Origin of the sequence: Thiothrix fructosivorans (assembly GCF_017349355.1) — a bacterium.
GTDB lineage: Bacteria > Pseudomonadota > Gammaproteobacteria > Thiotrichales > Thiotrichaceae > Thiothrix > Thiothrix fructosivorans.
On sequence record NZ_JAFMPM010000006.1, the window covers coordinates 919,741 to 976,182 of the forward strand.

Annotated in this window: 57 protein-coding genes and 1 tRNA gene (2 of these 58 cut by a window edge); 31 read left to right on the plus strand and 27 right to left on the minus strand. The window is 51.9% G+C overall.

Annotated elements, in window-relative coordinates; genetic code table 11:
- Both J1836_RS07790 and J1836_RS07795 read left to right on the plus strand, forming a co-directional pair.
- Positions 1-653 carry the 3' portion of a DUF3298 and DUF4163 domain-containing protein gene (locus J1836_RS07790; RefSeq protein ID WP_207250500.1) on the plus strand. Its footprint begins 175 nt before the window's first position, so only the last 653 of its 828 coding nucleotides appear in the window; its start codon lies beyond the left edge, outside the window; its stop codon occupies positions 651-653.
- On the plus strand, positions 650-1,306 hold the full coding sequence (locus J1836_RS07795) for a precorrin-8X methylmutase (RefSeq protein WP_207250501.1): 657 nt from the start codon (positions 650-652) through the stop codon (positions 1,304-1,306). Before J1836_RS07790 ends, J1836_RS07795 begins: the two co-directional genes overlap by 4 nt.
- Before the next feature lie 9 nt (positions 1,307-1,315).
- Here J1836_RS07795 and uvrD read toward each other — a convergent pair whose 3' ends face one another.
- Entirely contained in the window at positions 1,316-3,541 is a 2,226-nt protein-coding gene (gene uvrD, locus J1836_RS07800) for a DNA helicase II (RefSeq protein ID WP_207250502.1), read from the minus strand.
- 64 nt (positions 3,542-3,605) lie between these two features.
- On the opposite strand from uvrD, the gene J1836_RS07805 reads away from it, so the two are divergent.
- Positions 3,606-4,064, plus strand: coding sequence for a YaiI/YqxD family protein (locus tag J1836_RS07805; protein ID WP_207250503.1), 459 nt, complete (start codon positions 3,606-3,608; stop codon positions 4,062-4,064).
- 65 nt (positions 4,065-4,129) lie between these two features.
- Positions 4,130-4,705, plus strand: coding sequence for a DUF6174 domain-containing protein (locus tag J1836_RS07810; protein ID WP_207250504.1), 576 nt, complete (start codon positions 4,130-4,132; stop codon positions 4,703-4,705).
- Positions 4,706-4,777: 72 nt separating this feature from the next.
- Here J1836_RS07810 and J1836_RS07815 read toward each other — a convergent pair whose 3' ends face one another.
- Positions 4,778-6,055: an ATP-binding protein gene (locus tag J1836_RS07815; RefSeq protein WP_207250505.1), complete on the minus strand. Its 1,278-nt coding sequence runs from the start codon at positions 6,053-6,055 to the stop codon at positions 4,778-4,780.
- Positions 6,056-6,247: 192 nt separating this feature from the next.
- Here J1836_RS07815 and J1836_RS07820 point away from each other — a divergent pair, with 192 nt between their 5' ends.
- The 6 genes from J1836_RS07820 to ppk2 all read left to right on the plus strand — a co-directional run bounded on the left by J1836_RS07820 (position 6,248) and on the right by ppk2 (position 11,194).
- Entirely contained in the window at positions 6,248-7,000 is a 753-nt protein-coding gene (locus J1836_RS07820; RefSeq protein ID WP_207250506.1) for a helix-turn-helix domain-containing protein, read from the plus strand.
- A gap of 124 nt (positions 7,001-7,124) precedes the next feature.
- On the plus strand, positions 7,125-8,075 hold the full coding sequence (locus tag J1836_RS07825) for a hypothetical protein (protein ID WP_207250507.1): 951 nt from the start codon (positions 7,125-7,127) through the stop codon (positions 8,073-8,075).
- Positions 8,072-8,923: a class I SAM-dependent methyltransferase gene (locus J1836_RS07830; RefSeq protein ID WP_242632770.1), complete on the plus strand. Its 852-nt coding sequence runs from the start codon at positions 8,072-8,074 to the stop codon at positions 8,921-8,923. Before J1836_RS07825 ends, J1836_RS07830 begins: the two co-directional genes overlap by 4 nt.
- 144 nt (positions 8,924-9,067) lie before the next feature.
- Positions 9,068-9,340: a YiaA/YiaB family inner membrane protein gene (locus J1836_RS07835; protein WP_207250508.1), complete on the plus strand. Its 273-nt coding sequence runs from the start codon at positions 9,068-9,070 to the stop codon at positions 9,338-9,340.
- A 14-nt stretch (positions 9,341-9,354) separates the two neighbouring features.
- A complete protein-coding gene (locus tag J1836_RS07840) occupies positions 9,355-10,029 on the plus strand; it encodes a PspA/IM30 family protein (RefSeq protein WP_207250509.1) in 675 nt (224 codons plus the stop codon).
- Between the two features lie 352 nt (positions 10,030-10,381).
- Positions 10,382-11,194, plus strand: a complete 813-nt coding sequence (gene ppk2, locus J1836_RS07845; RefSeq protein ID WP_242632833.1) for a polyphosphate kinase 2 — start codon at positions 10,382-10,384, stop codon at positions 11,192-11,194.
- 4 nt (positions 11,195-11,198) lie between these two features.
- On the opposite strand, the gene J1836_RS07850 is transcribed toward ppk2, so the two are convergent.
- The 7 genes from J1836_RS07850 to J1836_RS07880 all read right to left on the minus strand — a co-directional run bounded on the left by J1836_RS07850 (position 11,199) and on the right by J1836_RS07880 (position 20,233).
- A complete protein-coding gene (locus tag J1836_RS07850) occupies positions 11,199-11,990 on the minus strand; it encodes a lytic transglycosylase (protein ID WP_207250511.1) in 792 nt (263 codons plus the stop codon).
- Positions 11,991-12,058: 68 nt separating this feature from the next.
- Complete coding sequence (locus J1836_RS07855; RefSeq protein WP_207250512.1) at positions 12,059-12,292, minus strand: ATP adenylyltransferase family protein; 234 nt, start codon at positions 12,290-12,292, stop codon at positions 12,059-12,061.
- Between the two features lie 156 nt (positions 12,293-12,448).
- On the minus strand, positions 12,449-14,020 hold the full coding sequence (locus tag J1836_RS07860; RefSeq protein ID WP_207250513.1) for a DUF1501 domain-containing protein: 1,572 nt from the start codon (positions 14,018-14,020) through the stop codon (positions 12,449-12,451).
- Between the two features lie 106 nt (positions 14,021-14,126).
- Complete coding sequence (locus J1836_RS07865; RefSeq protein ID WP_207250514.1) at positions 14,127-15,956, minus strand: DUF1800 domain-containing protein; 1,830 nt, start codon at positions 15,954-15,956, stop codon at positions 14,127-14,129.
- Entirely contained in the window at positions 15,953-17,530 is a 1,578-nt protein-coding gene (gene tnpC, locus J1836_RS07870) for an IS66 family transposase (RefSeq protein ID WP_242632653.1), read from the minus strand. The genes J1836_RS07865 and tnpC overlap by 4 nt, the downstream gene beginning before the upstream one ends.
- A 50-nt stretch (positions 17,531-17,580) precedes the next feature.
- Positions 17,581-18,816, minus strand: coding sequence for a putative Ig domain-containing protein (locus J1836_RS07875; protein WP_207250515.1), 1,236 nt, complete (start codon positions 18,814-18,816; stop codon positions 17,581-17,583).
- Between the two features lie 82 nt (positions 18,817-18,898).
- Positions 18,899-20,233: an IS4 family transposase gene (locus J1836_RS07880; RefSeq protein WP_207249434.1), complete on the minus strand. Its 1,335-nt coding sequence runs from the start codon at positions 20,231-20,233 to the stop codon at positions 18,899-18,901.
- Positions 20,234-20,485: 252 nt separating this feature from the next.
- On the opposite strand from J1836_RS07880, the gene J1836_RS07885 reads away from it, so the two are divergent.
- Positions 20,486-21,361, plus strand: a complete 876-nt coding sequence (locus J1836_RS07885) for an SPFH domain-containing protein (protein WP_207250516.1) — start codon at positions 20,486-20,488, stop codon at positions 21,359-21,361.
- Positions 21,361-21,810, plus strand: coding sequence for an NfeD family protein (locus tag J1836_RS07890; protein ID WP_207250517.1), 450 nt, complete (start codon positions 21,361-21,363; stop codon positions 21,808-21,810). The genes J1836_RS07885 and J1836_RS07890 overlap by 1 nt, the downstream gene beginning before the upstream one ends.
- Before the next feature lie 5 nt (positions 21,811-21,815).
- Here the strand turns inward: J1836_RS07890 and J1836_RS07895 are convergent, their stop codons facing one another.
- Together J1836_RS07895 and J1836_RS07900 are read right to left on the minus strand one after the other, a co-directional pair.
- Complete coding sequence (locus J1836_RS07895) at positions 21,816-23,018, minus strand: pyridoxal-phosphate-dependent aminotransferase family protein (RefSeq protein WP_207250518.1); 1,203 nt, start codon at positions 23,016-23,018, stop codon at positions 21,816-21,818.
- Positions 23,019-23,117: 99 nt separating this feature from the next.
- On the minus strand, positions 23,118-23,486 hold the full coding sequence (locus tag J1836_RS07900; RefSeq protein ID WP_207250519.1) for a hypothetical protein: 369 nt from the start codon (positions 23,484-23,486) through the stop codon (positions 23,118-23,120).
- Positions 23,487-23,634: 148 nt separating this feature from the next.
- Between J1836_RS07900 and J1836_RS07905 the strand changes: the two genes are divergently transcribed.
- Together J1836_RS07905 and J1836_RS07910 are read left to right on the plus strand one after the other, a co-directional pair.
- Positions 23,635-24,009 carry a VOC family protein gene (locus J1836_RS07905; RefSeq protein ID WP_207250520.1) on the plus strand — a complete coding sequence of 125 codons (375 nt, stop codon included), beginning with the start codon at positions 23,635-23,637 and terminating at the stop codon, positions 24,007-24,009.
- Between the two features lie 9 nt (positions 24,010-24,018).
- Positions 24,019-24,174 (plus strand): helix-turn-helix transcriptional regulator, encoded by a 156-nt coding sequence (locus J1836_RS07910; RefSeq protein WP_242632771.1) that lies wholly within the window; start codon positions 24,019-24,021, stop codon positions 24,172-24,174.
- Between the two features lie 12 nt (positions 24,175-24,186).
- Here the strand turns inward: J1836_RS07910 and J1836_RS07915 are convergent, their stop codons facing one another.
- A complete protein-coding gene (locus J1836_RS07915; protein ID WP_207250521.1) occupies positions 24,187-25,419 on the minus strand; it encodes an RNA-guided endonuclease InsQ/TnpB family protein in 1,233 nt (410 codons plus the stop codon).
- A 288-nt stretch (positions 25,420-25,707) separates the two neighbouring features.
- Here J1836_RS07915 and J1836_RS07920 point away from each other — a divergent pair, with 288 nt between their 5' ends.
- The 3 genes from J1836_RS07920 to J1836_RS07930 are packed head-to-tail and all read left to right on the plus strand — an operon-like array spanning position 25,708 to position 29,929.
- Entirely contained in the window at positions 25,708-28,203 is a 2,496-nt protein-coding gene (locus J1836_RS07920; RefSeq protein ID WP_207250522.1) for a DNA topoisomerase I, read from the plus strand.
- A 2-nt stretch (positions 28,204-28,205) separates the two neighbouring features.
- Entirely contained in the window at positions 28,206-28,763 is a 558-nt protein-coding gene (gene tsaC, locus J1836_RS07925; protein WP_207250523.1) for an L-threonylcarbamoyladenylate synthase type 1 TsaC, read from the plus strand.
- 20 nt (positions 28,764-28,783) lie between these two features.
- Positions 28,784-29,929, plus strand: a complete 1,146-nt coding sequence (locus J1836_RS07930; protein ID WP_207250524.1) for a GNAT family N-acetyltransferase — start codon at positions 28,784-28,786, stop codon at positions 29,927-29,929.
- Here J1836_RS07930 and J1836_RS07935 read toward each other — a convergent pair.
- The 3 genes from J1836_RS07935 to J1836_RS07945 all read right to left on the minus strand — a co-directional run bounded on the left by J1836_RS07935 (position 29,919) and on the right by J1836_RS07945 (position 33,205).
- Positions 29,919-31,187 (minus strand): N-acetylmuramoyl-L-alanine amidase, encoded by a 1,269-nt coding sequence (locus J1836_RS07935; protein ID WP_207250525.1) that lies wholly within the window; start codon positions 31,185-31,187, stop codon positions 29,919-29,921. The genes J1836_RS07930 and J1836_RS07935 overlap by 11 nt on opposite strands.
- A 135-nt stretch (positions 31,188-31,322) precedes the next feature.
- Complete coding sequence (tsaE, locus tag J1836_RS07940) at positions 31,323-31,736, minus strand: tRNA (adenosine(37)-N6)-threonylcarbamoyltransferase complex ATPase subunit type 1 TsaE (RefSeq protein WP_207250526.1); 414 nt, start codon at positions 31,734-31,736, stop codon at positions 31,323-31,325.
- Positions 31,733-33,205, minus strand: a complete 1,473-nt coding sequence (locus J1836_RS07945) for an NAD(P)H-hydrate dehydratase (RefSeq protein WP_207250527.1) — start codon at positions 33,203-33,205, stop codon at positions 31,733-31,735. The genes tsaE and J1836_RS07945 overlap by 4 nt, the downstream gene beginning before the upstream one ends.
- A 101-nt stretch (positions 33,206-33,306) precedes the next feature.
- Here J1836_RS07945 and J1836_RS07950 point away from each other — a divergent pair, with 101 nt between their 5' ends.
- The gene (locus tag J1836_RS07950; protein WP_207250528.1) at positions 33,307-34,914 is read left to right on the plus strand and encodes a flotillin family protein; all 1,608 of its coding nucleotides are present in this window, start codon (positions 33,307-33,309) and stop codon (positions 34,912-34,914) included.
- On the opposite strand, the gene J1836_RS07955 is transcribed toward J1836_RS07950, so the two are convergent.
- Positions 34,911-36,050: a hypothetical protein gene (locus tag J1836_RS07955; protein ID WP_207250529.1), complete on the minus strand. Its 1,140-nt coding sequence runs from the start codon at positions 36,048-36,050 to the stop codon at positions 34,911-34,913. The genes J1836_RS07950 and J1836_RS07955 overlap by 4 nt on opposite strands.
- A gap of 111 nt (positions 36,051-36,161) precedes the next feature.
- Between J1836_RS07955 and J1836_RS07960 the strand changes: the two genes are divergently transcribed.
- Positions 36,162-36,237: transfer RNA gene (locus J1836_RS07960), tRNA-Phe, on the plus strand.
- 117 nt (positions 36,238-36,354) lie between these two features.
- Positions 36,355-37,026, plus strand: coding sequence for a glutathione S-transferase family protein (locus J1836_RS07965; RefSeq protein ID WP_207250530.1), 672 nt, complete (start codon positions 36,355-36,357; stop codon positions 37,024-37,026).
- Positions 37,027-37,033: 7 nt separating this feature from the next.
- Here J1836_RS07965 and J1836_RS07970 read toward each other — a convergent pair whose 3' ends face one another.
- Entirely contained in the window at positions 37,034-37,396 is a 363-nt protein-coding gene (locus J1836_RS07970) for a hypothetical protein (RefSeq protein ID WP_207250531.1), read from the minus strand.
- A 79-nt stretch (positions 37,397-37,475) separates the two neighbouring features.
- Between J1836_RS07970 and J1836_RS07975 the strand changes: the two genes are divergently transcribed.
- A complete protein-coding gene (locus J1836_RS07975) occupies positions 37,476-38,432 on the plus strand; it encodes a DUF808 domain-containing protein (RefSeq protein WP_207250533.1) in 957 nt (318 codons plus the stop codon).
- Here the strand turns inward: J1836_RS07975 and J1836_RS07980 are convergent.
- The 4 genes from J1836_RS07980 to orn form a co-directional block, all read right to left on the minus strand.
- Complete coding sequence (locus J1836_RS07980) at positions 38,425-40,434, minus strand: transglutaminase TgpA family protein (RefSeq protein ID WP_207250535.1); 2,010 nt, start codon at positions 40,432-40,434, stop codon at positions 38,425-38,427. The genes J1836_RS07975 and J1836_RS07980 overlap by 8 nt on opposite strands.
- Entirely contained in the window at positions 40,427-41,326 is a 900-nt protein-coding gene (locus J1836_RS07985) for a DUF58 domain-containing protein (RefSeq protein ID WP_207250536.1), read from the minus strand. The genes J1836_RS07980 and J1836_RS07985 overlap by 8 nt, the downstream gene beginning before the upstream one ends.
- A complete protein-coding gene (locus tag J1836_RS07990; RefSeq protein ID WP_207250537.1) occupies positions 41,313-42,254 on the minus strand; it encodes an AAA family ATPase in 942 nt (313 codons plus the stop codon). The genes J1836_RS07985 and J1836_RS07990 overlap by 14 nt, the downstream gene beginning before the upstream one ends.
- 102 nt (positions 42,255-42,356) lie before the next feature.
- Positions 42,357-42,902, minus strand: a complete 546-nt coding sequence (gene orn, locus J1836_RS07995) for an oligoribonuclease (RefSeq protein WP_207250539.1) — start codon at positions 42,900-42,902, stop codon at positions 42,357-42,359.
- 48 nt (positions 42,903-42,950) lie between these two features.
- Between orn and J1836_RS08000 the strand changes: the two genes are divergently transcribed.
- The 5 genes from J1836_RS08000 (at position 42,951) to J1836_RS08020 (ending at position 48,227) form a co-directional block, all read left to right on the plus strand.
- Positions 42,951-44,192, plus strand: coding sequence for a M48 family metallopeptidase (locus J1836_RS08000; protein ID WP_207250540.1), 1,242 nt, complete (start codon positions 42,951-42,953; stop codon positions 44,190-44,192).
- Between the two features lie 13 nt (positions 44,193-44,205).
- Positions 44,206-44,472: a hypothetical protein gene (locus tag J1836_RS08005; RefSeq protein WP_242632772.1), complete on the plus strand. Its 267-nt coding sequence runs from the start codon at positions 44,206-44,208 to the stop codon at positions 44,470-44,472.
- A 41-nt stretch (positions 44,473-44,513) separates the two neighbouring features.
- Positions 44,514-45,416, plus strand: coding sequence for a ribosome small subunit-dependent GTPase A (rsgA, locus tag J1836_RS08010; protein ID WP_207250544.1), 903 nt, complete (start codon positions 44,514-44,516; stop codon positions 45,414-45,416).
- Between the two features lie 237 nt (positions 45,417-45,653).
- Positions 45,654-46,163, plus strand: a complete 510-nt coding sequence (locus J1836_RS08015) for a hypothetical protein (RefSeq protein ID WP_207250545.1) — start codon at positions 45,654-45,656, stop codon at positions 46,161-46,163.
- A 93-nt stretch (positions 46,164-46,256) separates the two neighbouring features.
- Entirely contained in the window at positions 46,257-48,227 is a 1,971-nt protein-coding gene (locus J1836_RS08020; RefSeq protein ID WP_207250547.1) for a transglycosylase SLT domain-containing protein, read from the plus strand.
- 3 nt (positions 48,228-48,230) lie between these two features.
- On the opposite strand, the gene J1836_RS08025 is transcribed toward J1836_RS08020, so the two are convergent.
- On the minus strand, positions 48,231-48,914 hold the full coding sequence (locus tag J1836_RS08025; protein WP_207250548.1) for an Lcl domain-containing protein: 684 nt from the start codon (positions 48,912-48,914) through the stop codon (positions 48,231-48,233).
- Positions 48,915-48,998: 84 nt separating this feature from the next.
- Between J1836_RS08025 and gspK the strand changes: the two genes are divergently transcribed.
- Genes gspK through J1836_RS08045 form a run of 4 tightly spaced genes read left to right on the plus strand, consistent with a single transcriptional unit; the run spans position 48,999 to position 52,462 of the window.
- A complete protein-coding gene (gspK, locus tag J1836_RS08030; protein WP_207250550.1) occupies positions 48,999-50,063 on the plus strand; it encodes a type II secretion system minor pseudopilin GspK in 1,065 nt (354 codons plus the stop codon).
- Complete coding sequence (gspL, locus tag J1836_RS08035) at positions 50,032-51,228, plus strand: type II secretion system protein GspL (protein WP_207250551.1); 1,197 nt, start codon at positions 50,032-50,034, stop codon at positions 51,226-51,228. The genes gspK and gspL overlap by 32 nt, the downstream gene beginning before the upstream one ends.
- Positions 51,225-51,704: a type II secretion system protein M gene (locus J1836_RS08040; RefSeq protein WP_207250553.1), complete on the plus strand. Its 480-nt coding sequence runs from the start codon at positions 51,225-51,227 to the stop codon at positions 51,702-51,704. The genes gspL and J1836_RS08040 overlap by 4 nt, the downstream gene beginning before the upstream one ends.
- A complete protein-coding gene (locus J1836_RS08045; RefSeq protein ID WP_207250555.1) occupies positions 51,701-52,462 on the plus strand; it encodes a type II secretion system protein N in 762 nt (253 codons plus the stop codon). The genes J1836_RS08040 and J1836_RS08045 overlap by 4 nt, the downstream gene beginning before the upstream one ends.
- A 64-nt stretch (positions 52,463-52,526) precedes the next feature.
- On the opposite strand, the gene J1836_RS08050 is transcribed toward J1836_RS08045, so the two are convergent.
- From J1836_RS08050 to J1836_RS08060, 3 genes are all read right to left on the minus strand, one after another.
- Positions 52,527-53,903 (minus strand): ammonium transporter, encoded by a 1,377-nt coding sequence (locus tag J1836_RS08050; protein WP_207250556.1) that lies wholly within the window; start codon positions 53,901-53,903, stop codon positions 52,527-52,529.
- A 16-nt stretch (positions 53,904-53,919) separates the two neighbouring features.
- The gene (glnK, locus tag J1836_RS08055) at positions 53,920-54,258 is read right to left on the minus strand and encodes a P-II family nitrogen regulator (protein WP_207250558.1); all 339 of its coding nucleotides are present in this window, start codon (positions 54,256-54,258) and stop codon (positions 53,920-53,922) included.
- A 61-nt stretch (positions 54,259-54,319) separates the two neighbouring features.
- Positions 54,320-55,006 carry a TorF family putative porin gene (locus J1836_RS08060; RefSeq protein WP_207250559.1) on the minus strand — a complete coding sequence of 229 codons (687 nt, stop codon included), beginning with the start codon at positions 55,004-55,006 and terminating at the stop codon, positions 54,320-54,322.
- 269 nt (positions 55,007-55,275) lie between these two features.
- Between J1836_RS08060 and ubiK the strand changes: the two genes are divergently transcribed.
- Positions 55,276-55,539, plus strand: coding sequence for a ubiquinone biosynthesis accessory factor UbiK (ubiK, locus tag J1836_RS08065; RefSeq protein WP_207250561.1), 264 nt, complete (start codon positions 55,276-55,278; stop codon positions 55,537-55,539).
- 3 nt (positions 55,540-55,542) lie between these two features.
- Here the strand turns inward: ubiK and ureG are convergent, their stop codons facing one another.
- Positions 55,543-56,151, minus strand: coding sequence for an urease accessory protein UreG (gene ureG, locus J1836_RS08070; RefSeq protein WP_207250562.1), 609 nt, complete (start codon positions 56,149-56,151; stop codon positions 55,543-55,545).
- Positions 56,152-56,165: 14 nt separating this feature from the next.
- On the minus strand, positions 56,166-56,442 hold the end of the coding sequence (locus J1836_RS08075; RefSeq protein WP_242632773.1) for an urease accessory protein UreF. The gene runs 467 nt beyond the window's last position; only the last 277 of its 744 coding nucleotides appear in the window; its start codon lies off the right edge, out of view; it ends in the stop codon at positions 56,166-56,168.

A 56,442-nucleotide genomic window follows, 5' to 3' on the forward strand; every position in this document is an offset into this window, starting at 1 on the left:
ATGTGCGCTGTGCCAGTTTGCACTTGACCTACCCGAAAGTATTAGCCGCAGGCAATTCGCAAGCAGCGGCGGCGATTAACCAATTCATTCAAGCGCAATTGCTAGAATACAGCGATAACGAAGGACAACCGCCGACTACACCGGAAGCGTTTGCAGCTTTGTTTGTGGCTGATTACAACAGCGTGCCGGATGCGACAGGCTTGTGGGAAATGGAGCGCAAGGTCGAGGTAAAATTTGCCTCCGACCATTTGGCGACGTTAAGTTTTAGCGAGTCGGGGTATACTGGCGGGGCGCATCCGTTTAGTGGGCAACGCTATTTCGTGCTGGATTTGGATAGCGGCAAGCAATTGACCTTGGCTGATTTGCTGGCATCCGGTTACGAGACCCCGTTGAATACGGTCGGCGAAGCGGCGTTCCGTGCGGAACGCGGTTTGTCTGCGAGCGCGAGTTTGGAAGAAGCGGGCTTTTGGTTTGCTAATAATCTCTTCAAAGTAAATACCAATTTTGGCGTGCTGGGGAAGGGGTTAACGTTCAATTTTAACCCTTACGAAGTCGCGCCTTACGCGATGGGGGCAACCGAATTTACTGTACCATACGGTGAAATTGCTGCTCTTATTCCTGACACTAGCCCCTTGGCAGCCGTAGCACGATGATTAATTTTTTGCGTGACCCCGAACGGATTCGTCAGCTAAGTGACGCGAGACTGCGGGAACAGGTGGCGTTGGATCTGTTTCCGCTCGAACAGCAGCCCGTGGTTATCGAAATGGTGCAAGCGTGTGGCGACCCGACTTTGGTGCAGCACCTGCGCTTCAGTCAACACGCACTGAGCGTGGCGCGTAAAGCGATTAAGCAGCGTCACAATTTGTTGTTTGATGTGGAACTGGTGAAACATGCCCTCGATACGACGTTGCTCTACCAAGAACCTTTAGGTTTTTTGGGGCGAGCCTCGGTCATTTCCCACGCGAAAAGCAATAAACAAACCCGTGCGTTAACGGCGGTGGATTGCTGGAAACCGCATCTGGCGGGCAGCATTGTGCTGATTGGGCAATCGGGAACGGCGTTATTTCGTTTGTTGGAAATCCTCCAGGACGGTGCGCCGCGCCCTAGTCTGGTGATTGCGGCAGCGCGAGGCTTTGTGAACGCGGAAGCCGCCAAGCAGATGTTGTGGCAGCAGCATGAAGCGTTGGGCGTGGAATGCATTGTGGTCAGCGGCACGCGTGGCGGCAGTGTGTTAGCTGCTGCTGCCTTAAACGCCTTGCTGAAAATGCAGCAAGATGCTTCTGCTAATTTACCGACTGCTGATTAACGCTAGCGCTTACATTTTTTCCAGATTGGCGTAGCCCAGCACCAGCCACTTGATCCCCACCGCTTTAAAATTCACTTGTACGCGTGAATGTGCTCCAGCCCCTTCGGAATCGGTGATCACGCCATCGCCGAATTTGGCGTGGCGTACCCGTTGCCCGACGCGATAGCCGGTTTCATTGAAATTGGTGGTGCGTGTCATCGGTTTAGGCGCAGCCGCAGGCGAGCGGAACGCGTTGCTGCCCCCAAAACCTGTCGAGTACGTTTTGACTTTGGGGCGCACTTCTTCTACCAAGTCGGGCGGTAATTCGCGCAAGAACCGTGAGGGCGGGTTGAATTGGGTGCGTCCGTGCAACATGCGCTGTTCGGCGTAAGTCATGACCAGCTCTTTTTCGGCACGGGTGATGCCGACGTAACAGAGACGACGTTCTTCTTCCAACCGTGCGGGATCATCTGCCGACATTTGATGTGGGAACAAGCCTTCTTCCAAGCCGCACAAAAACACCAGCGGGAATTCCAGCCCTTTGGCGGAGTGCAGCGTCATCATTTGCACGCAATCGTCCCCCGCTTCGCCTTGACCCTCGCCCGCCTCCAACGCCGCGTGTGAGAGGAAGGCAGAGAGTTCGCTTATATCTGGGGTTTCTTCGGATTGCACATGGGTGTAACTATGTGCGGCAGTGACTAATTCCTCAAGGTTTTCAACCCGTTCTTTCCCCTTTTCTTTTTCTTTGGCGATGAAATGCGGTTTGAGTCCGGCAAGGTCGATGACGATTTCGACTTGTTCGCGCAATGGCAGGCTATGAATGTCGCTTGCCATGCGTTTGATCAGTTGCACGAAACCGAGTACGCCATTGCTGGCTCGCGGAGTGAAATCGCCGATGTCAGCGGCTTGCGCGGCGGCTTCCCACAGGGACAGGTTGGTAGCGCGGGCGTGGCTGCGCAAGATGTCGACGGTGCGTTCACCAATGCCGCGTGGCGGGTGGTTGACGATGCGTTCAAACGATGCGTCGTCTTGGTGGTTCACGGTGAGGCGTAAGTACGCCAGCGCGTCCTTGATTTCGGCGCGTTCAAAAAAACGTAAGCCGCCGTAGACGCGGTAGGGAATGCGGTTTTCATTGAAGGTGCTTTCAAATACCCGCGATTGCGCGTTGGAACGGTACAAAATCGCAATGTCACGGCGCACATTGCCTTGCTCGACCCATTTTTGGATGCGTCCTGCCACAAACCGCGCTTCGTCGATTTCGTTGAAAGCAGCGTAGAGGTGCAGGCGTTCGCCGTCCTTGCCATCTGTCCATAGATTTTTGCCCAAGCGCCCTTTGTTGTTATCAATCAAGGCATTCGCAGCTTTGAGGATGTTGGCGGTGGAACGGTAGTTTTGTTCGAGGCGAATGGTTTCGCATGGCGGGAAATGTTTGGTGAAATTGCGGATGTTTTCGATCTTCGCCCCGCGCCAGCCGTAAATCGACTGGTCATCATCGCCCACCGCAAACACCGGATTCTGCGATTCGACTCCGCTCACCGACCCTGCCAGCAAGCGCAGCCACGCGTATTGCAGCGCGTTGGTATCTTGGAATTCATCCACCAAAATGTGGCGGAAACGGCTGCGGTAATGCTGTTGCAGGTCGGGATTGTCGCGCAGCAATTCTAGCGAGCGCAGCAGCAGTTCGGCGAAATCGACCACGCCGTTGCGTTGGCAGGTTTGTTCGTACACGGTGTAAATTTGCACCATCTGACGCTGGTTGTAATCGCCTTTGTCTTCGATGTGCTGTGGGCGTGACCCTTCGTCTTTACGCGCATTGATGAAGCTGGCGACTTGGCGTGGCGGGAAGCGGGTTTCGTCGAGTTCCAACGATTTGAGGATGCGTTTGACCATGCGCAGTTGGTCTTCGGAATCGAGGATCTGGAAGGTTTGCGGCAATTTGGCTTGCTGCCAGTGCAGGCGCAGTAAGCGGTGCGAAATGCCGTGGAACGTGCCCACCCACATGCCGCCGCTGGGCAGTTGCAGCAAGTCTTGGATGCGTCCGCGCATTTCCGCTGCGGCTTTATTGGTGAAGGTAACGGCGAGGATGCTGAATGGCGAGACGTTTTCGACTTCAATCAGCCATGCAATGCGGTGTACCAACACGCGGGTTTTACCGCTGCCTGCTCCGGCAAGGACGAGCACAGAAACGGGCGGCGCAGATACGGCATTGCGTTGCGGCTCGTTGAGGGGGGCGAGAATGGGGGATTGTGTATTCATGAGGGGATTGTAATACAGAACGGTTTGGTTACAGTACAACGGTTCGTGTATTCAGGGAATTACTATGCAAATCTGGGTTGATGCCGATGCTTGTCCGAATGTGGTCAAGGACATTTTGTACCGTGCGGCGGAGCGGCTGCAAATCCGTACCACGTTGGTGGCGAATCAGCCGTTGCGGATTCCGCCGTCGTTGTACATTAAAACCATTCAAGTGCAGGCTGGGTTTGATGTGGCGGATAACCGCATTGTGCAAGATTTGGAGGCGGGCGATTTGGTGATTACCGCCGATATTCCGTTGGCGGCGGAGGTGATTGAGAAGAAGGGACATGCGCTTAATCCTCGTGGGCAGTTTTACACACCGGAAAATATCCGCGAACGGCTGCGAATTCGCAATGCGATGGAGGAGATGCGCAGCAGCGGTATGGTGACAGGGGGGCCGCCTGCGCTGAATCTGGCGGATCGGCAGGCGTTTGCGAATCAATTGGATCGTTTTTTGACACGTTATGGGCGTAAGCCGACGTAAGGAACTTTTTCTCGGTGTGATGGGTCTTTCGCTGTATGAATACCAGCACAACAACGGGGATTGATATGAAACACCTTTTACTGGCGACTACCCTCAGCATGGGCTTGCTGAGTGGTTGCATGGCAACTGTACCTGCACTCAACGGGCAAAGCGGGCAGGGCGCAGTCGTGCAACATCCGGCGGCTTCTGCCGAGAGCTATTTTATCGCGAATCGCGATTTACTCGCGGCTGAAACCAAGTGGCGGCAAAACAAGCCCACGCATTACAGCTATATGTTGCAGCGTTCGTGCTTCTGCACGCCGGAATACCGTAAGCCGATTGCTATCGAGGTGTCGGGGAGCACGGTGATGAAATCGACGGTAGACGGTTTTGTGCTGCCGTTGGAACGTCGGGCGGATGCGTTGAGCGTGGAGGGTTTGTTTGATGTCGTCCGCAAAGCCATCGACAGCAAAGCGGCGCGGATTGATGTGCAATATGATGCGGTCAATGGGCATCCGCTTTCCATCAGCATCGACCAGAACGCGCAGATTGCGGATGAAGAGCAATATCTTACCGCGTCTGAATTCGTGAGCATGACCAAAGCTACGCCGAAGCCGAAAAAGAAAGTGAAAAAGACCGTGAAGAAAGCGGCGAAGAAATAAGTGGGGGAGGGGGGCGGAAGGTTTTTCGCCCCCTTTATGTCTGACCCCACGGTCTTTTCCCCAAGGGGGGTGTTATTGAAGCAGCAAGTATTGCCAAGCAGGCACGATAGTAATGCGTTTGCCATCTACCCTTAGCACGTCTTCACGTTCTTGCGTAACGAGCGTTGCTTCCTCCAAGCCGGTATAACGCATCCCTTCTAGCAAGCCATTGATTTCACGTTCCAATGTCGCAGGTGTGCGAATATCCACACTCACATTGACCAGTTGGGAAGGCTTGCCCGGTACGTAAAAATCCACTTCCTGCGTTTGTTTGTAGTAATACACTTCACGGCTTTGGCGGCGTAAATGCAGGAACACCAGATTCTCATACAATTTGCTGTAATCCGGTGACAGGGAAGTGTGCAACAACGTTTTAAAACCGTTATCCACCGCGTAAATCTTGCGGGGTTGATGCTGCTCTTCACGGACTGAGTTGCGGAAAATCGGCACATTGAACAAGGTATAGGCATCTTCCAAATAGCCCAAATATTGGTACAGCGTTTCTTTGCTGACTTTATGCCCCAGCCCTTTGTATTCATTAAACAGCTTGTTAACGCTAATCAGTGTGCCAATATTGCTCATCGCGTAGCGAATCAGATGACGCAATAACGTGGTGTTTTTGATGTCATAACGTTCGATCAAATCGCGGTAGATGATTAAATCCAGATAATCACGCCATGTACGTTGCTGAATATCGGGCGTTTCCCCAAAGGTTTCCGCAAACCCACCCTGATGCAAATAGTTGTTGAAAGCGTGTTGGATGTAGCTGCGGCTATGGGATGAATGCAGGTTTATCTCGATCTGGTGGTAAGCCAAATATTCACGGAAGGAAAACGGGAAGACTTCATACGTCAGGGTTCGCCCGCGCAAACTGGTAGCAATTTCTTGGCTCAACAGGCGTGACGATGAACCCGTCACAAATAACTGCACATTCAAAGTGTCGTGGATGCGCCGCACATAGCGTTCCCATTCAGGAATGTTCTGGATTTCATCAAGGAACAGATAGACTTTTTCGGTGCGCTTGTCGGGGTAGAGCGCGTAATAACCTTCCATCAGACTGTCTAAATCTTGCAAGGTTAAGGGATGCAGGCGGTCATCTTCAAAATTCAAGTAGATGATATTACGCGGGTTAACGCTGGAGCGTAGTTGATTAATCAACCCATACAGCAAGTAGGTTTTACCGCAGCGGCGCACCCCGATCAGGGAAATGATCTTGCGGCTATCCACGGGGATCACCTGCTCACGCGCTATCACCTGTTTGGGTGGTGCATCTTGAAAATCGGTAATGAGTCGCTGAAAGAGCGCTTGCATGGCATTTCTTTCCTTATGAAAAAGAACAGTATTTATAAATTATAGACGCTTTCAAAAGAACAAACTTAAGATTTTAACCAGCTTGCAGCAATGTGGGAATGATGTGTTTGGTGCAAATATCGCGTTCGGCGAGGGCGTGTGTTCTGTTATAATCCGGTCGGTTATCGCTAATAATCACAACAGAAGCATCCCATGCCGCAAACCACCGAACTCATTACCACGCTCAAAAAACTCCTCAAGCGCCACAATAAAACCTACGTGGATGTTGCCGTGTGCCTGCAACTCTCCGAAGCCAGTGTGAAACGCCTGTTTGCCGACCAAAATCTTTCACTGCAACGCTTGGATGAGATTTGCGCGTTACTGGGCATGGAAATTTCCGATCTCGTCCACGAAATGCGTTCCGAGCACGCCAAACCGATCAGTGAATTGACCCACGCGCAGGAAAAGGAAATCGCCGACGATTTACACCTGTTGCTCGTCACGGTGCTGGTGCTGAACCGTTGGTCGTGGCAAGACATTACCAACCGCTACCAATTTAGCGAAGCACAAGTGATCCGCTACCTCGCGCACCTCGACCGCTTGCACATTATCGAATTGCAAGCAGGCAATCGCATCAAGCTGTTGGTTGCGCCGAATTTCAAATGGCGTGACGATGGCCCGATCATGAAGCTGTTCCTCGCCAAAATCGAAACCGAATTTTTCCGCACGCGCTTCACCAAGGATCATGAAAAATTGGTGGTGCTTAACGGCATGTTGAGCAATGCCAGCAATGGCTTGTTTCAGCGCAAAATGGCGCAATTAGCGAAAGATTTCGACACGCTTAGCAAAGATGATGCCAATTTGCCGATTGGCGAACGCAAAGGTTCGACCGTGTTGCTGGCATTACGCGACTGGGACTACGAACGCTTATTCGGTGAGCAACGCAAACCGCTACCACGGGCGTAATGCCTATCGATCAGTCTATGAAGTCCATTAGTCATTTTTCCTTGAAATTGATTGAGATACTCTGTATTTTTAAACCAAAACGTTTTCTTGATTTTACTTTGAGTGTCCTTGGCGCAGACTATTTATGAAACCTATTGCTGTGCTTATAATATTTATTATTGGCTTGTTTACTGTCTTCCTTGGCTACGCTTTGATCAAAGGCGATAAGCCGCATACTGCCGAAGAAGTGAAAATGCAGTTGCAATTGGACGATGATAAACAACAGCATGAAGTTCAAATAAAAGAACTCGATCTGAACCGCGATTTGGCGTTGAGTCAACAGCAGCTCAATTACCAAACTTACCTTCAGCAGCAAACCTTAAACCATGATGTACAGTTGGAGCAGTTGCGTATTCAACAGCAACTCGCGACGGAACAATGGGAAGTCAGCCGCAAAGCCCAAGCCGAGCAGCAGAAGCAGCAAGCCGAAATCGCCATTAAACAGCTCGAATCCACCACGAAGTACACGCTTAACCAGCAAAAATTGACTGCCGATAGCACCCAGTTAGGGATGAAACTGACGCACGACGCTACCATGCAAAAGCAAACGGCAGAAAGCATCGAGAGCCGTATTTACCTCGTGTCGGGTGCGGGTGTAGCGCTGATTTTGGTATTATCGGGTGCGGGTGCGGGTTTATTCCTGATTTGGCGGCGTTCTAGGGTGGAAATCATGCACCTCAAGCAATACCACCAATACAATATGGAAGAGCGCCACCTGACGCATGAAGTGCGCATGAAGGTGCTGGATGTCATCACACAGTTTCCGACCGAAGAACGTGTGGAGATTATTGGGAAAATTGTGAGTGCATCTGCGACGCCGCCTGCGGATACCACGATTGTCTTGAACCCTATGCAGGCGGAAAAGTCACCACCATCGCAGCCGGTTGCGGACGAGTTTGCCGCAGCTAAAGCGAGCACGCCTAAATCGACCATACTGAGCCATCACAGCTTACCCACGTTGGCTTTGATGCCTATTCATGACAGTAAGCGGGTGATTGCGGCACAATTGCATAAACTGGCAGCCTATCGTAAATGATACAACACCGTTTCTACACCCAAGGCTGGGATGATTACGAACTGATCGACGCGGGCAACGGCAAAAAGCTGGAACGCTGGGGCAAAATCCTCACCATCCGCCCTGAGGTGCAAGCTTATTTCAAGCCGGGTCAAGCCTACAGCGCATGGCGTACCTTGGCGCATTGGGAATTCACTGAAACCGATAAGCACTCCGGCGAATGGCACGCTTTACGCGATGCTGCGCCAACAACGTGGGAAATCAGCTACCACAAGCTGCGTTTTCAGTTGGAACTGACGCGCTTTAAGCATCTGGGTTTATTCCCCGAACAGCGCAGTAACTGGGATTTTATTGCCGAACGTGTGCCTGCTGACGGGCGTTTCCTCAACTTGTTTGCGTACACGGGGGCGGCATCGTGCATGGCGCGGCAAACGGGTGCAGAAACCTTGCATGTTGATTCCATCAAACCATTGCTAACGTGGGCGCATACCAATATGGAGCGCAGCAAACTCGCGGATATTAAATGGATACGCGAAGATGCGCTGAAATTTGTGGAACGCGAACTCAAGCGTGGGCGGCATTACGACGGCATTATTATGGATCCTCCCGCGTGGGGCTTAGGTGCAAAAGGCGAGAAATGGAAACTGGATAATAAGCTCGAAGCCTTGCTGGAAGGTGTGCAGGGTTTGCTTGCCAACAACGGTTTTCTGATCCTCAACACGTATTCGCCGACGATTAGCTTGGCGGATATGACGCGTTTGGCGCACCAGTATTTCCAGCCGCAACAATGTACGCTGGGCGAATTGTGGATGCAGACCACGACAGGCAAAGAATTGTACTACGGCAATTTGCTGCGCGTAGTTAAGTAGCACGATGTAGGGTTGGTAGCGTATAACGCTACTTCAAGCCTTGCCAGATTCGACTTCACCCGTCAGCGTTGCTTATAGCGCAACCTTCTTCTAATCTTCCTCTCAGAGCATAACAACGGTTAATCGCCAACAGAGGAACACCCCATGAACGACAATATCACTCTCCCCAACTCCAGTAGCTGGTTATTCTTCGTCAAACTCACCTTCGGTATTGCGCTGATGGGCATGGCGGCTTTCATCTTCTTTCTTGAAGGCAATTTGCTGACCAAAGGCTACCTTGCCTTAAATTCGCTGTTTCTGGTCAGTTCTACCATTATGTTATCGAAAACCTTGCGGGACGAGCACGAAGCGCAACGCTTGCTGAACCGAATTAGCGAAGCTAAAACCAACAAAATCTTGAAAGAATACGCTGAGTAAGGGAGGGCCATCGCATGTTTTACTTAATCGAAAAACTCGCCACCGCCGTGCGTGGTGGCACACGCGAAGTACTGGAAACTGCCGTGGATGCCAATGCCATCCGCATTTTAGGGCAGGAAATGTACGAATGCGAAAGCAGTTTGCGTGAAGCCAAGCAACACCTTGCGCAAGTGATGGCGGATAAATTACGCCTGCAACGCCAACTTGAGGTGCAGAAAACCCAATTGGCAGCAAAGGAGAACCTGATTTGTCGCTACCTCGAACAGGGTGATGAGGCCGCTGCGTTGGCGCAGGCTGACGATTTCAGCCAACACGAAGCACGTTTGGCACAGCAACAGCGTCAACACGATCAGTTACACGCTTACGAGCAACGCCTGCTGCAAACCCTGAAAAGCACGGCAAATAAGCTGGAACATTACCGTGCTGAATTACGTATGGCACAAGCCACGCAACACGCCCAGCAAGCCGTTGGTAAATTGTCGCGTCATAGCAATGTTCACAGCGATAAATTTGCGCGGATGCAGGATTCGTTGGAGCGCATCCAGCAGCGGCATAACGCTTTTGACGATCAGATGCAGGCGCAGCAAGACATAGCGGCTTACCTCAACGGCGACCTGCCACCCGCTCAACAGGTGCGTGAGCAAGCCGCCAAAGTATTGGAACGCTTGCGGAACGCACCGCGTCCCTGACATTTGTCAGCACTTGTTTGCACTGCCTTTGCTAGCATGAGAGAGTTAATTTTTTGTGAAAAAGTATGTGGAGTGCAGTATGGATAAAGAACAAGTAGAGCAAGCCCCAGCGCAGGATGATGCAGCAGTGACGGCACAAGGTGTGGAAACATCAGCGGTATTACAAGCGAGTAACGCGGCGCAAGCGGCGCAAGTCAGTGCGGCAGAAGACATTCTCGACAATATGACACCGCCGCCGACCGATAGCGAAGCGGCTTTCAAGGCGCTGGAGTCGATTCTGGAAGGCGCGTCGCCGGATGATGCCGCTGCTTTGAAAGCGGCATTGTTACGTTGGCAGAAGTACGAAGCCAAGATGCCAGTTAGTCCCGATGACGAATTGGTGGATGATTGGCGCAGCGCGGTTTACCCGTACAAAAATCGCTTGTCGCGCAAGTCGTATGAAAAACAGAAATACCACCTGCAAGTCGAATTACTCAAGCTGCAAGCGTGGGTACGCGAAACGGGGCAACGCGTGGTGATTTTGTTTGAAGGGCGCGATGCGGCGGGCAAGGGCGGCGCGATCAAACGTTTCATGGAACACCTCAATCCGCGTGGTGCGCGTGTCGTCGCGCTGGAGAAACCGACCGAAATGGAACGTGGGCAATGGTATTTTCAGCGTTACATTCAACATTTGCCGTCAGCGGGTGAAATCGTGCTGATGGATCGCTCGTGGTACAACCGTGCAGGCGTTGAGCGCGTCATGGGTTTCTGTAACGAAGCGGAATACCTTGCGTTTATGCGCCAAGCACCCGAATTGGAACGCCATCTGGCGAATAGCGGTATTCACCTGATCAAGTTCTGGTTCTCGGTGAGCCGCAAAGAACAGCGTCGCCGTTTCAAAGAACGCGAAATTCACCCGCTCAAGCAGTGGAAACTTAGCCCGATTGACTTGGCATCCCTCGAAAAATGGGATGAGTATGGCAAGGCGAAAGAGGCGATGTTCTTCCACACCGATACCTCAGAATGCCCGTGGATTATCGTGAAATCGGACTGCAAAAAACGGGCGCGTCTCAATGCGATGCGTTACGTGCTGAACAAGATGGATTACAAAGGCAAAGACCTGCGTAATATCAGCCAAGCCGACCCACTGATTGTGGGTCGTGCCAGCTTTAGCAATAACAGCTAAACGCTTAGTTGAGTCGCAACACCTGTCCCGCTTGAATCGTATAGGGTGCGGACAGGTTGTTGATCTTAATAATTTTATTGACATGTACGCCGGTATTGCGCATCGCGGCATACACAGTATCGCCTGCTTTGGCAGTGTACGTGCTTGTCGGCAAATCTGCCCACGGCAAAGCGGTCGTGCTGGCACTGAGTGTGGTGGCTTTCCATGAGGCTTTGCGGAAGACGGGTTGCTTGGCAACTGTCGTGGTTGTGACGTTAGCAACAAGGGGTGTTGCGAAGGCTGTTTCGCCTTTGCCGGAAAACTTGCCGTAGGCTTGCATCACTTTGCTGACGTAGTATTTGTTAGGAATGCGTCCAGTGGGTTTGATACGCCCTTCGCCTGCATTATAGGCAGCCACGGTACGTTGCACATTGCCGCTGTAACGTTGCAATAAGTAGCTGAGGTAGCGTGCGCCGCCGTTGATATTTTGTTGGGCGCTGTAGCCGTTGCGGATATTGAAACGCCGTGCGGTGGCGGGCATCAGTTGCATCAAGCCTTTTTCACCGAGCGAGCCACGCGCCTTGCTGCGGAAACAACTTTCCACCGTAATCACGGCTTTGATCAGGCTAGTGCTAACGCCGTGTTGGCTGGCGGCGGATTGAATGGTGGGTTGGAACGCGCTGGCACGTTCCTGCAAATTGTCGCTGCTGAGGGTTTGGCAACCAGCGGCGTGCACGGGGTTGAAGGCTACGTTGATTAACGTAATGAGTGCTGCCGTCAGCGTAACGCTAACAGCAGATAAGACACCCTTGTTCATATTAGGTTCACTTTGTTGTGGTCGAAGCGAACCTTTTAAGCAAAAATGTTGTGCTGGTCAATCAAAATTTAAGCTAAAGCGCGGTAGCGTTCCATCAGGGTATTGGTCACTTGTGTGACTAGCGGTTGCGCATCGGGGTCAATTAATTCGTGAATAAAATCCAATTCATCCAGCACGCGGTCAATCTTGTCGCGGGTGTCATAGCTGGCTAACGCTTCCGAAATTTTCTGCAAATGCTTGTGCGGATTGTCGGCAATGCCAGCAATGCCTTTCATGCTGTCTTGAATAATGCCGTCTTGCATGGTGTGTGCTCCTTGGGGGTTATGTCATTCGGTTCAGCAACTGAGTTGCCGCTTCCTGTGCGCCAGTGGGGAATACTAGCGGTTTTCCCCAAGGTATTTCCAGTAATGTCAGAATTTTAAAGGCGGATGCGTTCACGCAATACCTTTGCGGTAGCGTTATGCAAAGAGTCCATTGAAATAAGCACTATCAGCAACACCCTTTTGGGTTTCAAAATGAGACAAATTAGGAAAAATACTAGCAAGCATGGATTCGTTAGCACCAAACCAGCGACATAGTGTCGCATTAAGCTGATCTTGCGCAAGACCGGGGATCATTCTGCCTTGCTTATCGTGATCATCAGTTCCCGCCAGCGTTACGTCAGGTAAACGCCCGATCATTTGCCCGCCTTGAAAATTACCCACAGCACCCTGCCCATCGCCGCCCATGACAATGTGGTGCGCACCCCAAGCATGATCAGTGCCATCACCGTTGTTACTCATCGTGCGCCCGAAATCAGACATGGTAAACGTCGTTACTTTATTGGCGTGACCTAGCTCCTCAAGTGCCTTCTGAAACTTCCATAGACCTACGCTTAGTTCACGCAATAACAATGGGTGTTTAGATGCCTGCGTTGCATGGGTATCAAATCCACCCAAGCTGACCAGAAAAATTTGACGATTAAAAGCGTTATTATTAAATTTTCCCGTCGCTGCCAAATGAATCATTTTTGCGACAGCTTCCAATTGTGAAATCAGTCCACCTTGAATAGATCCTTTAAACCCCAAATAGTTCGGAGACAATTGACTAAATAAGGGTTCACCATAAGAACCTGTTGATTGATATGTTATGTTATTGGTTGTCCATGTGCTATAAAGTTGATCAAACGTATTAAATGATTTTTGTGACATACTGGCGTAAACACGTTGAAACTCATCCTCTGCATTAAAGGTGTTGGTTGAGTCAAAACTAACTTTTCCAGATGGTGATGTATTTTCAATACCCGACAGTGCTTTAAAAACAGCAATTCTGTCATCACTAGGAGCACCACTACCTGCGACCATTTCAGTATAACGGGGTGGTGTACTAGGGTTAAGAATCAATGGCGATGATTTATTCCCAATTAGCATCCGGTCATTCCCAGAATAAGAAATATTCAAACCTAATGGGGAGTTACTGTTAATTCCCTGCCATTGATCAGCAATCTTACCTGCCCAACCAATACCGGTTAAATTATCAGCTTGTCCGGTTTGTAAAATACGCTGCTGGTGATTATGAGCAAATAGGAAAACGGGTAATTTTGCAGTTTTAGCTAATATTTGAGCGCGATTAACCGGTTGCACCAATGTGCCAATATTAGCAATGACGGAAGCTTTATTGTCGTTAATCAGTTGAGCCAACTCTGGCATGACGGCATTGACACCAAGCTCAATACCTTTACCCGATAGCCCATAAAAACCTTTGAGGTAAGCAGTTTCCTCTGAACCGTTAACATAATAGGGGTTAGCCGAATCAATACCTAAGTTTCCATGATTTAAGTTAGTGCCGCCAGTAGCAATAGTGTTCAAGTCTAAGGGATTGTTTGTTATTGCTAAACTCCCACGAGTCGCGGCATAAGCAGCATATCCTGTTTTTGCATCACCCCCGATCGGTAATAACATATTGAAACTGTCATTACCACCTTTTAAAAAAACGCATACCAGTGCTTTGTAATCAGAAAATCCCGGTGCAGTTGCTGCGGCTTTTTGCATGAGAGCCAGTTGCCCAACGGTGCCTAACGCACTAGACCCAAGCAGTAACTTCAAAAAATGACGACGACTGTACAAATCATGCTGATGCGACATCACTGTGCTCTCCTTATTTCTGTATCATAAATGCATTGGATGCGACAATAAGTCGGACAGCATCTTTGATGTTAACCCACGCTTCTAAGAAATTATCCGAGTATTGAGAACCTGTGCCATTCATCAAATATAGCTTCAAGGCAGCTCTATATTCTGTTGTCATAGATCCCCCTAAAAGTAATTGATTGAGATGTTCCAACAAAACATCAATTGCCTGCGCTTTATAACGTATGCCAGTAGATGGGTTCTTTAACTCCATATTAGTAAAGTCTTTATTGCTATCACCATCCAAGGCTTGTTCATAAATTTCCAATTCTTTATCAAAGTTTATTAGCCATAACTCGCCCGAAAAATAGTTTTTACTTTTAGCGTAATCACTTAATATTTTCTTATTGATTTTTTCGATCTTATTTTTCTCATAATTATTCATGGTATTGAAGATGCGGTTATTGATTTCAACCAATATTTGGTCTGTTTGGATTTGTAGTTCTGGTGCAACCAGTTGGTTGTCGCTGAAATAAGAATCACTGGGTATGAAATCAGAGCTATAAAAATTGAAAACAGACGATGCACGCAATGGCGCTTGCCCCAGTTGACTTTGCGGTGCCCGATACCAATAAACTCCGTTGACAGGTGTTGTGTTATCGCGACTAATCCAGCCATTCAGCGGCTGCACTTGAAAGGCTCTTAGGAATTGAGTCAACGCTAAAATAGGCTCTTTTGCTTTCCCAAAGGTTGCTGCTTGTGCTGTGGTAATACTACGTGCTTCTTCATCTAATAGAATAGCACGCACCACAGCTTTCAAGTCACCCCGGATACCTGATCCATTGTTGTTGAAAACAGACGCTATTCTAGCTATATAAGCAGATGAAGGGTTAGAAGTAACTAAACGCATAATTAGATGGCGACTAACAAATGGACTAACATTGGGATGCTGGAATAACAGATCTAACGCTGCATCCAGACCACTACCATCTGTACCTGACGTCAGAGAAAAACGTTTTCCCATAATGGTCACGTAGCCATCACCACTTTCAGCGACTTCATTTTCATGCTCAGACGGGGTGAATTCCATATAAGTGGTGTAATTACCTTGGGTACTGCCCCGATGACCGTAGCGGGTATTGCCGACTAAATCCCAGCCTGTCATAACTTTTGCCATTTCACTTACATCTTCTTGGGTGTAAGTGGGAACAACATTGCTGCCAGAATCAGGATAAGTGTCGGCATTACCATCACGATTCGGTGAACCATCAAGATTTAGCTCATACAAACCAATACTGAATAATTGGATGAGTTCACGAGCAAAATTTTCGTCTGGGCGGGTTGCCGCTTTTAGGTCAGCTTTACGATTACCTTGGTGAGAAAGATATATTCCCATGGCTGGGCTGCGAGCCACTTCACCTAATAAAGTTCGATAATTACCGAACGCATTACGCGCCATAATATCGTAGTAAAACGCCAAACCTTCGCCGCGCTGATCAAGTGGTGCTTCAACGTGTGATACTACTAATAACTGGCTCAAAGCGTAAGCTATACGCTGACGTAATGGGTCACTGCCATGTGCTGTATTAACAGGATGTCCTAATGCATTTTCCCACCACGCCGCCATTTGGTAATCATTTACGTTGCTTGATGCTGCTGTTTGATTGAAAACAGTATTTACTGTCCAGTCTTTAGTGGGTTCTGCGCCTAAAGCGATATTAATAGTGCGTTCTAAATGAGTTTGGTGTGTATCTTGAGTGTTATCATACGCAGAGGTTTTAGCAAGCTGTTGATCTACCCAACTCTCAGCACCTATTTTCATGACCTCCTGAATAGTATCTGAAGTGTAATTGATCACATCCCCACCCCTTGCGGTAAAGCGGGCAGGGCAAAGCCAGCGCGGGCAGCGGTAATAACACTGGCAAGATAAGCCAAGGCAGACTGTCCACGTTTGCGGCAAGTACCGATGATGCTGGCCAGCATGGCAAACGCACGGCTCCCCGTAGCACTCTTTGTGCCATGGTTGGTTTTGCGCAGGATCACCCAATGGCGCAACGCCCGCTCAGCCTCATTATTGGTCAAGGGAAGCCACGGGTGGTCAAGGATTCGGAAAATGGCATCCCAATCATTGATGAACTCTTTCGCCAGTGCCGCCGTCTTGTCATGGGCAGATACGGCATGGATCAAGCATAATGCCCTGAATTCCAGGAGTTTTGCCTGATGGCGTTGACGGATCACGTCGGTTTGCGTCCCCACCGTGCCGCCTGCTGCCCGCCAAGCGTAAATGTCGTCCTGTAATACCCTCAGCCAAGCGAGGGTGAAGTTGCCAAACGTCCGCCCGTCTTTGTCCAGTGATTCTGCCAGCCCACGGGCTTTGCGGATCAGGTGCGCCCAGCAACGCAAGCGTTTGGGGTGGTGGCGGTAAGCGGCATAGCCATCACTCATCAGCCAGCCCCCAAAGTGGGGGCTAATCACGTTGTCGAGCATTTCAATGGTGCGCTGCCCTACGTAGAAACAAACGCTGAGGGTGGTGACGAATGTCCATAGCCACAGGGCTTCGCCACGCTCTTTCCAAGAGGTTTCATCAATATACAGCACCCCGCCGTCAGCGGTGGCTTCTGCCAACAGCCCTTCCACCAAGGCATCTTCCAATGGAGAAGCACTCGCGGCTGCTTCCTCAAAACATTGCTGCAACACCCCGACACTTAGGGGAATGCCCAACACCTCCCGCAACAGTTCTTGTGTGCCACGCAGTGACAAGCGTGAGCGCAGCCGTAGGTGGACAATAAGTGCCGCCAGATTGCCCCCAATCAGCCGCCACTCGCCCACATCAACCTCCGGGTATAACGGGTCGGGAGCTTGGCGATGCGGGATATGGCGGCTCACATGACCGCAGGTGCATACGCTATCGTGAAGGTGGTGGCGGGTGGTGATGACGGTCAGTCCGGGGTTCCCATCCGTGCCAAACTGGATGTCCACACTGTCATAGGCGGTATAAATACGGGAGACAGCCGCATCCAGGGACCTGCCACAGGCTTCACATCGGCTGGGGTAATGGTGTTCGTCTGCATTGATGGGCGGATGCCATACCCGACCATAACCCGGTGCGCCGGGTTGTTTACCCGCTTTGCGTTTGGCTGGTTGGGCTGGCTTTGTGCCCGCCACAGCTTCTGGTTCCGGGGTTGGCTTTCCTCTGGCTGCACCCACCCCTTCTGTTTCGGGCAAAGCCACCGTTTTGGGTGACGTTTCCCACGGGAAACCGCTGCTGGGTGGTTTGGAGGAGTTGTTGGAGTTTTGGTTGATCTGTTCCCGCGCTTCTTTCAGGTCATGCAACAACTTGGTCGACAGGTGCAGCAGTTCCTCCGGCGTGAGCTTGGCAAGGTACTGGCTGTTAAGCTGTTTGAGGCTGTGGTCTTTCAGTTGTTGGGTCATCGGGGGAGTGTCGCAAATTTAGTGCGTTTGGGTAAGGGGGGACTGTTCAGTTACTCTGAAGTTGGTCCGAAGCTCGCCTGTACCAACAGGCGATGGGCTTCTGAATACGCGAGAGCAAATTCTTTTACTTCTAAATCAAAAGCGGTAAGACTAGCCGAACCACCTTTGTTATCACTCACTGAGATAACAATACCCCGTGTGATGCCAATGTTTTCTAATGCAGGATTGCCACTGAGCGCTCCCGTTTTTTGATCGAACGTTGCCCATGATGGTTTGTTGGTAATATTAAAAGCTAAAGTATCACTATCAGGATCATGTGCTACTGGCATAAAATAATACGATTGACCGACAACAACCTTAGGTAATGGCGTACCTGAAAGTGTAGGCAGGCGGTTAGATGTTACAACTTGCAGTTCAAACGCAGGTAAGCTTACCGAATTTTTACCATCACTAACGGTAATCGTGACTGTACTAACACCGCCATTTTTAGCGGTCGGTGTACCTGTTAATGCGCCTGTTTTACTGTCAAATTTCGCCCATGAAGGTTTGCCTTGAATAGTAAATTTAAGTGTATCGCCATTAGGGTCAGAGGCAGTAGGAATAAATCGGTAAGCTTTGCCAACGATAGCCGTTTTATCCGGTATGCCGCTAATGGTTGGAGGTAAATTGTCTACGCGGATGCTGAATTCGGGCAAACTAACTTTATTTTTTCCATCTGATACGGTAATTACGATACCGCTGTATACACCTGATTGATTACCTTTAGGTATTCCTGTTAATTCACCTGTTGTAGAACTAAATTTCGCCCAAGCGGGTTTGCGGGTAATACTGAAGACGAGCTTATCCCCATTGGAATCGGCAGCAATAGGCACAAAACGATAAGTACTACCTGTCACTACCGCTGTATTAGGTATGCCTTCAATAACGGGCGGTGGATTTTCGACCTGAATACTAAACTCAGGTAAGCTGGTTTTATTTTTTCCATCTGATACCGTGATGATAATACCTTTATAAATACCCGCTTGAGTACTTTTGGGCGTTCCTGTCAATGCGCCTGTTGCGGTATCGAATTTAGCCCATGCAGGCTTTTTGACTACAGTGAATTTGAGTTTATCGCCACTATCGGCATCACTTGCTATTGGTTGGAAATAATAGGCGGTATTAGCATTGATCGTTGCTTGAGGTGTGCCAGAGATCACTGGCGCTGAATTGTTTGGAACAGCCCATGCGTAGCTGAACCAAAAAGGCAGCCATATAAGCAAGCTATAGCGTAATTTCTTGTTCATGCCCCTCACCTACAAGTCTCGCAGCGAATGAATGTTTATCAGCTATCTAGCAGCGGGTCGAAGCCATCTCCTTATACACAAATCAATCCATTCCCAACTCACTAGCCATCTGAATACCATAAATACAGTCCAGCACTCGTGAATAGCCCAACCAGATACTTTTAGCCCCCGGTTCGCCATCGGATTTTCTGCCCAAAAAGCCACCCAGTTCTGCCAGATTGCGGATCACTTGATTGAGGGTAGGTATGCCATCGGGTAGTGCTTTTTTGCCGAGCCGGAAGGATACTTTCCATTCCAGCGGGTCAAACACCAGATCAGCCGGAAGTTCTGGGCAGGTACGCCCCAACCGCATCAGAAACATAATCCGCCAAGCCACCATGATGTAGAGCGCGAGGGCTTTTTCGATGCGCTCTTTGGTCTCCAGTTGCAGTTTTTCGACGCGACAGCCAACTTTCAGGACATCAAAAAACATTTCGATTTCCCAACGCGCTCGATACCAGTCGATAAGTTCACAGGCAGCATCGGCTGTTTCCACACAACGGTTGGTGACTAAACGCCAAATGAGGGGCGATTTTCCGGCGGGTGGGTTAATTTCTTTGGCTTGAACCAAGGTCAATAGCATCGGATGCTGACTCTTGGGACGCAAGGTATAACGTAACACCTTGATTTCTTGTACCACTTTGCGGGGCTTTTCACCCTGCTTGCGCGGTTTGGTAAAGGTGATACGGGTCAACGCCTGTTGTTGCTCAATGGCATCCCACAGTTTGAGGTCATCTCCTAATGCACGGTTATGTTGCGCCCGTATCAGCAGGTCAGCCGGGTAATTCAAGGCTTGCGCCCGTTGGAGCAAGTCGTAAAAGTCGCTTTCACGGTCGCCAGCATAGATGAAGCGGTGTTCAGGGCAGCGTGCCGCCAGTTCGGCTACCCGTTCATACCCTTCAATCCAACGACGGCTTTCTTTGATGCTGGGGTTGGCTTGGTCGGCCGCTTTGCTCAATCCCCGTGACCACATCCACGTATCGGTGATGCCCAACGGCAAACGTTCTGGGGTAATACACAAGGTCGGATGCAGGTACATCCCGCGTTGCTTATCGTAGGATAACCGCCCCAAGCCCTCGGTTTCCTGTCCATTGAAGTCCAGTTCGGTCGTATCTTGAATACACAGGATAATCCGCGAGTCTTGTTGACGAATTCGGCACTCTGTCGCTTCAAAGTGGGATGCCATCAAAGCATCATGGCTCACCGCTTCATTCCAGAAGAAACGGTACGTCGCCAAGGTGCTTGACCAACTCTGGCAAGCCTTGGGGATACTGGATTGGGGCACTTTTAGCATGGCGTTGAGAATATGGGCTGCGCGTGTTTCGAGGCGCTTGTCTCCCAAATCAAGATCGGTGAGTTCGCTAGATGACCAGTTCATGGGTGTAAATTGCTTATCTTACATCAGCTTGGGAACTTGTGTATAAGGAGATGGGTCGAAGCAGACATGCTTAGACTTTGTGCGATTGGCTATAACACTAACATATCGATTGCTTAATAATAAATAATTTTTATCATACTTTTTACAAAGTAGCCCAATCTTCATCTGGAAATAGTCGCCGTTTGCTGCTAGCAAGACTACACTGATACCCAATACCAATAACAAATCCCCTGTATTTGCAAGGAGCACCCCATGACTGAATTCTCCATCGCCGTCCTCGTCTTCATTGCTGCGCTCATCTTCATGGGCGTGAAAATGGTGCCGCAAGGCTACAACTACACCGTCGAACGCTTCGGGCGTTACGTCTACACCCTGCAACCCGGTTTGGGGCTACTCGTCCCCGTGATTTACCAAGTCGGGCGCAAGGTCAATATGATGGAACAAGTGCTCGACATCCTCCCGCAGCAAGTCATTACTGCCGACAACGCCAACGTCAATATCGACGGCGTGGTGTTCTACCAAGTGTTCGACCCCGCCAAAGCCTCGTATGAAATCACCAACCTGCAAACTGCCATCCTCAATCTGGTGATGACCAATTTGCGTTCGGTGTGTGGTGCACTCGAACTCGATCACCTATTGAGCAAGCGCGATGAGATCGGTACACGCATCCTTTCCATCGTCGACGAAGCTACCAGCGCATGGGGCGTGAAAGTCTTACGTGTCGAAATTAAAGACATCGAACCCCCCGCCGAACTGATCCGCGCCATGAACTTGCAAATGACCGCCGAACGTCAAAAACGTGCGCAAATCACCGAAGCCGAAGGCAAAAAACAGGCGCAAATCCTCGAAGCTGAAGGTGCAAAATCCGCCGCTTTCCTGCGTGCCGAAGCCCGCGAACGTGAAGCTCTCGCCGAAGCCAAGGCCACCCAAATGGTCTCCAAAGCCGTCGCGGAAGGCGATGTGCAAGCCCTCAACTACTTCGTCGCCCAGAAATACGTTGAAGCGCTGGGCAAGTTTGCCGATTCCAACCAGCAAAAAACCATTTTCATGCCACTCGACACCAGCGGCTTGATGGGATCAATCGGTAGCATTAACGAGCTGTGGAAAGCGATGAAGGATAAAACTTAATGGATATGCAGCACCTTGAATTTTGGCACTGGCTGATTTTCGGCATGTTGTTAATGGCGTTGGAAGTGCTTGCCCCAGCAATGGTGGTGATGTGGTTTGGGTTCGGCGCGATGGTCGCAGGCGTTGCACTATGGCTAATACCGTCACTGTCGCTAGGCATACAAATTCTCATCTTCGCACTGGTATCGTTGGTGAGCGTCTTCGGCTGGCGTAAATCACGTTTTCGCGAGGAAAATATCCATTCGGATACGCCGGAGTTGAATAACCGTTTACACAGTCATATTGGCAAGGCATACGTGCTAACAGAAGCCATCAGCAACGGGCGGGGTACAATCCGCGTCGGTGATACCGCATGGCGGGTGAGTGGGGCAGACCTGCCCGCCGGAACACGCGTGCGCGTGACCGGCGTGGACGGGGTGATTTTTACGGTAGAAAAATCAGCGGGGTGAAGCGTTTAACCTTCACCCGACAAGACGCGTTCCATTTCTGCCATACCCGCTGGCAAATCCAGTTCTGCACCCGCTGCCCGCATACTCGAACCGAGGGCGTGCAGGGTGCGGAACAGGTTGTACGCGCGGCTTTGTTCGCCCATCTGCCCAATCCGCAGGATGTTTAAGCCGAATGCGCCGGAAATTTCCACTTTATGCACGTTCGACATGTGGGCGCGGACGACATCGGCGGACACATGATCCGGCACAACAATCCCCACGACGGAATTCAAACGGTGCTGCTTTTCGATCAATAGCTTCAGCCCCATTGTCTCGATACCCGCTTGCAGGGCTTCTGAGCAACGCAGGTGGCGTTCAAACCGTTGCGGCAAGGTTTCTTCACACACCAAGCGCAACGCTTCATGCAAGGCGAGGATGCCGGAAACTGGCGCGGTGTAGTGGTAAGATTTCTGATTCCAGAATTTGTCGGCGAGTTGCGCATCCAAACACCAGTGGAATGGCAGTTCTTGGCGTGTGGCGATTTTCTTTGCCCACGCGGCTTCAGAAAACGCTAGCAACGATACGCCCGGAATCGACGATAAGCCTTTTTGCCCGCCGGTAATAATTGCGTCAACTTCCCAGTTATCCATTTCCAGCGGCATGGTGCTTAGGGTACACACCGCATCGACAATGACCGTGCAGCCGTAGCGCTTGGCGAGTTTGGCAATCTGGTTGAGGTTTTTATTACAGACGGTGTTGGAGGTTTCGCCTTGCACCAAGGTTACGGTGTCAAAGTTGCCTTGTTGCAAGGCACGTTCGACCATTGCCACGTCAGCACCTTCGTTGTGTGGCACTTCCAACAGGGTTGGTTCGGCGCGTACTCGCCGCGCCATTTCTGCCATGCGTTGGCTGAAATAGCCGTTGGTAATGCACAGTACGCGTGAACCCGGCATAACCAAGTTGGCAACCGCCATTTCCATTGCCGCCGAACCTGGGCCACTCACGCCCATGACGTGGCTGGATTCGGTTTGGAAGACGTAGCGCCCCATGTCTTTGACTTGCTCGATCACCCGGTTCATGGTGTCGCCCAAGTGGTTGATGACAATGGAGTTCGCCGCCGCAACCTTTTGCGGGATTGGAACAGGCCCCGCGCCCATCATTAAGAGTGGTTCATCCGGCAGAATATGCTCAAGCGGCACAATACTGGGCGGGGGGAGTAATTCGTTCATGGAAATGCTTTCCTTCAATAGACAAAAGAGGTGTTGTGATCATAGCCCCGTCAACATTAGCCTTAACTGTATTGCAATGGAAGCCTTGCGACGATGTTCTTATAACTGGACGCCAATGGTGACGCCGGTATGTGGAAACCACGGGTAAGCTGAGCCACCAAAGCCATCGGTACTATTGCGCTCATTATTACGTTGCACTTGGCGTGATTGGCAGACACGGAAGCCATCTTCCCAACCGAGTTTATAGTCGGGTACATTGGCTTTGCTTAATTCCTTGGCGTAAGCAAACGCTTTATTGCCGCCAGCGGAAAGCCCGCTTTGGCAGCCGTCGCGGTAGCCACTGCTAAACAGGGGCGATTTGCCGCTAACACCAACCATTTCACGGTTCAGTTGCTCGGCGGGTGGAACGCTGGCACAGCCTAGCAGCAGGGTGGCGGCAAGGCTGGCGATGATGCTGTGAGTTTTCATATCAATCCTTGGTGTAAGCGCACAATGCGTGCATGTCTCAACTTACAGCATAGCGCGAATTTAACAAACCTCCTGACACAATGCTGTCAGGAGGGGCGGGTTAAACTACACCAACGAATTAACAATGACCCATCAAAGGAGCAATACCATGAGAGCAAATCCTATCGGCTGGTTTGAAATCTACGTGCAAGACATGCCACGTGCTAAAGCCTTTTACGAAGCTGTTTTCCAAGGTGAACTGGAAAATTTGGGTAGCACAAGCCCAATGGAATATTGGACATTCCCCATGTCGGCTGAAAACTACGGCGCATCCGGTGCGCTGGTGAAAATGGAAGGCGTGCCTTCCGGCGGTAATACGACTGTGGTGTATTTTCATTGCTTGGATTGTGCTGTTGAAGCTGCCCGTGTTGCCGAACACGGCGGCAGTATTTTCAAAGAAAAAATGTCTATTGGCGAGCACGGTTGCGTCGCTCTGGTTTACGATACCGAAGGCAATATGATCGGTTTACATTCGATGAATTGAGGAGTTTCCATGCGTCGTGCTGACCGTTTGTTCCAACTGGTGCAAATCTTGCGGAACAAACGTTTGGTCACGGCGCGTGAACTGGCGGAACGCTTGGAGGTGTCCGAACGCACCATCTACCGCGATATTCAGGACTTGAGCCTTTCCGGTGTACCGTTCTTTTAAACTTATACAAACTTAACCAAGGTCAAGTTTGCGGTTAAATTCCTGCTTCATTGGGGCTGGTTTCGTCTTCGGCTTGCGCCCAAGACCAGCGCCTTCCCCTCCACAGGCCGACACCGTGGAACTCACGGCGTGGTTGCTGAGCGTAGCCGAAGCATACTCTTGCAAATTCTTGGCAGCGTTTACGTCACGGTCATGAACTGCGCCACAAACGGGGCAAGTCCATTCGCGTACCGATAGTGGTAATTTGTCCACTTTATGCCCACAGTCGGGGGCAGAACAAGTCTTGCTGGAGGCAAAAAACCGATCAGCGATGACCACCACCGAACCACGCATTCCCGCCTTGTACTCCAGTTGCCGCCGGAACTCGAAAAATCCCATATCACTGATAGCACGGGATAAATGGCGGTTTTTCACCATGCCCGATACGTTCAAGTCTTCAATGCCGATGGTGTGGAAACGGCGGGTTAAATCCGTAGTGAGTTGGTGCAAACTGTCTTGGCGGATGTTGGCTATCTTGGCGTGAAGCCTTGCCAGTTTTGCCTTGGCTTTGTGGCGGTTGGCACTGCCTTTGACCTTGCGTGACAGGCTGCGGGATAGCCGTTTTAGGCGTGAAAGCAAGGCTTTATGCGGCTTTGCTCCTGTAACTTTTTCCCCCGTTGATAACGTTGCCAGTGCGGATACGCCCAAATCCACCCCCACCGTGCCTTGGTTTTCGGCAGGCGGGAGGTGGTTTTGATCCGTATCCACGGTGATGCTGGCGAACCACTGGTCAGCGGTGCGAGAAATCGTGGCAGAAAGAATTTTGCCGAAAAAGCGTAACGTTTCCCGTATCCGTACTAACCCAAGGTTGGGAATGCGGATGCGGGAAGCATCAAGCGAAAATTGATCGTTGGTGAGGCTGAAACTGTCACGGCTTTTGCCTTTCTTTTTGAATTGCGGGTACTGGGCACGTCCTGCAAAGAAGTTATTGAAAGCCTGCCCCAATTGGATAATCGCCATTTGTGGGGCATTTTTGGTGACTTCCAACATCCACGGGAATTGGTCGCGTTTGATGGCGTTCAATTGGCGGCGCAAGCTCATTTGATTGGGTTTGGGCTGAGTATTGTCGTCTTTCCACGCGGCGTATTGGGTTTGCCATTCCGCCAACGCCCAGTTGTAAGCAAACCGAGCTGTACCTGCGGCTTTCGCCAAGTACGTGGCTTGTTTATTGTTGGGGTCTAGGCGGATTTTGTGGCTGATAATCATGAGGGATAGGATGCAATACAGCAGGTTTTGTGTCTAGGGGTGGGTGTTTTTGATGTTGCTATCGACAGATGAACGGTAGTCTGTGCCTTACAACTTCTCCAAAATGACAAAGATTGGAGAAGTTTGGGTGGGTTTTGTGGTAGCTGCTTCAAACCCTAACGGCTGGGCGGTTTCCCAACTGATTTCACTTACATTGCGTGCAAAACTTTACTTTCCCCCTCACTACAAGCATAAAATGCGCCATTGTGACTAATCCAATATGGGCAGTGACGCCTTGAAGCATAAGAAATGAGCGAAAATCTGGTAATCGTCGAATCTCCGGCGAAAGGTAAAACCATCCAAAAGTATTTGGGTGATGGGTTTGAAGTGCTAGCCTCTTACGGGCATGTGCGCGACTTAATTCCCAAGGAAGGCGCAGTCGACCCTGCAAATGGCTACGCCATGCGTTACGAAATTATTGACCGCAATCAAAAGCATGTCGATGCGATTGCGCGTGCCTTAAAAAAAGCCGACAACCTGTATCTTGCGACCGACCCGGACAGGGAAGGCGAGGCGATTTCGTGGCATTTATACGAATTATTGAACGAACGCGGCGCACTCAAGGGTAAAAATGTCCAACGTGTGGTATTCCACGAAATCACCAAACGTGCGGTACAAGAAGCCATTGCCAACCCGCGTGACCTTGCGCTCGACTTGGTGGATGCGCAGCAAGCGCGGCGGGCGCTGGATTACCTGGTTGGTTTCAACCTCTCACCGTTGCTGTGGCGTAAAATTAAGCCCAGCTTGTCGGCAGGGCGCGTGCAAAGCCCCGCGTTGCGCTTGATCGTGGAGCGTGAAGACGAAATCGACCGTTTCGTGCGCCAAGAATACTGGACCATGACGGCGCAAAACGAAAAAGACGCGCAAGCCTTCAGTGCACGGCTGCACACCTTAGATAATCACAAGCTCGACCAGTTCGACATTAATCACGCAGCCCGTGCGACGGAAGTGCGTGAGCGTTTGCTGGCAGCCGCCAACGGTCAGTTGCTGGTCAGCAAAGTCGATAAGAAACAGCGTAAGCGTTACCCCGCGCCGCCGTTTACCACCTCGACGTTGCAGCAGGAAGCGGTGCGCAAGCTACGCTTTTCCACACAACGGGCGATGCGCGTTGCCCAGCAATTGTACGAAGGCATTGACCTTGGCAGTGGCCCGGTGGGTTTAATTACCTACATGCGTACCGACTCAGTGAGTTTGGCAAACGAAGCCATCAGCGAATTGCGTGGGTTGATCGAACAGCGTTACGGGCAAGACAAATTGCCGGAAACACCCAATTTCTACAAAACCAAGTCCAAAAACGCTCAGGAAGCGCATGAAGCGGTACGCCCGACTTCCGCGCATCGCACGCCGGAGCAGGTCAAAAGCCACCTCAACGAAGAGCAGTTCAAACTGTATGAGTTGATCTGGAAACGCACCGTGGCTTGCCAAATGATCTTCGCCACGCTCGACACGGTGTCAGCGGATTTGACGGCGGAGGCGGGCAGTTTCTTCCGTGCGTCTGGCTCGACCATCCGCACCCCCGGCTTTTTGCTGGTGTACGAAGAAGGCTTGGATGATCGCGCCAGCGAAAAAGACAGCACCTTGCCGTTGTTGGAAGAGGGTGAAACCATCACCTTGCTCGACATTGCCGCCGAACAGCATTTCACTGAACCACCACCGCGTTATTCGGAAGCGTCCTTAGTCAAGACTTTGGAAGAGTTTGGGATTGGTCGCCCGTCAACTTACGCCAGCATTATTTCTACCTTGTTGGCGCGTGAATACGTCGAGTTGGATAACCGCCGTTTCACTCCGACGGATATTGGACGTATCGTGATTCGTTTCCTGACGGAGCATTTCACCCAATACGTCGATTACGATTTCACCGCGAATCTCGAAAACGAGCTGGATGAAATTTCGCGCGGCGAAAAAGATTGGGTGCCAGTGATGGATGCCTTCTGGCAGCCGTTCCACCAGTTGGTCGACGAAAAGATGGAAAGCGTCAACCGTAGCGATGTGCTGCAATCGCGCGAATTGGGCATTGACCCGACCAGCGGTAAGCCGGTGTCGGTGCGTTTAGGGCGATTTGGGCCGATGGTGCAAATCGGTACCAAAGACGACGAAGACAAGCCCGTGTTCGCGGGTTTGCGCCCCGGCATGAAGCTGGATACGGTGACGTTGGAAGAAGCACTGGAACTGTTCAAACTACCGCGCCAGTTGGGTGAAACCGACGACGGCAAAGCCATTAGCACCAATGTCGGGCGCTTTGGTGCTTACGTCAAATACGGTGATCAATTCGCTTCGCTGAAAAAAGAAGACGACCCGCACACCATTACCTTAGAGCGGGCGTTGGAGCTGATTGCCGAGAAGAAGATTAAGGATGCGGAAAAAATCCTGGTCGATTTTGGCAATGGCATCCAAATCCTCAAAGGGCGTTGGGGCCCGTACATCAACAAAGTGGTGAAGCGCGTTAAATTGCAGATTCGCCTGCCTAAAGACCGCGAACCGGACAGTATGACGCTGGAAGAGTGCGAAGCGTTGGTCGCAGTGGCACTGGAAGCCAAAGGCGTGAAAAAAGGCGCGAAAAAGGCGAAGGATGCTAAGGATGCAGTAGCGAAGCCGGAAGGTGATGCAGCAGCGGCTGACGTTGCTGACAAGCCTAAAGCGAAACCAAAGGCTGCGCCGAAAAAAGCAGCGACGGCTACCAAAAAGCCTGCGGCGAAGAAGCCAGCAGTGAAAAAAGCGACGACTACCAAAAAGTCAGCGAGTTAGGCGTGTTAACTTCTGATTTATTCCCCGCCATCCGCGCTGTTCAAGCGGGTGGCGTGATCGCCTACCCTACCGAAGCCGTCTACGGTCTCGGTTGCAACCCCGCCGATCTTGCCGCCGTGCAACGCATTCTCACCCTCAAGCAACGCGCTGCGGACAAGGGGCTAATTCTGATTGCTGCCGACCTCTCACAGCTTGAGCCGTATCTGTTACCGCTGGATGCTAAGTTGCAAGCACGGATTCTTCCCACCTGGCCGGGCGCAGTAACGTGGTTATTGCCAGTGCGCCCTGAGGTTTCGCCGCTAATCCGTGGCAAGCATGACACGCTTGCGGTACGTATCACCGCGCACCCCACTTGCCGTGCGTTGTGCCAGCAATTAGGGCATCCGCTGATTTCCACCAGTGCCAACGTCAGCAATCAGCCGCCTGCACGGAGTGCGACTGAAGTCCACCAGCAATTTGGCACACAACTCGACGCCATTCTGGATGCACCGCTTGGTGCGCAACATCAGCCCACCGAAATACGGCATGGATTGACTGGGGAAATTGTCCGTCCCGCGTAAACAGGCTAGCATCGGCTACCATGCAAATTAATATCCTTTCCAGCCTTGATAGTGTTGCCGTCGATCAGTGGAATGCACTGGTACACGATGCCAATCCCTTTTTGCGTCACGAATTCCTCGCCGCGTTGGAACACCACGGCTGCCTTGAGATTGAGAATGTGCGTTGGCAACCGCGCCACATTGCGGTGTATGAGCACGATGTGCTGATTGCGGCACTGCCTTTGTACGAAAAAACGCACACTTATGGCGAATTTGTGTTCGATCATGCGTGGGCACAAGCCTACCAGCAGCACGGAATGCGGTATTTTCCGAAATTGGTATCGTGCATTCCGTATACGCCTGCTAGCGGACAGCGCTTGCTGGTGCAAGCGGGGCGTGAAGCGGAATTGTTCCCTGTGTTGCTATCCGCCGTCATGCAAACGGCAGAAGCCTTGGAATGCAGCAGTTTCCATTGCCTGTTTCCAGCACCTGAGCAACTGGATTGGTTGGCGGACCAGGGCTTAACCGTGCGCCATGATTGCCAGTTTCATTGGCGCAATGCGGGGTATGCGAGGTTTGAGGATTTTCTCGCCGTGCTGACACCCAAAAAGCGTAAAAATATTCGTCAAGAACGTCGCAAGGTGGCGGATGCAGGGGTGACGTTGCGGGCATTGGATGGGCATACCGCGACGGCGGTAGATTGGGAGCGTTTTGCGTTTTTCTACCAGCATACCTTTGAAAGTAAATGGGGCATTCCAACGCTGAATCTGGGCTTTTTCCGTGAAATGGCGCAGGCGTTGGGGGAGCAAGTATTGCTGATTCTGGCGGATAATCGTGAGGGGGAATGCATTGCAGGGTCGTTGATGTTCCGCAGTGCGACGCGCTTGTACGGGCGGCATTGGGGCTGTACGCAAGACGTGGATAGCCTGCATTTTGAGGCGTGTTATTACCAAGGCATTGACTATTGCATCCACCATGGCTTGCAAATCTTTGAGCCGGGGGCGCAGGGGGAGCACAAAATTCCGCGTGGTTTTATCCCGACTTTAACCCGTTCTGCGCATTGGTTGCGGGAAAGCACGTTTCGGCAAGCGGTGGCGCGACACGCCGTTTATGAGCAAAACTCGGTGGCGGATTACATGCGTTCCGCCGCCGCACATTTGCCATATCGAGCGGATGTTAGGTGTTAGCCCGCCCATTATTGGTATAGGCAATTTGGTAACGTTTCACGCCTTGGAACATGGCTGAGGCGAGTTGTTGCTGGTAATTCGCGGTGCGCAGGCGCTTTTCTTCCGTCGGGTTGCTGATGAAAGCCGTTTCGACCAGCATGGAGGGGATGTCAGGAGAACGCAGTACCACGAAACGGGCGCTTTCGACGCGGTTGCGCAGCGGGTCGTTGACCTTGGAAATTTCGCCCAATACGCTTTTTGCCAGACTCAAGCTGCGGTCAATCATGGCGTTTTGGCTTAAATCCAGCAGCACTGAGGCAATGCGGTTGCTGGTATTGTTGAGGTTGCCCCCGCCGAATTTCAGTTCATAGGAGTTTTCACTTTCTGCTATCAAGCGTGCCGCTTCGCTGGATGCGCCGTTCTCAGAGAGGATGTAAACGGAAGAGCCGCTCACCCGTGAACTGGGGTTGGCGTCGGCGTGTACCGAGATGAATAGGTCTGCTTTGTGCTGGTGGGCAATATCCATGCGTGTGCGTAAGGGGATAAATTTGTCGCTGTCGCGGGTCAGCACGGCTTTCATGCCGGTTTCGCGGTTGATGCGGGTTTTGAGTTTGCGAGCGACTTCTAACACCACGTCTTTCTCACGTGTGCCGTTCGAGCCGACTGCGCCGGGGTCTTTGCCGCCGTGACCGGGGTCGATGACCACGATGAATTTGCCTTTGGAGGGTTCGGAGGTGACAGGGCGTTCGGGTTCGCTGCTGGTTCTTTGTTTCTTGGCGGTCTTTTTCTCTGCTTTAGGGGCGGGTTCTTCGGCTTTTTCGGATTTGTCTGAGGTGCTGCTTTTGCCAGTGGGGGTCATGGTCACAGCCAGTATATTGCTGCTGCCATCGGCTTTCAGGGAGGCTTTGACCGACACGGGGGCATTAACGTCGAGCACGACGCGTAAGCGTCCATCATCACGGGTGGCGTAACGTATTTTGGTGATGGGTGGGCGGTCGTGTGCACCTTGTTTGAGTTTGCCCGCCATGCTGGTATTGATCAGGTCAATGACCACGCGCTCAGGGGAATCGAGGGTAAAGACTTTATAATCAATGGGTTCATCGACTTTCAGGGAGAAAACGAGATTGTCAGGATTGCCGCTCAGGCTTGCACCCGTTAAGCGTCCGGCACGCGCTGTGGCGGCGAGAGCTAGCGTGGCATGAAAGCCACTCGCGACAGCACCGGCTAGCGCACTGACTTTCAGGATAAAATTTCTGCGGCTCAATTTTTGGGTGTTCATGGCCTAAATGCCTTACGCGTCAGATCAAAACGGGTGGATGGAACTTGCTTGCCTATAAGTAATAATCTAGCACACGCCATTTTTCAAGTGATTTTTTATCAAAGTGCGCCAACTATTTAATTAGTAACGCTTAATTCATTCCATGAAAATTTCACGCGCCGTGCCGCAATAGCGGATGTGAATGCGTAAATCAGGTGGCGGCAGATAGCCCTCTGCTTTTTCTGGCCACTCGACTAGGCAGAGCGCATCCGGGCGTAAATAATCGCGGATGCCCATGTACTCCAACTCCTCTGGTTCAGCTAAACGGTACAGGTCGAAGTGGAACACGTCGCGTCCTTCCAGATAATAGGGTTCGACGAGCGTATAAGTGGGGCTTTTGACGTTGCCGCGATAACCGAGGGCGCGTAATAAGCCGCGTACCAGCGTGGTTTTGCCTGCGCCAAGGTCGCCGTGCAGGGTAATTAGCCCGCCGCTGGGGAAGCGCTGGGCGAGTGTTGCACCGACGGCGAGCATGGCGGCTTCATCGTCTACGCGTTGCCAGTTGTTCATACGTTGATTGCTTCTCGTAAATGGGTGATGAGGTCGCTTGCTAGCAAACCGCGTTCGCCGTCAGCCGCAGCAAGGTCAGCGGCGTGCGCGTGTACCCACACGCCCGTTTCAGCCGCTGCTGTCAGCGTCAAGCCTTGCGCGAGTAACGCGGTAATAATACCCGTCAAGGTGTCGCCCATGCCACCGGATGCCATGCCGGGATTGCCTGCGGGGCAAATCGCGACGCCGTTGCTGGATGCGACGATTGTACCCGCGCCTTTGAGTACGATAACGCCACCGTAGTCGTGCTGCAAGCGGCGGGCGGCGCTGATTCTATCCTGTTCCACTTGCGGGGTTGTGCAGGCAAGTAAGCGAGCCGCTTCGCCGGGGTGCGGGGTCAGAATCCAGTCATCACGCTGGCTGCGGGTTTGTGCGAGTAGGTTAAGCGCATCCGCATCGAGCACTTTGGGTTGGACGGTGTTTTGGACAAGGGTCAGCAAGGCGCGTGACCAAGCCGTTTGCGCTATGCCGGGGCCAATGCCAAGCGCGTCGATATGCGCCAACAGCGGGCGTAGCTGCGCGGCAGAAGCGACGGCTTGTACCATCAATTCTGGGCGGTGCAGGTTGAGGATGGCGGCATGATCGGGGTGTGTAGCAATGGAAACCAGCCCGCTGCCAGCGCGTAATGCGGCTTCCCCCGCGAGTCGGATTGCGCCGCTCATACCGGGAGCACCTCCAACCAAGAGGCTGTGTCCATAGCTGCCTTTGTGGGCAGAACGGCGGCGTGGGGGCAAGTATGTATGCAAGGTGTGTACGCCCAGCAAGTGCATATCGGTGGGGACTTGCGCGTATACGTCATCTGGCACATCCAGCGTGGTGAAGTGCAGCTTGCCGCAATAATCACGCGCTTGCCCCGTGAATAATCCCGTTTTCAGCCCGATATACGTGATGGTCATGGTGGCTGCAACCGCGCCCCCGCACGGTTGCCCCGTGTCGGCGTGTAGACCGGAGGGAATATCGACCGCAACAATAGGCGTAGTTTGCTGGTTGAGCAGGTGGATAGCGGCGGCGTAAGCATCCGTTACCGTGCGGTCTAACCCTGTGCCGAGCAGTGCATCCACGAAAATATCAGCGTGGGGGAGTGTGTCGGTGAAGACTTGAGTTGAGCCACCTGTTGCGATGAAATCGGCAAAGGCTTGTTGCGCCGCCCCTTGTAAGCGTTGGGGATCAGCGAGTGCGATGACGCTGACGTGCCAGCCTGCTTGCAACGCCAATCGGGCGATGACGTAGCCATCTCCACCATTATTGCCGCTACCACAGAGGACGCAGAGGGAGTGTGCATCAGACCAGTGCGTGCGGAGGTGGTCGAAGGTGGCTTGCCCAGCGCGGGTCATCAAGGTGTAGGCGGGAATGCCTGCCTGCTGGATGGCGATGTGGTCGAGTTGGCGCACTTGGGCGGCGGTGTAGAGGCGGTGTTCCTCGGTATTCATGCGTAATCTTCCTTGGTGAAATAAGGGAATCACGGCAGCACTGTACTATATTGCGTATACTCAACCCTAATCGCAACCTGTCATCATCTGAGTGGAATCGTATGGAAATGAACCTCTATCTCTATCTATCCTTTGGCATTCTCATGCTCGTGGGTTTAGGCTTTTTCTTATTTTCCGCGTTCTATCAGCGAGCGCAAAAAGAAACCTCGTATGTGCGTACTGGCTTTGGTGGCGAGAAAGTTATTATGGATGGCGGGGCATTTGTACTACCCGTGCTCCACGAAGTGCTGCCGATCAATATGCAAACCATGCGTATCGAAATTTCGCGTGAGCAGAATCTGGCGCTCGTTACCAAAGACCCGTTGCGGGTGGATGTGACGGCCGAATTTTTCTTGCGGGTGTCACCGGATGAAAATGCTGTCAGTACCGCAGCGCGAGCATTAGGGCGGCGTACTCTGGATTTGGCGAAAATCAATGAAGTGTTTGAAGCACCCTGCGTTGCTGCCTTGCGTTCGGTGGCATCGGGGATGGAATTGGATGAGTTGCACCAGAAGCGTGCTGACTTTGAACATAACGTGGAGGAGGCAGTGAATGCCGAGTTCCGCAAAAATGGGCTGGAATTGGTGTCGGTTTCCCTGACGGGGCTTGACCAGACCGATAAAAGCTATTTCGACCCCAATAACTCGTTCGACTCACGCGGCCTGACGATTTTGGAGCAAATCGTTTCCGAAAACGAAAAGCGTCGTAACAACGTGGCGCAAGAAACAGCGGTTGCTATTAAGCAAAAAAATCTGGAAACCACCCTCAAAAAAGAAGAGATGGAATACAAGGAGTACATTGCACAAAATGAACGCAAACGCCAAAAAGCGGAAAATGAAGCGGAAACCCAGCGCAAGATTGAAGAGATCAATATCCAGAAGGATTTGTTGATTGAACAGGCGCAACAAAAATCCAATATCCATCAGGCAGAGCTAGAACGCGAAGTGTCGACGGCATGGATCGAAACCAATAAAGTCAAAGCAGATTTTGAGAAGATTTCGGAAGAAATTCGCACTGCCCGTGAGCGTGCCGAAGCCGAGCGCTCCCGTGTTGTGGAGCTGATCAGTGCTGAGAAAGAAGCACAGCGTCAGCGCATTATTGCCGAAGCCAATGCGGATGTAGAAAAAATGGCTTCCATCTCCGCGCAATTGCGCTATCAAGTGGAAGCAGCAGGTAAGAAAGCCTTGAATGAAGCCTCCAACCTGCTTTCCAACGATCAGATTGCGATGCAGGTGAAAATGGAAATCGTGCGTCAATTGCCGAATATTATTCGCGAAAGTGTACGCCCGATGGAAAATATCGAAGGCATCAAAATCATGCACATTGATGGCTTGAACAATGCAATCGGGCGCGGTGGTGCGGGTGGTGGCAATGGCGGCGGCGACGGTGGTGGTAATAACGGTGGCGGCGGCAGCAATCTGGCGGAGCAAGTGGTGGATAGCGCCTTGCGTTACCGTGCGCAAGTGCCATTGATTGAAAGTTTGCTGGGTGAAGTGGGCTTGAAAGGCGGTTCGCTCAATGACATGACGCGGGGTTTGCACGAAGAAATGTTTACGGGCACATCATCAGTAGCCCCGAAAAAACCTGCGCCGCTACCCGCACGCGAGCGTGAACAACCCGCGATGGCAGATGATGACGACGATGATTTCTATCGGGATGAGCGCGACTAATGGCGTTGTTGCTTGCGTTTGGCGTTGGCAAGATCGGGGTTGTAGCTGTACGCGGCAATATCACGCTCTGTTTGGGCTTGTGCCAAGATGGAGGGAGCAAGTTCCCGCAATTCTTTGAGCAGCCAGGCGTAATCGCGATTGTTGGGGGCGATACCCAGCAATGACGTGGTTTCCAGCGCTTCAGTGGCAAACAGTATGCGGTATTGCGCGTATTGGTTATAAATTAGGGCATCGTTCCATGCCAGAATCAGGTCTTTGGTTTCTTCCAGCAAATCGGTGTTGACCTGCTGGTATTGCAGCATGTACGCCAGTTTCTCGCGAATACGTTGTTCTTCCTGCTGAAGCTGATGCAGGTTGGGCAGGATGCTGTTTTCTTGCTTGGTTGTGAGCACATTGAGCAGCGTTTGACGATTTTGGTCGCTGTAAGGGGTAAATACAGTGTTAGGTGCTTGCCCCCTTTTGGGTTTAGGGAGTTCGGGGTCTTTGAGTAACGTGTCCACTTTTTGCAGGTAAGTGTGGATCGCGTCGGCTTCGGCGAGTTGAAATTCGCGGCTGTCGCCTAAGGCATCTTGAATGCGTTTTTGCAGGCGCACGGCTTCATCGTTGAACATGGTGCGTACATGTTTATCTTCGCCGGTATGGTAGTGTAACCAAAACGCCCGGCGGCTGCGGTCGATGGCATCATAGGCAGCTTGCAATTGCTTGCTTTGTTCCCAGCGGATGTCGATGATGGTTTGCAGAAACGGGCGCTGCGTCGGCATTAAGTCTGCCCAGGCGGTAATTTTGCCGAAGAACGTGTGTAAGTTGGCCAATTGTTTAAGCATTTCTTGGCGTAAACCGTACAATTCTGGGTAGGTAGTGCTTTCGTAGGTTTCTAAGTCCAGCTCTGTTTGGGGTTTTTTGGGGCTTCCCGTGCTGGCTTCTGTGGGTACGCTGGGTTCTTTTGCGCCTTGCCGCCAAAGAAAGCTCAAGGCTGCCACCAGCATGACACCGGAAAATCCAATCAGAATGAGCAAACGAATATCGTTGGGCAAGTTGAATTTGCTCAGAAAACGGCTCAACCAACGGATAAACAGGAACAAACCTGTGGCGGCAGCGAGCCAAGTGATAAATAAAATCAAACCGTAAGAATCCATGTGTGCAGGTGTTTGGTTGTGTTGCTAGGGGTTGGCTGAAGTGTAGCAGAAAAAAACAAAAGATTAGTACTTGACAACTTATACGCAAAACGGTTTAATTGCGCCCTCTGTGGCCGGATAGCTCAGTTGGTAGAGCAGGGGATTGAAAATCCCCGTGTCGGCGGTTCGATTCCGTCTCCGGCCACCACTTCATGATCGATATACCTTAGTCTGCATTCGCAGACTTCTTTTTATCCAGCCCCCCGTTAGCCGCCGTTGACTTTGGTGTATACTGACCTGCGTTGTCGTTACACAGGAAAGCCCCATGTCTTTGCCCACTAAGCTCGAACTCGTCAGTTTCAAAATTTGCCCATTCGTACAGCGTTCTGTGATTGCGCTGCGTCAGAAAGGCATTGCGTTCACCCTCACGCATCTTAATCCACAAGACAAACCCGCTTGGTTTAATGCGATTTCTCCCTTAGGCAAAGTGCCTGTTTTGTTGGTGGATGGTACGCCGTTGTTTGAATCGGCGGTGATTTTGGAATATGTGGATGAAGTGTATCCGCCGTCCTTGCATCCGGCTGACCCGTTAGCCAAAGCCCAGCATCGCGCATGGGTTGAATTCTGCTCCGAGTTGTTGGGTCGCCAGCACCGTATGCTGATGACAACCGATGCGGCAAGTTTTAACGAAGCACGGGATGCCTTGCAACAAGGTTTACAACGCTTGGATGCGGTAATTGCGCCCACTGCACCGTATTTCGCTGGCGCGTCTTTCCACTTGGTGGATTGTGTGTATGCGCCTTTGTTTATGCGTTTAGCCTTGTTGAAGCAAACCTATGGTTTGGAGATGCCTTTTAGCGCACGGATGCAGGCATGGAGTGATGCGTTGCTGGCGCTGGACGTGGTGAAAACGTCGGTAGTAGAAGATTTCCCGACGGTGTTTGCTAATTTCCTGAAAAGCAATAACAGCTATTTACTGAGCAAGGCTGCGGCTTGATTCACTGTTAGCCTATCTTGAGCGCTAGCCATATCGCCATAAACACGCCCGCTAGCAGGAATGTGAGTAATTGCGCTCTAGCTAAGTGTTTGACCGAAATGCCAAGCCCATCGCTAAAATGGTAAATGCTGCGTTCGGTGGGCAGATGTTCGGTTAACGCTGCTAAGACTTTGCCTAACAGGATTGAGCACACGACGGATAGCAAAAACGTGATAATCGCGGCGATAAGAAACACCCGCGTTAGTCCTTGGACATTGCCAGTTTGCAGGATAGTCAGGCAGCCACCCCCTAAGGTGGTATTTAGCCCGATAAGCCATTTACTCCAATCCTTCAGGGAGGCTATCGCGTCCATTTGCGTGGTTTTTTCCATAACGGTATCCTTGTTCTGCCTTGTATGCTTGCTGCTACAAGCGTAGTACAACTAAATCAAATTTAATTAGGAGTTTTGTATGGCGGGTGGAAGCCTTTTAGCCTTACTTGATGACATCACCACAGTTCTCGACGATGTTTCTCTCATGACCAAAGTCGCCGCGAAAAAAACGGCGGGGGTGTTGGGTGATGATCTGGCGCTGAATGCGCAGCAAGTGGCGGGTGTCCAAGCCGAACGGGAATTGCCCGTGGTGTGGGCGGTGGCGAAAGGCTCATTTCTTAACAAACTGATTCTTGTACCTGCCGCGTTGCTGATCAGTGCGGTTGCGCCGTGGTTGATTACGCCGCTGCTGATGATCGGTGGCGCGTATTTGTGCTTTGAAGGGTTTGAGAAAATTTACCACAATCTGATGCACAGCGATGCGGAAGAACACGCCGAAGCGGTTGAATTGCTCGAAGTTGCTCATAATCCCGACATCGACATGGTGGCGTTTGAGCAGGACAAGATCAAAGGCGCGATTCGTACCGACTTCGTGTTATCGGCTGAAATCATTGTGATTGCGCTTGGCACGGTGGAAGCGGCTTCGTTTGCTATGCAAGCCCTGACCGTTTCCGCGATTGCCATTATTATGACCATTGGTGTCTACGGCTTGGTGGCGGGTATCGTTAAATTGGACGACCTCGGTTATCACCTGCTCAAAGATCGCGTGGCAAGTGGCTGGACTAGTTTCCGTCAATCATTAGGACGCGGCATTTTGTGGTTCGCGCCGTGGTTGATGAAAACCTTATCGGTAGTCGGTACAGCGGCAATGTTCTTGGTCGGCGGCGGTATTTTGCTGCACGGTATTCCGCATTCGCATGATTTTACGCACGGTGCAGAACTGTTCGTGCAGCAAGTCGGCTGGATTGGGGATGCGCTGCAAGCCATTACGCCAACTTTGCTGAGCGGTGTGTTTGGCGTATTGGCGGGTGCTGTGGTACTTGCGGTGGTTGCGCCTGTTTCGGCGTTGGTCAGCAAGTTCAAGCAAACTACTTGACCTTTGCCAGCAATGCCTTTAGCCGTCGGGTGGCATTCTGCCCATCGGCGGTGGGGGCGTAGCAAATACCTTCGTACACCTGCGTAAACTCACGGATCACCCCTGCCAACGCGGGTAACTGTTGCGCGGCGTGCGCCGCAAACGTACTTGGCGCAACACCCACGTCGCGTTGCACGCCGTGCTTTGCCAATGCCTCGCAAAAGCGGCGGTAGAGGCGATGTTCCAAGGCTTCTTTGGGCGGGCGTTGAGTTAGCCCCAATACTAATAACCAAAACAAACCAATCGCCGCAAACAGCCCCGCGACCAGCAAGGCGACGCGCTCAATCGAAAATGTGCCCAGCATATTTTTCAATAACGCGGCTTGTTCGGCACGATCATAGCCCACCACCCAACGCCGCCAGCCGTATTGCACCGTATCCAGTTGCTGGCTAATGCCGTTTAGCCACGCGATTTTGCGGGGGGAAAACACCGCATCTGCCAAGAATGTGCCTTCGGCTTGCACGGCAGCTTCTAAGCCTTGTTCGGTACGGCTAGGCGCAACGGCAGTGGTAGGGTCGATACGTACCCAGCCGCGCCCCGCCAGCCACACTTCTGCCCACGCATGAGCATCGTATTGATGAACGGCTAAATATTGCCCTGCATCATTCCACTCGCCGCCCTGATAGCCCACCACGACGCGTGCCGGAATGCCTGCCGCTCGCATTAAAAATACGAAACTGCCCGCGTAATGCGCACAAAAGCCGCGCTGCGAATCGAATAGAAACGCATCAATCGTGTCACGTTCTCCCAAGGTCGGCGGGTTCAAGGTGTAAGCAAACGCTTGTTCACTAAACCGTGCCAGCACCTTGTCGATATAGGCTTGTGGATTGCCGGTTTCGCGCCATAACTGCTGCGCTAACGTGCGGCTACGCGCATCGCCCGTCGGCGGCAAGCCCAACGCCAAAGTGCGCAAATACTCCGGCAAAACGCTATCGCGCTGCGCATCAGGATAGCTCACCGCTTTCAGCAGGAACGGTGCTTGCAGTTCTTGTTGTGCCATGACGCGATAATCTGCGCCGCGCAAGACCGCGCCTTCCACTTCAACGGTGGGGGCAAGCGTAAACAACCACGGTTGCCCAGAGCTTTCATAAATCGCTTCATAAGGCACGGCTGTGCCTTGCACTTGCACGCTCTTGGGATTCCAGCGGTAATGGCTCAAGAGCGCGGTTTTCAGTTGGTAAACGTCGTAATCACGGGCAAATTGCCGCCACTCATGCCCATTGAAATGGTTGAGCACCAAGCCTTGCCAATACAAGTCGTGCTGCGCGGGGCGTTTGCCTTTAAAGGCGACGCGAAACGCTAAGTCGCCCGATTTCGCGAGCTTCTCAATATCGCCGGGTGCCATGCGGTCGGCGATGCCGGTTTTGGCTTGTGTGGTCGCCAGTGGCAACGACCATAGCGGCGCAAAGCGGGGGGCGAACACAAAAATCACGATCATCAGCGGCAAACATTGCAGCAGCATAAACACCGCTAAACGCAAATTGAAGCGCACGTTTTGCCCCGCTGAAAACTCGCTAATGGCTTGTTGCACCCCAACCAATGCGCCCGTGAGGATGACCATCGACACCATGCCATACAGCGCCGCGCCTAGGGATTGCGAGTACAAAAAGTGCAGTGCCACCAGAAAGTAGCCGATGAATATCACCACAATCGCATCGCGGCGTTGCACCACTTCCAATGATTTGAACGCAAAACCGAGCAACAACAAGGTAGCCATCGCATCCAACGAGGGGAATTTCAAACCGCTCAACAGCAAACCACCGACCCCCAAGCCGACCAGCAAGGTTTTGGTGATATTCCCCGGTTGTAGTGCTGCGCCCGATAACACCCGCAGCCGCCACCCTGCCGCAAACAGCAGCACTGGCAGTAACCAGATGGGTAGGTCGAAGAGAAACGGCAAGATCACCACGACTTGCGCCGCCAGCAACCAGATCATGCCAGTGTAGGTGATGTGTTTAGTCATTTGCTAACCCAAACAATGCCAAGGCTTGCAAGCAACGGGCTTTGTGCGCGTCGCCTTTGTCGGGTGCAATCACTTTACCGGGGAGTTTTAAGCCGTATTGGCGCTGTTCCTGATGGCATTCCAACACTTTGCGGCATAAGTGTGACAGGCGCACTTCGATACCAGGCATGGGCAATGTTTCCCAGTCGAGCCACACCTCATGACTGGCGTAATCCACGAAGGTTTTGGTGTACAGCTTGCCTGTTTGCGCGAACTTAGCCCAATGCACGCGCTTGGGGGCATCGCCGTATTGGTAATCGCGGATGCCGCCGAAATCATTCGTGCCGCCTGTTATTTCCAGCCCAGATTCGCTGTTATCACCGTATGATTCGCCCTGCGCTTGGAAGGCTTTTTCCACGGGGGCGGGGTAGACCACGCCGTGTATATCGAGGTGAACATACGCCCATGCCAGAGCTAGCCCTGTTGGGTAACGGGTGGAAATCTTGAGGCGCGGCGGGGTAAAGCGTCCGCGTTGCTGCGTGCTATGCGACAGTTTGATGCGGGCTGTTTGTGTGCTGATCAGGTCGATCTGCACTTGCATGGCATCTTCCCACGTCAGCTCTAGTGCGTATTTGGCGTAGGGGGTAGGGCGGCTGAGTTCCACTTCCAATACCGCTTTTTCGCCTGCAAAACAGGGTTCAATGCCAACAGCGGTGAGGGTTAGCCCTGCTAAATTGCGCCATGTGTAAAAAATATTGAGCAGCAGCAACGCCAGCAGCCAAAAGCTGATGATGTACACCAGCGAATTCTGGAAGTTGATGCCGAGCAAAAACAGCAACGCGATAATGCTCAACAGCCCCAACGCGGTTTTACTGGGGATAATGTAGATATTGCGTAAGTTAAGCGTTGCCATTTCCGCTACCTACCACGTCCACTTTGCTGAGGATGTGTCGCGCCAGTTGGTCGCCTTGCGCTTCTTGCCGCCCGATGAGGCGATGCCCTGCCACCGCGATGAACACGGCTTGCACATCTTCCGGCAACACATGCCCGCGTGTTTGCAACAATGCCCACGCTTGCGCCGCTTTCACCAATGCCAATGCGCCGCGTGGGGATAACCCTAAGTGACAGACATCGCTGCGTCGCGTGTAGGCAATCAGGCGTTGCACGTAATCGAGCAAGGTATCGGTCATACGCACTTGCGGCACGATGGATTGTAGGGCTTTGAGGCGATTGCCGTTTAACGTAGGTTGCATATTCGCGAGCAAGACCCGCCCATTGCGCCCTTTCAGCAAGGCACGTTCGGCAGCAGGTTCGGGGTAGCCTAACGATAAGCGCATCAGAAAACGGTCAAGCTGCGATTCGGGCAGCGGAAATGTGCCGGATTGGCTTTGCGGGTTTTGGGTGGCAATCACGAAAAACGGTGCAGGCAAGGGGTGTGTTACGCCATCGACGCTAACTTGGCGTTCTTCCATTGCTTCCAGCAAGGCGCTTTGGGCTTTGGGGGTAGCGCGGTTGAGTTCGTCGGCAAGAAAGACTTGGCTAAACACGGGGCCCGGGTGAAAGTGAAATCTGCCCGCTTGTTGTTCAAACACTGATGCACCCAGCAAATCGGCAGGCAGCAAATCGCTGGTGAATTGCACGCGTTTGTATTCCAGCCCACAGACTTGGGCGAGGGCGTGCGCGAGGGTGGTTTTGCCCATGCCGGGGAGGTCTTCCAACAACAAATGTCCGTTTGCCAGCAAGCAGGTGAGGGCGAGTTGCACCTGTGGCTCTTTGCCGTGAATGACCTTGTTCAATTGCGCCAGCGTCGCCTGAATCAGTTGCGGGGCTGCGGTTGTCATCGTTTATCCGTTATTGTTATTGATGAGGTTTGGGGGTGACTTTACAGGATGCGTAAGGTACTGCCTATTAAACTCAGATAAGGTGTGTTTCCATCACCCCGCTCAAACTCGGATAAAATGCTCGCGGTAGTATTTCAACTCATCAATCGAATCCTGGACATCTGCCAGTGCTAAATGCCGCGATTCTTTCTTGAAACCTGCGGTGAGACCGGGTTTCCAGCGTGTTGCCAATTCTTTCAAGGTGCTCACATCCAGATTGCGGTAATGGAAAAATTTTTCCAGTGTTGGCATTTGGCGGGCAAGGAAACGCCGATCCTGACAAATGCTATTGCCACACATCGGCGATGCACCTGCTGGCACAAACTGCTTGAGGAAATCGAGGGTCGCTTGTTCGGCTTGCGCTTCCGACCACGTACTGTCTTGCACCCGTTGGATCAGACCTGAGCCGCCGTGCTGTTTTTGATTCCAGTCATCCATTTTTGCCAACGTTTCGGCGGATTGGTGGATGGCGATGACGGGGCCTTCTGCCAAGATAGTTAAATCCTTATCGGTGACGACGGTGGCAATTTCGATAATGACATCGTTGATGGTATCCAGTCCGGTCATTTCTAGATCGATCCAGATCAAATTTTCCTGATTCATGCGCATTCGGTTACACTGTAATTACTTTAGGGAATCGGGAATATAACAGACATCATGCAAACCTTTACCTACATTTTCCTTGTGTTTTTACTGGCATCAACGTTGGTGCAAATCTATCTGTCGTTGCGTCAAAAACAGCACGTCAGTGCGCATCGCAGTGCTGTACCCGCGCCCTTCCTCGGCAAAATTGCGTTGGAGGAACACCAAAAAGCGGCGGATTATACCTTGGCGAAAGGCGGGGTAGGGCGCATCGACGTGCTGCTCGGTTTGGTGTTGCTGCTGGTGTGGACGTTGGGCGGCGGCTTGGATTGGCTGGATGTGCAATGGCGTAGCTTGGGTTGGAACGAACTCTACACGGGTACGGCAGTGATCATCAGCTTGATGCTGCTTGGCAGTGTGTTGGATCTGCCGCTTTCCTTGTACCGCACGTTTGTCTTGGAAGAGCGCTTCGGTTTCAACAAAATGACACCGACTACATTTGTGGTGGATGCGTTAAAAGGAACAGCGTTGGCGTTGGTCATCGGCATTCCCGTGGTCATGCTGATCCTGTGGTTGATGGCATCGGCAGGCAGCTTGTGGTGGCTGTACGCATGGGCGGCATTGACAGGCTTTTCCTTGCTAATGACGTGGGCATATCCTAAATTCATTGCACCCTTGTTTAACAAATTCAGCCCGTTGGAAGAAGGTGAAGTGGCGCAACGTTTGAATGCGTTGCTGGCGCGTACCGGCTTCAACAGCAATGGCGTGTTTGTGATGGATGGTTCGCGCCGTTCCGCGCACGGTAATGCGTATTTCACCGGTTTTGGTAAAAACAAGCGCATCGTATTTTTCGACACGTTGTTGAAGCATTTAACGCCTGCCCAAGTGGAAGCGGTGTTGGCGCACGAGCTGGGGCATTTTAAACGTAAGCACATTGTCAAAGGCATGGTTTTGTCGATGCTCATGACGTTGGCGGGTTTCGTCGTGTTAGCGTGGTTGATGGGGCAGGCATGGTTTTATACTGCACTCGGTGTCAGCCAGCCATCCACTTACATGGCGTTGTTGCTGTTCGTGCTGGTTAGCCCTGCGTTTACGTTTTTCATCGGGCCGATCATGGCGTGGTGGTCACGTAAGCATGAATTTGAAGCGGATGAATTTGCCGCACAACAGTCTAGCGGTGTGGAACTGATTGCGGCACTTGTTGGTCTTTACAAGGAGAATGCCAGTACCTTGACACCTGATCCATTGTACTCGGCGTTTTATGACTCGCATCCGCCCGCCGCGATACGGATTGCGCATTTACAACAACATACCTGAAAAGAGTAGTGAAATGAAACCTGTCTTGATTCTCTGTAGTAGCCTGCTGCTGATGCAAACAGCACTGGCTGCGCCCGACCCGGCTAACGGACAAAAGCTGTTTGTTAATTCACCGTGCGATACTGAGGAGCTGACTGCCCCCAACCCTAAAATCACCGATACGGTGAGCTTGGAAAAAGAAGTGCGTCAATGTGACATTACCCGCAACATCAATTGGTACGATGACGAAATCAAAGATGTGGTGACTTACTTGAACCAAACGTATTACAAATTTCAGTAATACGTGGGCAACGTAGACGTTTTCCGTCACAATAGGATGTTATGACGGAAAACATATTTCAAGCAGCTTCTTCAGGCATCGGGCAGGTGATTACTCGCTTCGGTGCGGACGTTCTTATCGAAACCGCAGGTGGTGAATTATTGCGTTGCACCGCCCGGCGTAAGCTCGATAACCTTGCCTGTGGCGACCGCGTGCAATGGGAGGGTCAAGCCCAAGGCAATGCAGCGGTCACAGCCCTGCTCCCGCGCCAAAACGTGTTGGAGCGCCCAGACTTTCGCGGGCGCTTACGTCCGGTCGCCGCCAATATCGATCTCTTAATCGTCGTGACCAGTTGGCAACCCGCGCCCTTGTGGGAAATGTTGGATCGTTATCTGATTGCCGCCAACCGTTTGCACGCCGATGTTTTGTTGGTGATGAACAAAGCCGATTTACGTTCTACCCATGCCACGGCAGAAGCGGAAGCCTGTTTAGCCGAGTATGTGCAAATGGGTTGCGACGTACTGCACGTTGCGGCAGATCAAAACCAAGGCATTGCCGACATTCTGGCGGCGATTCGGGGGCGTACCGCTATCGTAGTGGGGCAATCGGGGGTGGGGAAATCCTCCATTGCCACACAATTGCTGCCAGACACCGACATCCGCGTGGGCAGTATTTCGGAGACGGGGGAAGGACGGCATACCACCACGTCCGCCATGCTGTACCGTTTACCCACGGGTGGCGCGTTGATTGATTCGCCGGGGGTGCGCGACTTTGGATTGATCGGGCTGGACTTTGCCACGCTGGAAACCGGTTTTCCTGAATTCCGCCCGTTTTTGGGGGAATGCCGCTTTCACAATTGCAGCCACAACCACGAACCGGGCTGTGCCATCAAAGCAGCGGTTAGTGCTGGAAAAATTCCACCCCGCCGTTTTGCACGTTACCTCAGTTTGCTCGCGACGGTGTGACCGCTACCTTACGTACCATAGATCGGAACGCTTGTCGTGGTTCATCTGTTGTTAGGGGATGGACGCAGTATACTTACCGTGAATTAATCAAAAATAAGGCGAAAAACGCTGATTCTCATAATGACTTGTTAGGAAAGTGAGCACTGTCACTTTAATGCTTGGAACTTTTTAGTAAAGTCAAGTGCCTGATTCAATAGTTTCATTAGGAAATCATCCAGCCAAACTGAGGTAAACACCATGAACATCCATCAATTGCACCTTCCCGATACCTTTTTCCATGACATGCAGGAATGCAGCCCCTGCGAAGCCTCGTCCCACTTTGCCACGGCGCGTTATTGGCCGAAGGTGAGAATGCACCGTCGTCACTTAGTCGGAATGCCCGATGAACGTTTGAGTATCGAAATTTCCAACCCTTGGCCTGACTTAATTCTCCGCTACGTTAAAATCGCTTTCCTTTCCACCGGTCCGCACAGCCACCTCAAAAACGGTCTACCCGCTGTCAAATTTGCCCCCACGCACGGTATTGAATTTGGTGAAATCGCCTACAGCGGTACTGACCAGCAGCGTGGTGGCGTTATCCGTGACATTATTATGTTAGAAAGTGAGCATCGTGCGGAAGGCCATGAGATTTACGCAGGCGTGAGTTTTACGGCGTATGACAAAGCCGATCAGGTGAAACATTACGGTTATTTGCTGTTTAAAAGCAATGTATTGTTGGCAACGCAAGATTACGATCAGGCCGCATAACGCCACGATCAACCGCCGGTTTACAGCATTCAATTGAATCCAGCGCGGTATTTATGAGACTCTTGGCGTATTATTGGTAGCCTGACTTGTTTAATGAGCCGATTGTTATTGACCCTGACGTGTTGTATGTTATCCAGCACTCCGCCCGCCCTAGCGGCGTTGCCGGACAACGCATTGGTGCAGCGCCAACTGTTCCAGCAAACGTATAGCGACTTACAAGCCGGAAATACCAGTGGATTCGCCGCGTTGCCTGCCGATATGCAACGCTACCCCTTGTACCCGTGGTTAGAATACACCTACCTCAAGCAAACCTTCGAGACTGTGCCAGACGCGCAAGTGCTGGACTTTGTATGGCGTAATCCCTATTCCCTATTTGCCGATGATCTTTACGGCAAACTCGCCCAACGTTTCGCTCAGAAACAAGACTGGCAAAACCTGCTCACCCATATTCCCGCTGATATTGAAGACACCGATACGCAATGTTACCGCACTCAAGCGCTGGCGGCAGTTGGTCAAAAACCAGCGGCGTTAGCGCTCGGCAAACAAGCTTGGCTGGGCATTACCAAAGGTATTTCCGCAGCGTGTGTGCCGGTCACGGATTTATTGCGCCGCCATGTGCAATTGGCTACCACGGATTATTGGGAACGCATTCGTGTCGCCCTCGATAAAAACCAAACCACACTCGCGACACAACTTGCCGCTGATTTGCCGCCAGACGCACAGGTTGCAGTGAATTTGTGGATACAAATTCGCAATAGCCCCGCTGATGCCTTGCCTCTGGCTATCCAGCAAGCCGATACCGCGTATTTACGCGATGCGATTGGCTACGGGCTGGAACGCCTTGCCAAAAAAGAACCGCAAGCTGCCGAAACGCTGTGGTTAGCGGCACGGCAACGCCTCAAATTTACCCCCGCCGAAAGTGCCAAGGTTGAAAGTGCACTGGGGATGCAGCAAGCCCTGCGTCATGAAGCCGTGGCTGTGCCGCGTCTTGCCGCGATTCCTGCCGACTTGCGCACCCAAGACGGCAATCTGTGGCTAGCCCGCGCCGCCGCGCGGGCGGGTGATTGGGAGAGCGTGTTAAACGCAACCCAGCAACTCAAATTCGACAATGAACGTGATGCGGCGGGCTGGCATTACTGGCAAGCGCGAGCATTAGAACAAACCGGCGAAAAACGTGCTGCCAAGAAGTTGTACGCCAAGATTGCTACACAGCCTACGTTTTACGGTTTCCTCGCCGCCGATCATCTTGGGCAGAGCTACGACAGCCTCAATACTAAACCGCAGGATCGCAGCCAACGGGTCGGTGGCTTGCAGAAAATTGCAGCAGTGCAACGTGCTTTCGAGTGGTTTGCGCTCGGCAACCGTGAGCAAGGGCGCAAGGAGTGGTTTCGTGCCCTCAAGCCAATGGATAAAGCGGGCATTTTAGCAATGGCAGAGTTGGCGACGCGTGCCAATGACGCGAATCTGGCGATTTGGACGGTGGCGCGTGCCAAAGAATGGGATGAGGTCGATTTACGTTTTCCGCTGGTTCACACCGATTTGGCGGTGGAGCAGGGGCGCAATCAAGGTATTCAAGCGGCGTGGATTATGGGGGTGATGCGCCGTGAAAGTGCGTTTGATGTGAATGTCGAATCTGGTGCCAAAGCACTCGGTTTGATGCAATTGATTCCACCGACCGCCCGCGCCGTGGGCAGTAAGTTGGGGCTGAATATCAATGGGCGCGAGGACATTTTGCGCCCCGCGACCAATGTGCAATTGGGTAGCGCGTACTTGCGTGAGATGCTGGCAAAATTTTCCGGCAATTATGTGCAAGCCACGGCGGCGTACAATGCTGGGCCGGGGCGTCCGCCGCAGTGGGCACCGGATAAGCTGATCAATGCCGATCAGTGGGTGGAAAGTATTCCGTTTACTGAAACCCGTGATTACGTGCAGGCGGTCATGGCTTACACCACGATTTACGACTATAAACTGACCCAAGGCAAAGGCAGCCGCCTGTCTGAACGTTTACTACCGATTGCGCCTAAACCGCCTGCACCGGTCGCTGCACCTGTGGTGGCGCAATAGTGCTTAGTTGCTGACTAAGCGCGTGTAGCAAATCCAGTTAGCATTCGGGTAAGCGGTCAAGCCATCGGGGACTTCACCGGAATAGCGTAATGCAAAGATTAGGCTACCGCCCAGATTGCCGTCATACACAGGTAAGCTGAAATCCACGCCTTGGTAATTTTCCTCGTGGCGATTCCCGTATTCGTCCATTTTCATGTTTTCGGTGCAATACGAGCCTAAACCGGGGTGGTTAGCGGTTTCGGGGAAATAGCCCGTATCAATATGCGGTGGTGCGCCATTGAATTGTGCCAAGCCCAACAGATCACCGGGCAAGGGCAAATGCCAGTTATTGCGTCCGCACAAGCTGGTGCTATTCAAGGCATTCACGTAGGAATACGCGTCGCAACTTTCCAATGATCCGCACAGTTGATTGCCGTTGTAATCCACGGTGGAGGCGTAGCCAGCGGAATTGTGAAAATGGCGATAGCGCCAATCCTTGTCTTGTAGACCATTGTCATCGGTTTTTTCTTCCCAGAGTGCGCCGGTTTGGTTGTCTTTGACGCATGACCACGCGCCGGCACCGTCGGGAAGTTCATTGCCTTGGGCATCGACTTTGCTGTAGCGTGCGCCTGCTTCAGCGGGTAGGGTGATAAGCGTGGTGGCGCATAAGGTAAGCGTTGCGAGTACGGTTTTTGTTAACTTCAACATGAACTAATCCTTGTCGTTTGGGGAAGTGGATGGAATGCGTCATGGAGTATAGGTCGCCTTCCTCTTTTATGTCAGAATTGCCGAATGCAATTCAATCACCCTTTAGCTACATCGTCTTCACCGCGTCAGCAACGCGGTATTGCTATCCTGTCCGTGTTGGTCATTGCGGTGCTGGTAGTGACGCTTGCCGCTGTCATTTTTGCGCGGCAAAGTCGGGCGGTGCGCCAGACCGATAATTTCCAATCACTGGAACGTTCTTGGCAATACGTGCTGATGATGGAGCAATACGCGGGCTTACAACTGCAATTGGATGCAAAGGATAATAAATACGACGCGCTCACCGACCGCTGGGCGCAAACGTTACCAGAACAGACGCTCACCGAAGAAAGCGGTGCAGTCGTGCGTTTCAGCGGTAAGTTGGAAGACATGCAGGGGCGTTTCAACCTCAATAATCTGGTCAGTCAGGAAGGTGAACAACGCGGTAAACTCGATGGGGCAGCGTTGGGTTTGTTGAAACCGTTTGTGACGGATGCGGGCTTGCCTGCTGGTTTTACCGACGCTATTGCCGATTGGCTTGACAGTAATCAGCAGCCGGAAGGGATTGATGGTGCAGAACGTGATTATTATTTATCGGGTGCAATTCCGTATTTGGCTGCCGATATGCCACTGGTTGATCCCAGTGAGTTGCGCTTGATACGCTTGGAAATGCCTGACCCCAACGACAAGAACACGGCATTGAATCAATTGCTCACCACCGTCACGGCATTACCGTTCAAAAAAACCACGATTAACCCGAATACGGCGAGCAAGGAAGTGCTAAAAGCACTACGCTTGGCAGATAATCAGATCACGCAAATTCTGGATAAACGCAAGCTCAAACAGGTTTATAAAAGCAAAGCAGAATTCCAACAAGACATGGCGTTTGTTGTCGGAAAAGACGATGTATTAATCAATAGTTTCGACGTAACTAGCCAATATTTCCGTCTGACGGGTGAGGTGCGTATTAACCATGCACGGGTTTTCGTCAACAGTTTGTTATTGCGTGACGCAAAGGGGGCAGTTCGTGTCATAATGCGCCAATTCGACCGGGTTAACGAACAACCAATAACGACTAACGATGCTAGTAATACGCCTGCAAACACCGAATGATCCTGATCCCGCTTGGGCAGTGCTCTCCAACAAACCTGCTGATTGGCAGCACGGGACATGGGATAAATTATTGCCCGCTACCCGTGGGCAAGATGTTGTCTTGCTGATTCCTAGCCGCGACGTTTTGTTGACCCAAACCAGCGTCAATACCCGTAACCAACGTCAATTGCAGCAAGCCGTACCGTTTGCGCTGGAAGACAGCATTGCGGATGATCTCGATCATCAGCATATCGTCTGGCAAACCCGTGCCGATTCCACCCAAGTCGACGTGGCGATTATTCGCCGTGATCGCTTGCGCGAATGGGTGAGTGCCTTGCAAGCGCAGCAAATCCGCGTGAGCAACGTGTTACCCGATGTGTTCGCGTTGCCGTGGGAGGCGGACAGCCTTACCTTGTGGCAGCAAAACGATACGATTTGGGTACGCACCGGCGAATTGTCTGGCTATTCCAGCACCCCAGCCGCCTTGCCCTTGTTGCTCGACAGTTTGACCAGTGGGCAAACCGCGCCAGTACGCCTGCGCTTGTATAGTGATCAGATGGCGTTTTGGTCAGCCGATACGCGTTTCAGTATTACCCCCGAAACCCAAGCCGAACAATTGTACCCCAGCAGTTTGCAAGCCCCGCTCAAGCTCAATTTGCTGAATGGTTTGCAAGCCGAAAACAACGCACAATTTCGTCAACAGTTACAACGCTGGCGCGTGGCAGCGGGTTTGGCGCTGGCTTCGGTGGCGGTGGCGGTCGGTATTTACGGCGTGGAAAGTTACCGCTTGCAACAACAACTCGACGCGGTGGATGCGCAAAATCTGCAATTGTTCAGCGAATTATTTCCCGGTGTGAGCGATGTTGACCCACGCGGTTTGAAAAGTCGCCTGACGTCAGAACTGGCACGGATACGCGGTAAAAGTGGTGATGCCGCGAATGCCAGCCATTTGCCGCAACTCGCTGCTGTTGCCGAGGCGATGCAAGCCGCTGGCGGCGGTTTGAAAGTGGACGAGATTCGAGCGCAAAACAGCACCTTGACCTTGAGCCTGCAAACCCAAAACCAACAAGCCCTCGAAACCTTGCGTGACACGCTGGAAAAGTCCCTTGGCAAAGCGGTGGAAATGCAATCCTCGCGCACTGCCGACAGCGTAAAAGCGACCCTAACACTGGGAGGTCAATCATGAAGGCTTGGTGGCAAAACCTAGCTGCATCAGAACGCCGCTTGGTAATGATTGGCATGGGCTTGATCGGCTTAACCGTGCTGTGGTTATTCCTGTGGAAACCGCTGGCAGCACACCACGAACTGTTGCAATTGGATTTGGCAGACGCGCAAGCTGCGCATACCGAGATGCAAAGCCAACGTGGCGAAGTGCTTGCATTGCGAGGGACATCCCCCGGCGCAGCGCCCGCCAGCAATGGCAGTTTGCACACAGCGGTGATTGCTGCTCTCAAGCAATTTCAGTTGGATGGGGCAGGCACAACGTCGGACGAAAAAGACAAGAAAACCGTCAATCTCAAGCTGGAAGCCAAACCTTTCGATACGTTGGCAAAATTTCTGGCCTTAATGGAAACCCAACAGGCTGCCAATACCACTAGTATGAGCCTGAAACCAGCGGATAAACCCGGCACGGTTGACGCACAAATTACACTTCAACGATGAAAAAACGCACCCTAATCCTCGCAGGCACAGCCAGTTTCCTGCTGGCTTCCTTGACGCAATTACCTGCTCGTTTGCTCGTGTCACAATTACCCGCTGACTTGCCAGTGCAGTTGCAAGGGGTGAACGGCACGTTATGGTCGGGCGGGGTGGCGACCCTCAGCGCTCAAGGGATGCAAATCCACAACCTGCATTGGGATGTACAGGCAAGTGCTTTGCTGTCGGGGCAACTCGCTGTCGATCTGCGCGGTAACTTTGCACAAGGTGGGCAGTTTGATGGGATTTGCAGTATCAATCTGAGCCAGACCTTGCACTGTGCACCGCTAAATCTCAGCGACTTTCCGGCGAAGGCGCTTGCGCCGTATTTGCAACGCTTGATGATTCCACCGTTGAGCGGCACATTCCTCGCCAATTTCAGTGAGGTGACATGGGATCAAGTGGCTTTTCCACAATTGAGTGGGCAGGGGGAATGGCGCGAAGCAGGCGTGCAAATGTTGCCGCAACGTTATGGTACTTATACAGCCAGTGTCAGTGAAGGGAATGGCGTGCAGCAAGTTACGCTTGCTTCTGCACCTGATGCGGCTTTTACATTGGATGGTACAGTAACCTTGCAAGCCAACGGTCAGTACGAATCGGCATTGAACTTGAAGCCAAGCAGCGGTGTTGACGAGGGTACTAAGCAATTTTTGAGTAATTTTATTGTACCACCCCAATCAGATGGTACGTTCCAAATCCGTGAACAGGGGCAGTTGCCCAAATAAAAAAAGCGGGAGTGTTAGCTCCCGCCTCAAATCGACTCGAAGAAAATACGTTTATATTATTGTGTTAGGAATAAGCACGTTCGCCATGAGAGACAGTATCCAAGCCTTCACGCTCTTCATCCTGAGAAACACGCAGACCCATGGTCATTTTCAGCAAGGTGAACAGTACGAAGCTGATGACACCCGACCAAATCACGACCGTACCCACACCTTGCATCTGTACCCAGATTTGGTGCGCCATATCGAATTCAGTAGCAACTGCACCCGTGGCGTAGTCAAAAATCCCTGAACCACCCAGTGCAGGGTTAACCACAATGCCCGTACCGATTGCACCAATGATACCGCCGATACCGTGAACCCCGAAGACGTCGAGTGAATCGTCGTAACCCAGCATGTGTTTCAAGCCTGTTACGCCCCACAAGCACGCTGCACCTGTTACCAGACCCAGCATGATTGCACCCATCGGGCCTGCAAAACCTGCTGCTGGAGTCACCGCAACCAGACCAGACACTGCACCAGATACCGCACCCAGTAAGGATGGCTTGCCGCGCAATACCCATTCAGCGAACATCCACGATAGTGCCGCCGCCGCTGTTGCTACGATGGTGTTCACCATTGCCAATACCGCTGTGCCAGTCGCTTCCAAGTTAGAACCTGCGTTGAAACCGAACCAGCCTACCCACAGCAATGAACCGCCGATCATGGTCATGACCAAGTTGTGCGGTGGCATGGGGTCACGACCGTAACCTACACGTTTGCCGACGACGATTGCGCCTACCAGTGCTGCCATTGCCGCGTTGATGTGGACGACTGTACCACCCGCAAAGTCCAGAGCGCCTTTCGCAAACAAGAAGCCAGCCGGAGCGTCATACGCTGAAGGACCGCCCCAGAACCACACCATGTGTGCCATGGGCAGGTAAGAGAACGTGAACCACAGTACTGAGAACACTAACAAAGCAGAGAATTTAATGCGTTCTGCAAAACCACCCACGATCAGGGCAACGGTGATCGCCGCGAAGGTCAACTGGAATACCATGAACATCATTTCATGAATAACCACGCCTTTGCTGAAGGTTTCGACTGTTACCGCCGTATCCACACCTTTGAGGAACATTTTGCTCAAACCACCGACGAAGCTATTCAAGCCGCCGCCATCGGTAAACGCCATGCTGTAGCCGTAGACGACCCACAAAATGGAAATCACGCAGAAAATCGTGAACACTTGCGCCAAAACGGACAGCATGTTTTTTGCGCGAACCAAGCCACCGTAAAACAGTGCCAAGCCCGGAATAATCATTAAGATAACCAGCAAAGTGGAGACCATCATCCACGCGGTATCGCCTTTCTCAGGCACAGGTACGGCTGCTGCATCGTCAGCCAGTGCTATGCCGGAAAAGCCCAGCAACGCTGTTAATATCATCAAACCAAGACGGATATTCATCTAAAACCCCCTTCCCTTACAGTGCTTCTTCGCCGCTTTCGCCCGTGCGGATGCGGATCACTTGTTCAATCGAAGTCACAAAAATTTTGCCATCCCCGATTTTGCCAGTATTGGCTGACTTGCTGATTGCCTCAATGACTTGCTCTACTTGTGAGTCTGCTACGGCGGCTTCTAGCTTGATTTTTGGTAAGAAATCCACCACGTATTCCGCACCACGGTACAATTCGGTATGCCCTTTTTGACGCCCAAAGCCTTTGACTTCCGTCACTGTGATACCTTTGATGCCAATATCGCCAATTGCATCACGTACATCATCCAGCTTGAATGGCTTGATAATTGCCGTCACCATTTTCATAAAACAAACTCCTTGCTCGTAAGGGAAGCCCCGCCGCAACAGCAGGGGCTGACAGGACAGATTAAAAATCGAAAGACTTTTTCCACAACACACTGACACGTGCATCGCTATCACCGTTAACCGCTTCGGCAGTACCACCGTCAGCTTTATCGACGGCTAAGGTCACATCACCCACTTTTTCAAAACTTTTGGTAGCAGATAATTGCACGTTGCTATAGTCCGCATTGTCTGCTTTGAAGTTGTAACGCCCTGCTTTTGCGCCGTAGGTAATGCCGCTGATTTCCTTGCTGTAACCCAGACCGAGGTATACGTCACCTTTTTGCACGGCTTCGGTTGCGTCTTTGCTGTCGATGGTGTAATCGACTTCTGCGCTCGCGCCCATCAGGGCTACTTTGGCGTAGGCTTCGGTGAATTCAGCAGAGTTGTCATCGGGGTAGCCGTAATTGATTACACCCACATCGACGGCTGCTTCACCTTTCAGGTCTTTTTTGTAGCCTGCGTACAGGTCAAGTTCCGGCCCTGTTGCATCGCCTGCAAATTCGGTATTGGATACCCATGTACCAGCATACAAGCCGCTATCGTGTGCGTAATCCAAACCTGCTTGCAGGGCTGGGCTATCTTGTGTTTGGGTGATGCCGCGCCAGATGTAGTTATTAGTCACGCCAACATTGGCGCTAGCACCGGCTTGTGCTTGAGTTGCTATAAACAATGCACCTACCACAGCCATGCTCAACAACGTCTTTTTCATCACATAATCTCCACGAAAATAAATTTTTTGTTTAACGCCAGACATATTGCAATTGACGTGCCAACTACCAATAAGGGGCTTAATCGGGAGACAAATACAGGAGGTGTTGCAAAAACAAGCAATTCACACCGCTTATCGAAGCGTGGGTGTGCTTAAAAGCACTATAAAAGTGCATTAGCCTGCTCTGATGCACTAATTCCACGATAAGGGTTTATCGTGCATAGAATTTGCTACAATTCGGGGCATTCACTCAGTTTAAGGAACACATCATGCAAAGCTTTGGCAACCTCGACGATCTGGCAAAGAAACTCTCAGCACTGCTACCCGAACCCGTGCGTCACATGCAGGAAGATGTTGAAAAGAATATGCGCGGCCTGCTCGAAGGCGGCCTGCAAAAGATGAATCTGGTCACGCGGGAAGAATTTGATATTCAGTCGGCGGTACTGCTGCGTACCCGTGAAAAGCTGGAAGCCTTGGAAAAGCGGCTTGCTGAACTCGAAGCCCAGCAAAGCCAAGTGCAAGCGAGCGCGTAAACCTTACGCCCGCAACATCCCCTTGTGGACGATGAAATCAATGATCGTCTGCAAGCCCAACTTTTCCTTCAAGTTGGTAAACACAAACGGACGTTCGCCCCGCATCCGTTTGCTGTCACTTTCCATGACTTCCAGCGAAGCCCCCACGTAAGGCGCAAGGTCGATCTTATTAATCACTAGTAAGTCAGAACGGGTAATACCGGGGCCACCTTTGCGCGGAATCTTTTCACCTTCTGCCACGTCGATCACATAAATTGTCAGATCGGCGAGTTCGGGGCTAAAGGTTGCCGAGAGATTATCGCCACCGCTTTCGATGAAAATCAGATCAAGGTCGGGGAAACGAATTTGCAAATCTTCCACCGCTGCAAGATTCATCGACGCATCTTCGCGGATCGCGGTATGTGGGCAACCGCCGGTTTCCACGCCGACAATGCGTTCCACTGGCAGGGCTTCGCTGCGCATCAGAAATTGCGCATCTTCCTGCGTATAAATGTCATTGGTCACAACGGCAATGTCGTAAGTGTCGCGCATGGCTTTGCACAGCGCATCCAGCAGCGCGGTCTTGCCAGAACCGACTGGGCCGCCGACACCGACTCTCAATGGATTGGACATGGGGTTTCCTTTCTTCACGATCTAAACAAACGGGTGTATTGGGTTTCGTGGCGACTACTGGCAATGGCTAACGCGGGCGATGCTGCGCCAATGTCGTCATCAGCCACTTGCAAACCTTGCACCACCACAGAGGGAAGCAGCAAAGTCATTTCATGCAGGATCTTCTGCCCTTGCGTTTGCCCCAGCGGGATGATTTTCACCGCCGACAACACCAGATTTTCCAGCCAGCTCCACACATAGCCGTAAGCGGCTTGTTGCAGCGGGATTTGCCAATGCATCGCAGCAAGTGCG

Bases quoted from the DNA above. Each gene is read 5' to 3' on its own strand.
- J1836_RS07795 (WP_207250501.1), top strand. From the start codon at position 650: ATGATTAATTTTTTGCGTGACCCCGAACGGATTCGTCAGCTAAGTGAC.
- uvrD (WP_207250502.1), bottom strand. From the start codon at position 3,541: ATGAATACACAATCCCCCATTCTCGCCCCCCTCAACGAGCCGCAACGC.
- J1836_RS07805 (WP_207250503.1), top strand. From the start codon at position 3,606: ATGCAAATCTGGGTTGATGCCGATGCTTGTCCGAATGTGGTCAAGGAC.
- J1836_RS07810 (WP_207250504.1), top strand. From the start codon at position 4,130: ATGAAACACCTTTTACTGGCGACTACCCTCAGCATGGGCTTGCTGAGT.
- J1836_RS07815 (WP_207250505.1), bottom strand. From the start codon at position 6,055: ATGCAAGCGCTCTTTCAGCGACTCATTACCGATTTTCAAGATGCACCA.
- J1836_RS07820 (WP_207250506.1), top strand. From the start codon at position 6,248: ATGCCGCAAACCACCGAACTCATTACCACGCTCAAAAAACTCCTCAAG.
- J1836_RS07825 (WP_207250507.1), top strand. From the start codon at position 7,125: ATGAAACCTATTGCTGTGCTTATAATATTTATTATTGGCTTGTTTACT.
- J1836_RS07830 (WP_242632770.1), top strand. From the start codon at position 8,072: ATGATACAACACCGTTTCTACACCCAAGGCTGGGATGATTACGAACTG.
- J1836_RS07835 (WP_207250508.1), top strand. From the start codon at position 9,068: ATGAACGACAATATCACTCTCCCCAACTCCAGTAGCTGGTTATTCTTC.
- J1836_RS07840 (WP_207250509.1), top strand. From the start codon at position 9,355: ATGTTTTACTTAATCGAAAAACTCGCCACCGCCGTGCGTGGTGGCACA.
- ppk2 (WP_242632833.1), top strand. From the start codon at position 10,382: ATGCCAGTTAGTCCCGATGACGAATTGGTGGATGATTGGCGCAGCGCG.
- J1836_RS07850 (WP_207250511.1), bottom strand. From the start codon at position 11,990: ATGAACAAGGGTGTCTTATCTGCTGTTAGCGTTACGCTGACGGCAGCA.
- J1836_RS07855 (WP_207250512.1), bottom strand. From the start codon at position 12,292: ATGCAAGACGGCATTATTCAAGACAGCATGAAAGGCATTGCTGGCATT.
- J1836_RS07860 (WP_207250513.1), bottom strand. From the start codon at position 14,020: ATGCAAAAAGCCGCAGCAACTGCACCGGGATTTTCTGATTACAAAGCA.
- tnpC (WP_242632653.1), bottom strand. From the start codon at position 17,530: ATGACCCAACAACTGAAAGACCACAGCCTCAAACAGCTTAACAGCCAG.
- J1836_RS07875 (WP_207250515.1), bottom strand. From the start codon at position 18,816: ATGAACAAGAAATTACGCTATAGCTTGCTTATATGGCTGCCTTTTTGG.
- J1836_RS07880 (WP_207249434.1), bottom strand. From the start codon at position 20,233: ATGAACTGGTCATCTAGCGAACTCACCGATCTTGATTTGGGAGACAAG.
- J1836_RS07885 (WP_207250516.1), top strand. From the start codon at position 20,486: ATGACTGAATTCTCCATCGCCGTCCTCGTCTTCATTGCTGCGCTCATC.
- J1836_RS07890 (WP_207250517.1), top strand. From the start codon at position 21,361: ATGGATATGCAGCACCTTGAATTTTGGCACTGGCTGATTTTCGGCATG.
- J1836_RS07895 (WP_207250518.1), bottom strand. From the start codon at position 23,018: ATGAACGAATTACTCCCCCCGCCCAGTATTGTGCCGCTTGAGCATATT.
- J1836_RS07900 (WP_207250519.1), bottom strand. From the start codon at position 23,486: ATGAAAACTCACAGCATCATCGCCAGCCTTGCCGCCACCCTGCTGCTA.
- J1836_RS07905 (WP_207250520.1), top strand. From the start codon at position 23,635: ATGAGAGCAAATCCTATCGGCTGGTTTGAAATCTACGTGCAAGACATG.
- J1836_RS07910 (WP_242632771.1), top strand. From the start codon at position 24,019: ATGCGTCGTGCTGACCGTTTGTTCCAACTGGTGCAAATCTTGCGGAAC.
- J1836_RS07915 (WP_207250521.1), bottom strand. From the start codon at position 25,419: ATGATTATCAGCCACAAAATCCGCCTAGACCCCAACAATAAACAAGCC.
- J1836_RS07920 (WP_207250522.1), top strand. From the start codon at position 25,708: ATGAGCGAAAATCTGGTAATCGTCGAATCTCCGGCGAAAGGTAAAACC.
- J1836_RS07930 (WP_207250524.1), top strand. From the start codon at position 28,784: ATGCAAATTAATATCCTTTCCAGCCTTGATAGTGTTGCCGTCGATCAG.
- J1836_RS07935 (WP_207250525.1), bottom strand. From the start codon at position 31,187: ATGAACACCCAAAAATTGAGCCGCAGAAATTTTATCCTGAAAGTCAGT.
- tsaE (WP_207250526.1), bottom strand. From the start codon at position 31,736: ATGAACAACTGGCAACGCGTAGACGATGAAGCCGCCATGCTCGCCGTC.
- J1836_RS07945 (WP_207250527.1), bottom strand. From the start codon at position 33,205: ATGAATACCGAGGAACACCGCCTCTACACCGCCGCCCAAGTGCGCCAA.
- J1836_RS07950 (WP_207250528.1), top strand. From the start codon at position 33,307: ATGGAAATGAACCTCTATCTCTATCTATCCTTTGGCATTCTCATGCTC.
- J1836_RS07955 (WP_207250529.1), bottom strand. From the start codon at position 36,050: ATGGATTCTTACGGTTTGATTTTATTTATCACTTGGCTCGCTGCCGCC.
- J1836_RS07965 (WP_207250530.1), top strand. From the start codon at position 36,355: ATGTCTTTGCCCACTAAGCTCGAACTCGTCAGTTTCAAAATTTGCCCA.
- J1836_RS07970 (WP_207250531.1), bottom strand. From the start codon at position 37,396: ATGGAAAAAACCACGCAAATGGACGCGATAGCCTCCCTGAAGGATTGG.
- J1836_RS07975 (WP_207250533.1), top strand. From the start codon at position 37,476: ATGGCGGGTGGAAGCCTTTTAGCCTTACTTGATGACATCACCACAGTT.
- J1836_RS07980 (WP_207250535.1), bottom strand. From the start codon at position 40,434: ATGACTAAACACATCACCTACACTGGCATGATCTGGTTGCTGGCGGCG.
- J1836_RS07985 (WP_207250536.1), bottom strand. From the start codon at position 41,326: ATGGCAACGCTTAACTTACGCAATATCTACATTATCCCCAGTAAAACC.
- J1836_RS07990 (WP_207250537.1), bottom strand. From the start codon at position 42,254: ATGACAACCGCAGCCCCGCAACTGATTCAGGCGACGCTGGCGCAATTG.
- orn (WP_207250539.1), bottom strand. From the start codon at position 42,902: ATGCGCATGAATCAGGAAAATTTGATCTGGATCGATCTAGAAATGACC.
- J1836_RS08000 (WP_207250540.1), top strand. From the start codon at position 42,951: ATGCAAACCTTTACCTACATTTTCCTTGTGTTTTTACTGGCATCAACG.
- J1836_RS08005 (WP_242632772.1), top strand. From the start codon at position 44,206: ATGAAACCTGTCTTGATTCTCTGTAGTAGCCTGCTGCTGATGCAAACA.
- rsgA (WP_207250544.1), top strand. From the start codon at position 44,514: ATGACGGAAAACATATTTCAAGCAGCTTCTTCAGGCATCGGGCAGGTG.
- J1836_RS08015 (WP_207250545.1), top strand. From the start codon at position 45,654: ATGAACATCCATCAATTGCACCTTCCCGATACCTTTTTCCATGACATG.
- J1836_RS08020 (WP_207250547.1), top strand. From the start codon at position 46,257: ATGAGCCGATTGTTATTGACCCTGACGTGTTGTATGTTATCCAGCACT.
- J1836_RS08025 (WP_207250548.1), bottom strand. From the start codon at position 48,914: ATGTTGAAGTTAACAAAAACCGTACTCGCAACGCTTACCTTATGCGCC.
- gspK (WP_207250550.1), top strand. From the start codon at position 48,999: ATGCAATTCAATCACCCTTTAGCTACATCGTCTTCACCGCGTCAGCAA.
- gspL (WP_207250551.1), top strand. From the start codon at position 50,032: ATGCTAGTAATACGCCTGCAAACACCGAATGATCCTGATCCCGCTTGG.
- J1836_RS08040 (WP_207250553.1), top strand. From the start codon at position 51,225: ATGAAGGCTTGGTGGCAAAACCTAGCTGCATCAGAACGCCGCTTGGTA.
- J1836_RS08045 (WP_207250555.1), top strand. From the start codon at position 51,701: ATGAAAAAACGCACCCTAATCCTCGCAGGCACAGCCAGTTTCCTGCTG.
- J1836_RS08050 (WP_207250556.1), bottom strand. From the start codon at position 53,903: ATGAATATCCGTCTTGGTTTGATGATATTAACAGCGTTGCTGGGCTTT.
- glnK (WP_207250558.1), bottom strand. From the start codon at position 54,258: ATGAAAATGGTGACGGCAATTATCAAGCCATTCAAGCTGGATGATGTA.
- J1836_RS08060 (WP_207250559.1), bottom strand. From the start codon at position 55,006: ATGAAAAAGACGTTGTTGAGCATGGCTGTGGTAGGTGCATTGTTTATA.
- ubiK (WP_207250561.1), top strand. From the start codon at position 55,276: ATGCAAAGCTTTGGCAACCTCGACGATCTGGCAAAGAAACTCTCAGCA.
- ureG (WP_207250562.1), bottom strand. From the start codon at position 56,151: ATGTCCAATCCATTGAGAGTCGGTGTCGGCGGCCCAGTCGGTTCTGGC.